Raw genomic sequence first — 56,278 nt, forward strand, 5'->3', positions numbered from 1 at the left:
AAACCCGCAGACGGTGGCCATCCGGGTCGAGCACCACGAAGGTCGGTCCGAAATCGAGATCGACGAGCTCCTGGGCGATCGGCAGGCCGCGCTTGCGCCAGTCCTCATATTGCTTGGCCACCGCACGGTCTCCCGGCACCATGAAGGCGATTTCGCCGCGATTGCCGATCGCCGACGGCTGCGGCTCGACATTGCTGCGGCGCCAGAGGCCGAGCGTGAAACCGCCATCGAGCGGAAAGGCGACGAAGTTGGGCGAAGAGAACGCCGCGTCGCGGCCGAGGATGTCCTTGTAGAAGCGTTCGCTTTCGGCCGGGTCCTTGACGTAGAGAATGATGGAATTCGGGCTGGTCATGGTCTTATCCTCTTGGTTGAGATGGCTGCAATGAAAAGGCGTGCCGCGGTGCGTTGCAGCGGCGGTATGAAATGTCTGCTGTCGGGGTGTGCTGGGCTGTATGCTGCCGGCTATGCCTCGCCCTCTCGCGAGGTCCAGCCGGAAAGGCCGAGGTCGCGCCGCACGTTTGCCGGCATCGACCGCGGGTCGAGGCGGGGGGCATCACCCCTCGCCATGTTGCGCGATGCATTCTGCATCATGCGCAGCATCAGGGACTGCGGATATCCCGCATGTGCAGAAGACGTCTCGACAAGGCAGTCGCCGTAATTTGCGGTGCTGATCTTCAGGCTCGTCATCATCGGTCCTCCTTCTGGATTGGTACCGATAATAGCGCGGCCTACTGTCAGAATCTGGCAGTAGCCTTTCAGCGTTCGACAGGCACGTGTTCCGCCTCGCGCCACTCTTTCATCAGCGCGGTCCGGCGGCGGGGATAGCGCTCCTCGTGCTGCGTCATGTCGATGATCCGGTCCGTGCGGAAATGGCGGAAGCCGCGGCGTAGCTCGCACCAGGCCATCACCATCCGGATATGCTCGAAATAGCCGAGGGCGAAAGGCCAGACGCGCCGGAGCGAGATGCGTCCCTGCTCGTCGCTATAGTGCAGTTCGAGAATGCGTTCGGTACGGATCGCCTTGCGGATCAGGGCGACATCCGCCTTGTCCTCGTTGGCGCGCTTGGGGCCGACAAGCAGCGTCGCCGATTCGATCGTCTCGCGCATCTCGGCAGGCAGCACGGCGGCGATCTTCGCCAGCGCATCGGCAGCTGCACCCGCGAGCCGCGGCTCCGCCGAGCGGTTTACCCAGCGCGAACCCAGCACCAGCGCCTCAAGCTCCTCTTCGGAAAACATCATCGGCGGCAGCATGAAGCCAGGCTTCAGCACATAGCCGACGCCGGCTTCGCCCTCAATCATCGCACCCTGGCTCTGCAGGCTTGCAATGTCACGGTAGAGCGTGCGCAGACTGACGCCCGTCTGCTCGGCAAGGATGATGCCGCTGACAGGACGGCGGTGCCGGCGAAGCACCTGGAGAAGAGCAAGCAGCCGTTCCGAGCGCGAGACCGGCATGGCCTATCGCTTCCACTCCACCCAGTCGCGCATCAGGCGGTGGGCAATGGCGCCTTTCGGCGGAGAGGCCTGGCCGTTGGCGCCGGGGCGTTCGAGCATCTCGATCGTTTCCTCGCGAGTAAACCAGCGGCAATCCTCGAGCTCGGCTTCGTCGCGGGTGATCTCGCTGGATTTCGCCTCGGCATAGCAGCCGATCATCAGCGTATGCGGCATCGGCCAGGGCTGGGAGGCGTGATAGCGGACGCGCCCGGTTCTGATGCCGGATTCCTCAAGCGTCTCGCGGCGCACGGCGTTCTCGATGGTTTCACCTGGCTCCACGAAGCCAGCAAGACAGGAATACATGCCAGGCGCGAAATGCGGTCCGCGGCCAAGCAGGCAGAGATCGCGCTTCTCGTCGATCGTCAGCATGATGACGACGGGGTCGGTGCGCGGGAAAATCATGTGTTCGCAGGCAGTGCAGACGCGTTTGTAGCCGCCGATCTTCTGCTCCATGCTGCCACCGCAACGGCCGCAGAACTTGTTGTCGCCGTTCCAGCGGATCAGGCTTGCGGCCTGGGCAAATTCGCCGAGCAGCACCTCGTCGACAAGCTGATCGCGATAGAGCGTGCGTCCGTCGGCCGGCTTGTAGTGGCTTTCGAGTTGCTCCTCCGGCACGCCGACCGGCACGGCCAGCCGCGGCTCGCCGGATTTGCGATAGCCGAGCAGGATCGTCTCGTCCCAATGCGGCTGCAGTTCCTGCAATTCGTAACGGGCAAAGAGCGGATCCAGCACCTGCCCGTCATGCTTCAGGACCAGCTTGTCCTTGGCGAAGGCAAAGATATGCGTGCCTTCCTTCGCCAGCGCCGTCTCGACCGATTTCTCGTCGCGATGTTCAGAATCGCGGTTCAGGTCGTTGGCGGCAAAAGCGGTGAGGTTGCTCGGCTCCGGATGCGGAACGTCCGTATCGAAAATTGAAGAACTCATGATGAAAGGGCTTCCCGCAATGTCGCTATGAACTGCTCCCGCTTCCCGTCCTCATAAGGCTCGACCGTGCCGAAACCCCAGATCGGGCCCGGCCAATTGGCATCGCCTTCGAAGCGGGCGATGACATGAACATGAAGCTGGCGGACGATATTGCCAAGAGCCCCGACATTGATTTTTGTCGCCCCGGTCAGCTTCTTGAGCGCGCTGGCCACCACCTCGGTCTCGAATGTCAGCATCACCTGATCGAGCGGCGTCAATTCGAAAATCTCAGTGATCCCGGCGCGGCGTGGAATCAGGATCAGCCAGGGCCAGCGTGCGTCCTTCGATAATCTGAGATCGCAAAGGCCGGTCTGCATGACGCTGATGCTGTCTTTTTCGAGCCGGGGGTCGAGCGCGAAATCCGTCAACGGGCATTCCTCCATTGTTTTCCAATGATTAGCAGTTTTTTTTGAGCTTGGCTTGCTTTTGATGACGATATTGCCGATATGTGCATCCGGGAGGTTGGTGGTGGACGAGCCACTCGCCAACCGGGTCAGGTCCGGAAGGAAGCAGCCCTAACGAGCCCGGCACGGGTCATCGTGCCAGCCTCCCACCCTTCTCTCCATCCTTTGCCCGGGATTCCGGGCGCCAAGCAGGGCGATGAGCGACACCGAGCGACAATCACAAGATGCCGCCTCGACGGGCACCGGATACCGGGTGCTGGCACGCAAATACCGCCCCAAGGATTTCACGGACCTGATGGTCGGCCAGGAGCCGATGGTCCGCACACTGACCAACGCCTTCGAGACCGGCCGCATCGCGCAGGCCTATATGCTGACCGGCGTTCGCGGCGTCGGCAAGACGACGACGGCGCGCATTCTGGCGCGTGCCCTGAACTACAAGACCGCTGATATCGACAAGCCGACGATCGACCTGCGCATCCCCGGCGAGCACTGCCAGGCGATCATGGAAGGTCGCCATGTCGACGTGATCGAGATGGACGCTGCCTCGCATACCGGCATCGACGATATCAGAGAGATCATCGAGCAGGTGCGCTATCGCCCGGTTTCGGCGCGCTACAAGGTCTACATCATCGACGAAGTGCACATGCTCTCTACGGCAGCCTTCAACGGGCTGCTGAAGACGCTCGAGGAGCCGCCGGAGCATGTGAAATTCATCTTCGCGACCACCGAAATCCGCAAGGTTCCGATCACCGTCCTGTCGCGCTGCCAGCGCTTCGACCTGCGCCGGATCAGCGCTTCGGATCTCGTCGGCCTGTTCACGACCATTGCGTCGAAGGAAGGCATCGAGGCCGAGCCGGACGCGCTCGCCATGATCGCCCGCGCTGCCGAAGGTTCAGCGCGTGACGGCCTCTCGCTGCTCGACCAGGCGATTGCCCATGGCGGCGGTGCCGTGCAGGCGGAAGCCGTCCGCAGCATGCTCGGTCTTGCCGACCGAGCCCGCATCGTCGATCTTTTCCAGCATGTGGTGAAGGGCGATGTCGCCTCGGCGCTGAACGAGTTTCAGGCACAGTACGAGGCGGGCGCCAATCCTGTTGTCGTTCTGACCGACCTTGCCGACTTCACCCATCTCGTCACCCGCTTGAAATACGTGCCTGATGCCGCCAACGATCCGTCTCTGAGCGAGGTCGAGCGCACCAAGGCTGCGGAATTCGCCCAGGGCGTGGCGGTGACCACGCTGTCGCGCATCTGGCAGATGCTGCTGAAGGGCATTCCGGAAGCCGAGGCATCGTCGCGCACGGCGGGTGCGGCCGAAATGGTGCTGATCCGCCTTGCCCATGCCGCGCATCTGCCGGCACCCGAAGATGCGGCCCGTAGGCTCGCTGAATTTTCAGACAATGGCGGCGGCTCCGGCCGCCCGGCACCGGGTTCCTCGGGCAATGGTGGTGGTGCGACCGTCGCCTATCAGTCGGCAGCGATGGCGCGCGCACCGGAAACTGCGCCCCGCCCGCAGCCGAATGGCCCGACCGCGATGCTGCGCGCTGTTCCGAACCCAGATCCGCAGCCGATGCAGGCCGGTCGTCTCGAGACCAAGCCCGCCGAAGCGCCGAAGCCGCTGGTTGCCGTGAATTCGATTGCCGATATAGTCAATCTGGCCGGTGAAAAGCGCGATGCCAAGATCAAGGCGTTGGTCCGCACCTTCGTGCGTCCTGTCCGGGTCGATCCCGGCCGCCTGGATGTCAATCTGACGGACGGTGCTCCGGCAACGCTGCTCAACGAACTGGCGGTCAAGCTCAAGGAATGGACGGGGATCCATTGGATCGTTAGTCTGAGCCGCGAGCCCGGTGATCCGACCATGGTCGAAGCCGAGGCCAAGGCCAAGGAACAGCAGGTCAGCGATGCCCGCCAGGATCCGGATGTGGCGGCAATCCTCGCGCAGTTTCCGGGCGCCAAGATTATCGACGTCCGCGTCCGGGCGCCGGAGCCGGAGGAAGAGGGCGATATCAAGCCGCCCGCCGTCGCCGAATCCGAAGATGGCGACATCCTGCCGGGCGACGACATAGAATTCTAGACTTTCAGAGAAGGAAAAGACGATGCGCGACCTCATGGGAATGATGGGCAAAGTCAAGGAAATGCAGGCCAAGATGGAGCAGATGCAGGCGGAGATCGCCGAGCTCAAGGCCGAAGGCAAGTCCGGTGGCGGACTGGTCACCGTTGTCCTCAACGGCAAGGGCGAAATGCAGAGCCTGAAGATCGATCCGTCCCTGTTCAAGGAAGACGATGTCGAGATCCTCGAAGACCTGATCGTTGCCGCTCATAAGGATGCCAAGGACAAGGCCGAGGCCGTCACGGCCGAAAAGACCAAGGCGCTGACCGCCGGCCTGCCGATCCCGCCTGGTTTCAAGATGCCGTTCTGATCAAGCTGAGCCCGGGAGGAAGCCTTTATGATGACGCTGACGGCCCTGCTGGTATTTGCCGGCGCCCTTTTCATCGCCGCCGGCACGCCCGGCCCGAGCGTTGCGGCGCTCGTTGCCCGCGTCATCTCGAAGGGCGCGCGCGATGTGCTGCCCTTCCTCTTCGGCATGTGGGCGGGTGATGCGATCTGGCTGACCTGCGCCATCGCCGGCCTCTCGGCCATTGCCGAAAGCTTCTATCACGCCTTTGTCGTCATCAAATGGCTCGGCATTCTCTATCTCCTCTACCTCGCTTGGAAAATGTGGTTCGCAAGACCTGATGTCGAGGAAGAGGAGCTGCCACAGGCCCGCTCGCGAAGCCGGATGTTCCTGACGGGGCTGGCGATCGCGCTTGGCAATCCGAAGATCATGATGTTCTACATCGCCCTTCTGCCGTCGATCATTGACATCCGCGCCGTTTCCTTCGGCGGCTGGGCGGAGCTCGTCGTAACGCTGATCGTGGTGCTGGCGGTCGTCGATTTCACCTGGATGTTCCTGGCCGCAAAAGCCCGCGGCTTCCTGAAGAGCCCCCGCGCGGTTCGGATCGCCAATCGGGCGAGTGCCGCGACGATGGCCGGTGCCGCGATGGCGATCGCCACGCGCTGATATCAGGCCTACGCCTCGAGCTGAGCCCGTAGCTTGTAGTGAATGGGTGCTGCGAGATACCGCTCCCGGTCTTCGGGCGAGAGCTTTTTCCCGAACGTCTCCATCATTTCAGGCATGGTCACCCTGGCGCCTGAAAACGGCTGATAGGTCACCGGCATTCCCGCCTCGACGATCGCGCCGGCAAGAACCCGGCAATAGATGCCTGGCCGCCCGGCCTTGGTGTAGCGCTTGACGAAGCGTGGGTCTTCCATCTTCGCGGCGAAGGTGGCGCAGGGAATACGGGCGGACGTTACTTCCAGAACAAGATCGCCTGCGATGAACCTGTCGCCCACGGCAACATCGCGATTGTCGAGCCCCTCGATGACGAGGTTTTCGCCGAAGGTACCGGGCGTAACCGGTTTACCGAGTTCGCCGCTCCACCAGTCGAGCGTCCGCGATCCCTCGACATAAACAGCCTGATCCGCACCACCATGATAGGTGCGATTGCAGATCGCGTCGCCGACCAGCCCTTCCGCATCGATCATCACGGCGCCGTTGACAGACTGCTTGAAGATACCGGTCTTGTATTTCTTGCCCGGCAGCCGTTCGGCGCTGCCGGTGCAGACCGCACTGATTTTCATGGCGGCAGCAATCCTTCCGCGATTCCGTTTTGACGACATATGGGCTAAGAACGGCGCATGGCAAAGCGAGTCACCGGCCCCGAAATCGAAAAACTCATTCAGCTTCTGGCGAAAGTGCCGGGCCTCGGGCCCCGGTCGGCACGCCGCGCGGCACTGCATCTGATCAAGAAGAAGGACCAGCTTCTCGGTCCTCTCTCCCATGCCATGGGCGATGCCTATGACAAGGTGAAGGTCTGCTCGCGCTGTGGCAACGTCGATACCTCGGATCCCTGCACCGTCTGCACCGATGATCGCCGCGACCAGTCGGTCATCATCGTCGTCGAGGATGTGTCGGATCTCTGGGCACTGGAGCGCGCCGGGGCGATGAACGCCGCCTATCACGTTCTCGGCGGCACGCTGTCGCCGCTGGATGGCGTCGGCCCGGATGATCTGAACATCCGCGGGCTGATCGAGCGGCTCGGCGAAGGCGGCGTGCGCGAACTGATCATCGCGGTGAACGCCACCGTCGAGGGGCAGACCACAGCACACTATATAACGGATCAGCTCACCGGATTGGACGTCAAGATCACCCGGCTGGCGCATGGCGTGCCTGTCGGCGGCGAGCTCGATTATCTCGACGAGGGCACATTGGCGGCCGCGCTTCGGGCGCGAACGGTCATTTGAGGGGGAATGCCTGAGGTGAAGACGATCATCCGCCTTTCGATCCTGACGGCGATGCTTGCCGCATGGTTTCATCTTCCCGCCTCCGCCGCACCTTCGAAGGCTGCCGTCGAGGCGCAGTTCGAAAAATGGGTGCAGACCGAACTGCGCCCGGAAGCCGAAAAGAGCGGCATTTCTGCCAAGACATTTCAGGCCGCTTTCGCCGGCATCGAGCTGAACTGGGATCTGCCGGATCTGGCACCTCCCGGCTTCCCGCCGCCGAAGGAACGCAAGCAGACACAGGCCGAATTTTCCTCGCCTGCGCCCTATTTCAACGAGGAGCGTCTCAGCAAGCTCGCCATGACAGGCCGCGGCTTTGCCTCGCAATATGCCTCGACGCTGAAGCGGATCGAGAAGACCTATGGCGTGCCGGGATCGATCGTGCTGGCCATCTGGGGCCGCGAGACCGGCTTCGGCGCCGCGAAGATCCCGAACTCGGCGATCCAGGTGCTGGCGACGAAGGCCTTCATGTCGACGCGCAAGGAGATGTTCCGCACCGAACTGATTGCGGCACTCCACATCATCGATGGCGGCGATGTGGCGCCGGCCGATTTCAAGGGCTCCTGGGCCGGCGCGCTCGGCCAGCCGCAGTTCATGCCGACCAGCTACCTGAAATATGCCGTCGATTTCGATGGTGACGGCCACCGCAACATCTGGACCTCGGTGCCGGATACGCTGGCATCCATCGCCAACTATCTTGTCAAGAAGGGCTGGCAGCGCGACCGCGACTGGGGCTTCGAGGTCACCATCCCCGCCGCCGTCTCCTGTGCCCAGGAGGGGCCGGATCTCGCCAAGCCGCTGTCGCAATGGGCATCGCTCGGAATAGCCAGGATCTCGGGCAAGGGCTTTCCCTCATCCGAGCTGAAAGCCGACGGGATGATGCTGGTTCCGGCCGGCCGCGACGGCCCCGAATTTCTCGTCACGCCGAATTTCTACGTCATCAAGGAATATAACAATTCCGATCTCTATGGGCTCTATATCGGCAACCTGGCCGATCGGATCGCCTATGGAGCGGGCGGTTTCCAGGGTGCCTGGGGCGATGTCGGCAAGATGCTGCGCTCGGATGTCGCTGCCATGCAGAAGGCGCTGGAGCGTCAGGGCTACGATGTCGGCGGTTCCGACGGCTTGCCGGGCTACAAGACCCGCCGCTCGATCGGCCAGTGGCAAGTCAAGAACGGCGAAAAGCCGACCTGCTATCCGGAAGCGTCGATGAAGGGCAAACTGAAATAGGCCTCAGAGAGTAAGCTTCATGCCCTCGTGGCTCGCCATGAAGCCAAGCCTTTCATAGAAGCGGATGGAATCGGCCCGCGACTTGTCCGATGTCAGCTGCACGAGCTTGCAGCCACGGTCCCGGCAAACGCCGATCGCCCATTTGATGAAGCGTGTGCCAAGTCCGGTGCCGCGCTCCGTTTCCGTGATCCGCACGCTCTCGATCTGTCCGCGCCACATGCCGGTGCGTGAAAGCCCCGGAATGAACGTCAGCTGCAGGCAGCCAACCGGCTGGTCGTCGGCATTGACCGCGACGGCAAGCAGCTGGTTGTCGTCGGCAACGATCGCAGCAAAGGCAACAAGGTAGCGCTCGTCAACGGGATCGGAGACCACCTCGCGGCTGCGTCCCAACGCATCATCGGCGAGCATGGCAATGATCGATGGGAGATCGCTTTCCCTGGCTCGTCTGAACATCTTACCGCCCCCTAGTGATGGATATCGATCGGCGCCTTGTGAAAGACGTCGTCGGAGGGTGGGATCGCCTGGCGTTCGATCATCCGGTGTACATGCGGCAGATCGGCGCCGCGATGCAGGTTGCGCAGCCGGTCGGTATTTTCCGCATCGGCCTGCGTGCGCCGCTGGTTGTGGCGGATATATTCGACCCAGGTCGGGGTGTGATAGGTCTCCGTCCAGATGCCGGGGTTCTCCAGATCGCGCATCAGTGCCCAGGCGCGGGCGCCGTCGCGAATGCGGATGCGCCGCCGCTCGCCCATCAGCTTGAGGAATTCCGGCAGGTCCTCGTCGTTGATCTGATAATCGACCTGGATGACGATCGGCCCGCTGCGCGGCGTGATATCGAGCCCGAGCGCCGGTTCGACGAACCGGTTGAGCGGATCGAGATTGAGCGAGGCGAAGGCCGGCATTGAGAAGCGGAAGCCGATCAGCACGCCGATGACCATTACCGCTGCAGAACCATAGAGCGCATTCGAGACGCCGAAGCGATCTGCCACGATACCCCAAAACCAGCTGCCGCCGGCAATCCCGCCGAAGGTCACCGTCTGATAAAGCGAGAGCGCCCGCCCAACCACCCAGCGCGGTGTCGACAGCTGGACGATCGTATTAAACAGCGACAGCGCCAGCACCCAACAGGCGCCCGATACCAACAATCCGGCGCAGGTCAGCACCGCAAAGGGGCTGGCGGCGGTGATTGCCATGCTCACGGCAAAGCCGGAAAAAGCGTAGCGGATGATGATCTCGCTGCTCAGCGCATCGCGAAGCCGGGCATTGAGCGCCCCGCCGCCGATCGCGCCGATGCCGAAGGAACCGAGCATGAAGCCGTAGGTCAGTGGTCCGCCCGAGACGAGGTCGATTGCGACGATCGGAAGCAGCGCGAGCACCGAGCTGGCGCCGACACCAAACGTGAAGCCGCGCACCAGAACCTTCTCAAGGTTCGGCGACATCGAGATATAGCGCAGCCCGGCAAAGATCGCGCTGCCGAGACTTTCACGCGGCAGCGTCGAGGCGGGCAGGGCGGGCTTCCAGCGCATCAGCGCGTAAATCAGCGCCAGATAGCTAACAGCGTTCACCGCAAAGGCGGCCGCCGCACCGGCTGCTGCCACGATGACCCCGCCGATCGCCGGGCCGACGCTGCGGGTCATGTTGAAGCCCATGCTGTTCAGCGTCACGGCGGCAGGCAGATCGGCGCGCGGCACCATGTCGCCGACCGACGCCTGCCAGGAGGGATTGTTGAGCGCCGTGCCGCAGCCGATGAGGAAGGTGAATAACAGAAGAAGCCAGGGCGTAATCCAGCCGAGCAGGGCGAAGACCGTCAGGATCGCCGAGACAACGAGCATCAGGACCTGTGCCGTCAGCATCACCCGGCGCCGGTCGAAATTGTCGGCGAGCGCGCCCGAGATCAGCGAGAAGAGCATGATCGGCAGCGCCGTCGAGGTCTGCACCAGCGCCACCATGTCTTCCGAGGCGGTGATCGTCGTCATCATCCATGCGGCGCCGACGGCCTGGATCAGCCCGCCGAAGTTCGACGCCAGGCTCGCAAACCAGATGCGGCGGTATGTTTCGTGTTTCAGCGGCGCCAGCGTGGAAGAATTCGACGGCACGTTCCCTCCGCCCGGATTTGCTCCGGCTTGTCTTGTTCTGTTCCCGCCCAATATATGGCGAAGCGTGCCTGAGGCCAGCGAAGGATTGCAGCCTTGGCGCATTTGGCGCCGGAGCTTGCAATTTCAGAAAAACGGGCCTATATGCCACTCAAATTCTTGATCGTACGATGAAGAGTGGGCCGCAAGGACCCGCTCTTTTTTATTAGCGCGATCATCCAAAATGCTTGAAATTTGCTAGGAGCGCGCCGCTTGTCGGATCAGACAACCGCAGAAAACGAACTTGAGCCACGGCTGATTACCGAGACCGGGCTTGACCAGCGCCTTGCCGACATCATCGAACCAGTGCTTGTCGGTATGGGCTTCCGCCTGATCCGCGTCCGGATGCTCAATCAGAACGGCGCGACGCTGCAGATCATGGCCGAGCGCAATGACGGAACCATGTCCGTTCAGGACTGCGAAGCGGTCTCGACGGCTGTTTCCCCGGTTCTGGATGTGGAAGATCCGATTGATCGGGAGTATCATCTCGAAGTGTCTTCGGCCGGTATCGACCGTCCGCTGGTGCGCAAGTCGGATTTCGTCCGCTGGCAGGGACATCTTTTGAAGTGCGATACGTCGATCATGATCGGCAACCGCAAGCGGTTCCGTGGTAAGATTCTGGAATCGAATGCAGATGGCTTCACGCTTGAGCGTGACCAGGTTGCCTATGGCGAAGAGCAGAAGGTGGAAATCCCCTTCGCGGCTCTGGCCGAAGCCAAGCTTATCCTGACCGACGATCTGATCCGCGATGCGCTTCGCGCCGACAAGGCAGCGAAGTCGGAAGCCGCGAACCAGAACGAAGCGGAAGACCAGGAATAACCGATCAACTACAGGCTCCAGGGACGGGAACCCGGCAAGCCGAGACGGAGAGATAAAACAATGGCAGTCAGTGCGAACCGCCTCGAACTTCTGCAGATCGCAGATGCAGTGGCGCGCGAAAAAGTCATCGACCGCGAAATCGTGCTGGCCGCAATGGCCGATGCGATCCAGAAAGCTGCACGCTCCCGTTACGGCTCGGAATCGAATATCCGCGCCGACATCAATCCGAAGACCGGCGAAATCCGCCTTCAGCGTTTGCTCGAAGTCGTCGAGAAGGCCGAAGACTATTCCACGCAGATCCCGCTGGAACTGGCCCGCGACCGCAACCCCGATGCAGCCCTTGGCGATTTCATTGCCGATCCGCTGCCGCCGATGGACTTCGGCCGTATCGCTGCGCAGTCTGCCAAGCAGGTCATCGTCCAGAAGGTTCGCGAAGCCGAGCGTGACCGCCAGTTCGACGAGTTCAAGGATCGCACCGGCGAAATCGTCAACGGTACCGTCAAGCGCGTCGAATACGGCAACGTCATCGTCGATCTCGGCCGTGGCGAAGGCATTATCCGCCGCGACGAAATGATCCCGCGCGAAAACGTTCGCTACGGCGATCGCGTCCGCGCCTACGTCTACGACGTTCGCCGCGAACAGCGTGGCCCGCAGATTTTCCTGTCGCGTACCCACCCGCAGTTCATGGTGAAGCTCTTCACCATGGAAGTGCCTGAAATCTACGACGGCATCATCCAGGTTCGCTCGGTCGCCCGTGATCCGGGTTCGCGCGCCAAGATCGCCGTCATCTCGAACGACTCGTCGATCGATCCGGTCGGTGCCTGCGTCGGTATGCGCGGTTCGCGCGTTCAGGCCGTCGTCGGCGAGCTTCAGGGCGAAAAGATCGACATCATTCCGTGGTCGCAGGATCCGGCGACCTTCGTCGTCAACGCCCTGCAGCCGGCTGAAGTCGCCAAGGTCGTTCTTGACGAAGATGCAGAGCGCATCGAAGTCGTGGTTCCGGATGAGCAGCTGTCGCTTGCCATCGGCCGCCGTGGTCAGAACGTTCGCCTCGCATCGCAGCTGACCGGCTGGGATATCGACATCATGACGGAAGCCGAAGAGTCGGAGCGCCGTCAGAAGGAATTCAACGAGCGCACCAACCTGTTCATGGACTCGCTCGACGTCGATGAAATGGTCGGTCAGGTTCTGGCCTCCGAAGGCTTTGCTGCCGTTGAGGAACTGGCTTACGTCGATCTCGACGAAATCGCCTCGATCGACGGCTTCGACGAAGACACGGCGCAGGAAATCCAGACCCGCGCCCGCGAATTCCTCGAAAAGCTCGAAGCCGAGATGGACGAGAAGCGCAAGTCGCTCGGCGTCTCCGACGATCTTCGCCAGATCGAAGGCATGACCGCACAGATGATGGTCGCGCTCGGCGAAGACGGCATCAAGACGATGGAAGACTTTGCAGGCTGCGCAGCTGACGATCTCGTCGGCTGGAGCGAGCGCAAGAACGGCGAGACGAAGAAGTTCGAGGGTCTGTTCTCGAAGTTCGACATCTCCCGCGTCGAAGCAGAACAGATGGTTGTTCAGGCCCGCCTCGCGGTTGGATGGATCACCGAGGACGACCTTGCGAAGGATGCGGAGCCTGTTGAGGCCGATGCTGCCGAGCAGGAAGCGTAATGACCGCGCAGCCGGACACATCTCCTGAGGATGATGATCTTGCAGGTTATGACGTGAACGGCCGCATGTGCATCGTGACGCGCGAAAGCGGATCGCCGGATGAGCTGATCCGCTTTGTCGCCGCTCCCGATGGAACCGTCATCGCCGATCTGAAGCGTGAGCTTCCGGGACGCGGATGCTGGGTAAAGATCGACCGCACGCTGGTCGACAAGGCGGTGGCGAAGAAGACCTTCGCCCGCGCCTTGAAGGCGGATGTGAAGGCTGCGGCTGATCTCGGCGAGACCGTCGACCGGCTGCTCGCCAAGCAGCTGATGCAGATGATGAACATGGCCCGCAAGGCCGGTCAGTTCGTCACCGGCTCCGCGAAAGTGGATGCCGCGGTCAGAAGCGGAGCAGCCCTTGCGGTGTTCCATTCGACCGGTGCAGCCGACGATGGCGTGCGAAAAATAGACCAGGCTCGCAAGGCCTGGCACCTCGGAATGGAAACCGAGGAAGAAATACCTTCCTTCCGTCTCTTCTCGGAGAGCGAAATGGAAGGGGTGATGGGCGAGAATGCTTTTATCCATGCCGCAGTGCTTGCAGGGCAGGCGGGTGAGGGTGTAGTGAAGCGCGCAAAGATGCTTGAGCAGTACCGTAACAGCGGTCAGTCCCGGGCACCGGACAGCGCGGGCCGGCAAAAACAATGATACGGGCGACCGGCAGATGCCGGCCCATCATTGATCGACTGTATTTGATTGACAGGGACTGATGACGTCATCGCTCCCTGTCCGAAGGAACGGGAACGAATGACCGATAGCAATGACGACAAGACACTTGGTGCAACGGGCAAGAAGACGCTGACCCTGAAACCGTCGGGGATAAGCCAGGGCACCGTGCGCCAGGATATGGGTCGCGGTCGCACAAAAGCGGTCGTCGTCGAGACCCGTAAGCGGCGTCCGATGCGCCCCGAAGACGAACGTCCGGTCGCACCTGCTCCGGTGGCGCCCCGCGCTGCCGAGCCTGCACCAGCACCAGTCCAGGCACGTCCGCAGCAGCAGACACCGGCGCCGCGTATCCAGCAGCCAGGTGGCAACTCTCAGCCGTCGCAGCACTCTCCGCGCCAGCAGGACCGTCCGCGTCCGGTGGTGCTGAACCATCTGTCGCCGGAAGAAATGGATGCGCGCCGCCGTGCACTTGCCATGGCGCAGGTTCGCGAAGCCGAAGATGCGGCCCGCCGCGTCGAGGAAGACAAGCGCCGCGCTGTAGAAGAAGCTGCCCGGCAGGCTGCGGAAGCCGAAGAGGCTGCGCGCCGCGCCGCCGAAGAAGCTGCCCGTCCGCCGGCGCCTCCGGTTGTTGAAGCCCCTGCTCCGGCACCGGCTGCAGCGCCCGTTCAGGCCCGTTCGGCTCAGCCGTCTGCACCGGCTGCCCGCCGCCCCGATGCCGCCCCGGCACCTGGCGCTGCGCGTCCCGGATCTGCTGCTCCGGCAGCGGCTCGCGGCCGCCGTGAAGGCGAAGAAGACGATCGCGGCGGTGCTGCACGCGGTGGCCCGGTTCGTGGCCGCGTCGTGCGTCCGGAGCCGGCAAAGCCGGTCACCACCCGTCCGAAGGGCGAGGAAGACCGCCGTCGCGGCAAGCTGACGATCGGTACCGCGGGCGTCGACGACGAAGGTGCGCGCGGCCGTTCTATGGCTGCCATGCGCCGCCGTCAGGAAAAGTTCCGCCGCAGCCAGATGCAGGAAACCCGCGAAAAGGTTATGCGCGAGGTCATTCTGCCCGAGACCATCACCATTCAGGAACTGTCGCAGCGTATGTCTGAACGCGCCGTCGACGTTATCAAGTACCTGATGAAGGAAGGCCAGATGATGAAGCCGGGCGACGTCATCGACGCCGACCTCGCTGAACTGATCGCCGGCGAATTCGGCCACACCGTCAAGCGCGTTTCGGAATCCGACGTCGAAGAAGGTATCTTCGACAAGGCCGACGATGCTGGCGAAATGGTTTCGCGTCCGCCTGTCGTCACCATCATGGGTCACGTCGACCACGGCAAGACCTCGCTGCTCGACGCCATCCGTCAGGCCAACGTCGTCTCCGGCGAAGCCGGCGGCATCACCCAGCATATCGGTGCCTATCAGGTCGAACAGAACGGCCAGAAGATCACCTTTATCGACACGCCCGGTCACGCCGCCTTTACGGCCATGCGTGCTCGCGGTGCGCAGGCAACGGACATTGCGATCCTGGTGGTTGCGGCCGACGACAGCGTCATGCCGCAGACGATCGAATCCATCAATCACGCCAAGGCGGCTGGTGTTCCAATCATCGTCGCGATCAACAAGATCGACAAGCACGAAGCCAAGCCGGACAAGGTCCGCCAGCAGCTTCTGCAGCACGAAGTCTTCGTGGAATCGCTGGGCGGTGAAGTTCTCGACGTCGAAGTTTCGGCCAAGAACAAGACGAACCTCGACAAGCTGCTCGAAGCCGTCCTGCTGCAGGCCGAAATTCTCGACCTGAAGGCCGATCCGACCCGGACCGCCGAAGGTACCGTCATCGAAGCTCAGCTTGACCGTGGCCGCGGCGCGGTTGCGACCGTTCTCGTCCAGAAGGGCACGCTGAAGCCGGGCCAGATCATCGTTGCGGGCGATCAGTGGGGCCGCGTCCGCGCGCTCGTCACCGACAAGGGCGACCATGTCAAGGAAGCCGGTCCGGCGACCCCGGTCGAAGTGCTCGGTCTTTCCGGCACGCCTGCTGCCGGCGACAAGTTTGCTGTCGTCGAGAACGAAGCCCGTGCTCGCGAAATTTCCGAGTACCGCCAGCGTCTGGCGCGCGACAAGGCAGCTGCCCGCCAGTCCGGCCAGCGCGGTTCGCTCGAACAGATGATGAGCAAGCTGCAGAATACCGGCTACAAGGAATTCCCGCTTGTCATCAAGGGTGACGTGCAGGGTTCCATCGAAGCCATCATCGGTGCTCTCGACAAGCTCGGTACCGACGAAGTGCGGGCTCGCATCGTCCATTCCGGTGCTGGTGCCATCACCGAGTCGGATATCGCGCTCGCGGAATCCTCCGACGCGGCGATCATCGGCTTCAACGTTCGCGCCAATGCACAGGCACGGACCGCTGCCGAGCGTGGCGGCATCGAGATCCGCTACTACAACATCATCTACGATCTCGTGGATGACGTGAAGGCAGCGATGTCGGGCCTGCTGTCGCCGGAGCGCCGCGAGACCTTCCTCGGCAATGCCGAGATCCTCGAGGTGTTCAACATCACCAAAACAGGCAAGGTCGCGGGTTGCCGCGTCACCGAAGGCAAGGTCGAGCGTGGTGCAGGCGTGCGCCTTATCCGCGACAACGTCGTCATCCACGAAGGCAAGCTCAAGACGCTCAAGCGCTTCAAGGACGAAGTCTCCGAAGTGCCGGTCGGTCAGGAATGCGGTATGGCCTTCGAGAACTACGAAGACATCCGCGCAGGCGATGTCATCGAATGCTTCCGCGTCGAGCATATCACCCGCTCGCTCTGATCGCGCGGATCTGTATCTTGGACGGGCGCCGGATCATCTAAGGCCGGCGCCCGAACCTTTTGAGGCAAAGAAAAATGGCAACAAGACCGACAACCTCCGCACCTTCGCAGCGCATGCTGCGCGTCGGCGAACAGGTGCGCGCAGCGATCACCCAGGTTCTGCAGCGCGGCGAAGTGCGTGACGACGTGATCGAAAAGACCGTCATCTCGATCTCCGAAGTGCGTATGTCGCCCGATCTGAAGATCGCGACGGCCTTCGTCACGCCGCTTGGCGTCGCCGATCACGACACAGTCATCGCAGCGCTGAACAAGAATGCGAAATACATCCGCGGCCGCCTCGGCGCACAACTGCGCCAGATGAAATACATGCCTGAAGTCCGCTTCCGCGATGACACGAGCTTCGACAATTACAAGAAGATCGATGAGCTCCTGCGTTCGCCCGAGGTCGTGCGCGATCTCGATGACGGCAAAGACGGCGAATAACAGAAGAAAAGAATGTCCAAACCACGCAAACCCAAAGGCCGCCCGGTTTCCGGCTGGCTGATCCTCGACAAGCCGGTGGATTTCGGCTCGACGGAAGCCGTTTCCAAGATCAAGTGGCTGTTCAAGGCGCAGAAATGCGGCCACGCCGGCACGCTCGACCCCTTGGCCTCGGGCATGCTGCCGATCGCTCTCGGCGATGCGACGAAGACGGTCCCCTATGTCATGGACGGCCGCAAGATCTACGAATTCTCGGTCACCTGGGGCGAAGAACGCGCCACCGACGATCTCGAGGGCGAGGTCACGCAGAGCTCGGACAAGCGTCCGGCCGAGGGTGATATCCTGGCGCTTCTGCCGAATTATACCGGCGTCATCAGCCAGGTCCCGCCGCAGTTCTCGGCAATCAAGATCGCCGGCGAGCGCGCCTATGATCTGGCCCGCGAAGGCGAAGCCGTCGAGATTCCGTCGCGCGAGGTCGAGATCTTCCGCCTGACGCTGCTCTCCTGCCCGGATGCCAGCACGGCGCATTTCGAAGTCGAATGTGGCAAGGGTACCTATGTTCGCGCCTTGGCCCGCGATTTCGGCCGCGATCTTGGCTGCTACGGCCACGTCTCCGGCCTGCGCCGGACATTCGTCGCACCGTTCCCCGAAGACAGCATGATCCCGCTTTCCGAACTCGTCGCCCTTGAAGCGATCGAGGATCAGGACGAGCGGCTGGCAGCCCTCGACGCGCTGCTCATCGACACCAGCGAAGCGCTGTCTTCCCTGCCGCATCTGGCCGTCAACGACGATCAGGCGCATCGTCTGAAGATGGGCAACCCGATCCTCGTGCGCGGCCGTGACGCGCCGATCACCGAGAGCGAAGCCTATGCGACGGCGCGCGGCAAGCTGATCGCCATCGGCGAGATCGGCGAAGGCGAATTCCGCCCGAAGCGCGTCTTCGTCTGACGACGCGACCGGCGCGCCGCAGGCCTGCCGGTCATGCCTCTTCCCTTTGCTGTCTGAATGGTCTATAGGCAGCGCCAGCATCAGGCAGGCCTGAATGCTTTCGCGGCCAAAGCTGGACGACATCCCGGCTTTTGGCGACCTTATCTCCTCTCATCGAAAGGAACATCCGATGTCGATTACTGCTGAGCGCAAGACCGCCCTCATCAAGGAATACGCAACGTTCGAAGGCGACACCGGTTCTCCGGAAGTCCAGGTTGCGATCCTGACCGAGCGGATCAACAACCTCACGGAACACTTCAAGGGCCACAAGAAGGATAACCATTCCCGCCGTGGCCTGCTGACGATGGTTTCGAGCCGCCGTTCGCTTCTCGACTACCTCAAGAAGAAGAACGAAGGCCGTTACACCAAGCTGATCACCAGCCTGGGTATCCGTCGCTAAGGTTTTCCGGCGGGCGCTCTTCGGGCGCTCGCCGGTTGCTTATTCGGGGTTGGAAAGCCCCAGAGATTGACCACCGCATTTGATGTTTTCATGGGGTGGAACTGAGGCAGACCCGGATGGGCCGGTTTTGCCAGAACAACCGTTGACCTGTCATGGGGCAGGATTGCCGGATGCTTTCCGGCCAAGGTACGGAACCTTGGCCCGGCTTTCTCGAAAGCCGCCGCCGCAAAGCCTCCCGTTGTCTTGCCCATGATGTGTCACATAATTGCGGTCGATCGCGCGCTGTGCCTTGAAAGGGTCGTGGCGCCTGTTCCCGCATTGAAGGACAAGACATATGTTCGATACCCATAGCGTGGAAATCGAGTGGGCAGGCCGCCCGTTGAAGCTCGAAACCGGCAAGATCGCCCGTCAGGCTGATGGCGCCGTTCTTGCGACCTACGGTGAAACCGTCGTTCTCGCGACCGTCGTTTCCGCTAAGTCGCCGAAGCCGGGCCAGGATTTCTTCCCGCTCACCGTCAACTATCAGGAAAAGACCTACGCAGCCGGCAAGATCCCCGGCGGCTACTTCAAGCGCGAAGGTCGTCCGTCGGAAAACGAAACGCTCGTTTCCCGCCTGATCGACCGCCCGATCCGCCCGCTCTTCCCTGAAGGCTACAAGAACGACACCCAGGTCGTCGTCACCGTCATTCAGCACGACCTTGAAAACAACCCCGACATCCTGTCGATGGTTGCTACCTCGGCAGCCCTGACGCTCTCCGGCGTTCCGTTCATGGGCCCGGTCGGCGGCGCACGCGTCGGCTACATCAACGGCGAATACGTCCTCAACCCGCATCTCGACGAAATGGAAGAGTCCGTTCTCGACCTCGTCGTTGCCGGTACGCACGATGCCGTTCTGATGGTTGAATCGGAAGCCAAGGAACTCAACGAAGAAGTCATGCTCGGCGCCGTCATGTTCGGCCACCGCGGCTTCCAGCCGGTTCTCGATGCGATCATCAAGCTCGCCGAAGTTGCTGCCAAGGAACCGCGCGATTTCCAGCCGGAAGATCATTCCGAGCTCGAAGCAGAAATGCTGAAGCATTTCGAAGCCGAACTGCGCGTCGCCTACAAGAACACCCAGAAGGCTGAACGCTACGCAGCCGTCGATGCCGTAAAGGCAAAGGTCAAGGCTCACTTCTTCCCTGAAGGCGTCGAGCCGAAGTACACTGCCGAAGTCATCGGCGCGACCTTCAAGCACCTGCAGGCGAAGATCGTTCGCTGGAACATTCTCGACACCAAGAGCCGCATCGATGGTCGCGATCTGTCGACCGTTCGTGCGATCGTTTCGGAAGTCGGCCTGCTGCCGCGCACCCACGGTTCGGCTCTCTTCACCCGTGGTGAAACGCAGGCGATCGTCGTTGCCACGCTCGGCACAGGCGAAGACGAACAGTATGTCGACAGCCTGACCGGCATGTACAAGGAGCGCTTCCTGCTCCATTACAACTTCCCTCCCTACTCGGTTGGCGAAACCGGCCGCATGGGCTCCCCGGGCCGCCGCGAAATCGGTCACGGCAAGCTCGCATGGCGCGCTATCCGTCCGATGCTGCCGTCTGCCGAGCAGTTCCCCTACACGCTGCGCGTCGTCTCCGAGATCACCGAGTCCAACGGCTCGTCCTCGATGGCAACCGTTTGCGGCACGTCGCTCGCTCTGATGGACGCCGGCGTTCCGCTGGCTAAGCCGGTTGCCGGTATCGCCATGGGCCTGATCCTCGAAGGCGATCGCTTCGCTGTTCTCTCCGACATTCTCGGTGACGAAGATCATCTCGGCGACATGGACTTCAAGGTCGCAGGTACTGCCGACGGCATCACCTCGCTGCAGATGGACATCAAGATCGCCGGTATCACCGAAGAGATCATGAAGGTCGCTCTCGGCCAGGCACAGGGTGGCCGCACGCACATTCTCGGCGAAATGGCCAAGGCCATCACCGAGAGCCGCGGCCAGCTCGGCGAATTCGCACCGCGCATCGAAGTCATGAACATCCCGGTCGACAAGATCCGTGAAGTCATCGGCTCCGGCGGCAAGGTCATTCGCGAAATCGTCGAAAAGACCGGCGCGAAGATCAACATCGAAGACGACGGCACGGTGAAGATCGCTTCCTCGTCCGGCAAGGAAATCGAAGCGGCCCGCAAATGGATCCACTCGATCGTTGCCGAGCCGGAAATCGGCGTCATCTACGAAGGCACGGTCGTCAAGACCGCCGACTTTGGCGCTTTCGTCAACTTCTTCGGCGCCCGTGACGGTCTCGTCCACATCTCGCAGCTCGCTTCCGAGCGCGTTGCCAAGACGCAGGACGTCGTCAAGGAAGGCCAGAAGGTCTGGGTCAAGCTCCTCGGCTTCGACGAGCGCGGCAAGGTCCGCCTGTCGATGAAGGTCGTCGATCAGGAAACCGGCCAGGAAATCCCTGCCGACAAGAAGAAGGAAGAAGCAGCCGAATAAGCTGCGCCTTTCCAGAACTTCATGGGCGCGGGACTGTTTCCGCGCCCTTTTTGTATTCGAAGACGAGATGAGCCCATGAGCCGCGAAACGCTGAAAACCCTGTTCCACCCCTTTGCCAGCGGCACCGTCGATGCGCCGGGCGAGGGGCAGCGCGTGCTGTTCCTGGGCGCCGAGGCAGGCTTTGCCTTGCCGGAGGGCTTTGCCGCCTCGCTGAGCGCCGTACAGGGCTTCCGCCCGCTATACCGGCAGCTGCAGGCGCAGCGCATCGAAACCATGCCTGAGATCGAAGGCGAGGACTATGATGCGGTCCTGATGCTCTGCACCAAGCACAAGGGCGAGAACGAGGCGAATATCGCCGCCGCCCTGTCGCGCGTGAAATCAGGCGGCCTGATCGTCGTCGCCGGTGGCAAGGAAGACGGCATCCAGCCGCTGCGCAAGCGCATGGACGGCTTCGGTTTCGATATCGAGCACATGCCGAAATATCACGGCGTCGCCTTCTGGTTCGTCCGTCCTGACGATGTCAGCGAAGCAGTATCAAAATTCGCCAAGGCGCCGGTTCGCGTCGACGGCCGCTTCATCGCATCGCCGGGAATGTTCTCGCATGACCGGATCGACGACGGTTCCGAGCTGCTCGCCTCGCGTCTGCCGACCGATTTCACCGGCGATGCCGCCGATTTCGGCGCCGGCTGGGGCTATCTCTCCGCCGAACTCGTCGCGCATTCGCCGAAGCTCGCACGCATCGACCTCTACGAGGCCAACCACGCCTCGCTGGAGGCCGCAAAGGACAATCTGGCAGAGAACTGCCCGAACGCACCGGCGCGCTTCTTCTGGCACGATCTGGCGGGCGAACCGGTCAAGGACAAGTACGACCTCGTCATCATGAACCCGCCCTTCCACGAAGGCCATGCCGCGGAACCTTCGCTCGGCCAGGCGATGATCAAGACCGCAGCTTCGGCGCTCCGCGGCGGCGGCCGCCTGCTCATCGTCGCCAACCGCGGCCTGCCTTACGAGCCGGTTCTGGCCGCCAACTTCCGCGAAAGCGGAGAAACCTGCCGCAACGCCCGCTTCAAGGTTCTCTGGGCGAAGAAATAAGAAAGGCGGCCACTGGCCGCCTTTTTCATATCCGGGTTATTTGTAGCTGATCTTACTCGACGTCGGCGGTCCGAAGTGCGTCCAGCGTCGGCATCGAGGTGATGTTGAAGCCTGCGTCGACGAAGTGGATTTCGCCGGTGACGCCGGCCGACATGTCAGACAGCAGGTAGAGTGCCGAATTGCCGACATGGTCGATGCTGACGGTCTTGCGCAGCGGTGCGTTCTGCTGGTTCCACGACAGGATCGCGCGGGCGTCGGAAATGCCGGCGCCGGCGAGTGTGCGGATCGGGCCAGCGGAGATCGCGTTGACGCGGATGCCCTTCGGGCCGTAGTCGGCGGCCAGATAGCGCACGGAGGCCTCGAGAGCCGCCTTGGCGACGCCCATCACGTTGTAGTTCGGGATGACGCGTGTCGAGCCGTTATAGGTCAGCGTCAGCATCGAGCCGCCGTCGGCCATCAGCGGCGCGCAGCGTTTGGCGATCTCGGTGAAGGAGAAACAGGAGATCACCATCGTGCGGCTGAAATTGTCGCGCGTCGTGTCGGCGTAGAGGCCCTTCAGCTCATTCTTGTCCGAGAAACCGATGGCGTGAACGATGAAGTCCAGCTTGCCCCAGCGCTCCTTGATCGAGTCCACCACGGCATCGACCGATGCCGTGTCCTCGACATCGCAAGGCAGCACGAAATCCGAGCCGGCTTCGGCTGCGAGCGGCTTGACCCGCTTGCCGAGCGCTTCACCCTGGAAGGTGAAGGCGAGCTCGGCGCCCTGCGCCGCCAGCGCCTTCGAAATGCCCCAGGCAATCGAATGGTTGTTTGCGACGCCCATGATGAGGCCGCGCTTACCCTGCATGATTCCCGTCATGGTATTATCCGTTGTAGCGCTGGAAGACGAGCGTAGCGTTGGTGCCGCCGAAGCCGAAGGAGTTGGAAAGGGCAATGTCGATCTTGGCGTCGTCGATGCGCTTGCGAACGATCGGCACACCGTCGAACTCGGGGTCGAGTTCCCTGATGTGAGCGCTTTCGCCGATGAAGCCCGCCTGCATCATCAGCAGTGAGTAGATCGATTCCTGAACGCCGGCAGCACCCAGCGAGTGACCGGTCAGCGACTTGGTCGACTGGATATGCGGGATCTTGTCGCCGAAGACTTCTCGGATCGCGCCGATTTCCTTCGAGTCGCCAACCGGCGTCGAAGTGCCGTGCGTGTTGACGTAATCGACGCTGCCCTTCACCGTTGCCAGTGCCTGGCGCATGCAGCGGATCGCGCCTTCGCCTGACGGAGCGACCATGTCGTAGCCGTCGGAGGTTGCGCCATAGCCGACGATTTCGGCGTAGATCTTGGCGCCGCGGGCCTTGGCATGCTCGAGTTCTTCGAGAACCAGGACGCCTGCGCCACCGGCGATGACGAAGCCGTCACGGCTGACGTCATAGGCGCGCGAAGCGGTATCCGGCGTGTCATTGTACTTGGAAGACATCGCGCCCATGGCGTCGAAGAGGTTCGACATCGTCCAGTCGAGGTCTTCGTGACCGCCGGCGAACATGATGTCCTGCTTGCCCCACTGGATCATCTCTGCGGCATTGCCAATGCAATGTGCCGAGGTCGAGCAGGCCGACGAGATCGAGTAGTTGACGCCGTGGATCTTGAACCAGGTGGCGAGCGTCGCCGAAGCCGTCGAGGACATCGCCTTCGGAACGGCAAACGGGCCGATGCGCTTCGGGCTGTTGTTCTTAATGGTGATGTCGGCCGCTTCGATCAGCGTGCGGGTGGACGGGCCGCCCGAACCCATGATGATGCCGGTGCGCTCGTTGCCTCCGATATCTGCGTCTTCGAGGCCGGAATCGGCGATCGCCTGTTTCATGGCGACGTGGTTCCACATGCCGCCCTGCGACAGGAAGCGCGCCGCGCGGCGATCGACGAGTTCAGTCACGTCGATCTTGGGCGAACCCCAAACCTGGCACTTGAAGCCATGCTCGGCAAAATCGTTGGAAAACGAAATGCCGGACTTGGCTTCGCGCAGCGACGCGGTGACTTCCTGTGCATCATTACCGATGGAAGAAACGATACCCAGACCTGTGACAACTACCCGTCTCATGTCGATGACCTCTTCTAAAACGTCTTTGTATTTGGAGCGGTCTTGCCGCGGTTCAGGCTTTCGACAGGCCGACGCGCAGGTCGCTCGCCTGGTAGATCACTTCGCCGTCGGCCTTCAGCCAGCCATCGGCAGTGCCGAGGACGAGGCGGCCGCGCATGACGCGCTTGAAGTCGATGCCGTATTCGAGAAGCTTGGTTTCCGGACGGACCATGCCCTTAAACTTTACTTCGCCAGTGGAGAGCGCCATGCCGCGGCCGGGCTCACCGAGCCAGCCGAGGAAGAAGCCCGTCAGCTGCCACATGCCGTCAAGGCCGAGGCAACCCGGCATGATCGGGTTACCCTGGAAGTGGCAGGGGAAATACCAGTCGTCGGGGCGCACGTCATATTCGGCGCGAATGTAACCCTTGTCGAACGCTCCGCCGGTTTCGGAGATATCGGTAATGCGGTGGACCATCAGCATCGGCGGCAAGGGAAGCTGCGCATTGCCGGGGCCAAACAGCTCGCCACGGCCGCAGGACAGGATTTCCTCATAGTTGAAGCTGGATTGTCTCGTCGTCATGAAAAGTCTGGGTCCCCCGCAACGTGCTGATGGATTGAGTGTTAGTCCAAGTTCTTCGGAAAATGAAGCATAAGCATGGCTGCTTCCCATTCCGCGCCGGACCGGCGATCTGCCTTATTTGGTGGTCGCATACAGGAAGGCCAAGGCCGCGGCCAGAGCTAAATGCGCCAAAGGCCGGATTTTAAGGCATTTCAGCGCCTATTGTCCCCATTGAAACTATTGAAAGGCTTTTGCGCAAAAGTTATATGGCTTAGGAAACTTGATTAGTTGATGCTAGAATTAAATGGAGTTCTTCCTTCATGGCGGCTGAAGCCCCGATCGGTATCGAAGCGAGACTGCGCAGCGCCGGCCTTCGCCCGACGCGCCAGCGCGTTGCCCTCGGTGATCTGCTGTTCGCCAAGGGCGATCGTCACCTGACCGTCGAAGAACTGCACGAGGAAGCCGTGGTGGCGGGTGTGCCGGTATCACTGGCGACCGTCTACAACACGCTGCACCAGTTTACCGAGGCCGGCATGATCCGCGTTCTCGCGGTCGAAAGCGCCAAGACCTATTTCGATACAAACGTCTCCGATCACCATCATTTCTTTGTCGAGGGTGAAAACGACGTTCTGGATATCCCGGTCAGTAATCTCACTATCGGCAACCTGCCGGAACCGCCTGAGGGCATGGAAATCGCCCATGTCGACGTGGTGATCCGCCTGCGCCCGAAGAGCCGCTAGACGTCACATCACATCATCGGGATGGCGGCCGGGCCTGTGCTTGTAGGTTGGGAACGTCCATCCGAACCACAGTGCGCCGCCGCGGATTGCGAAGGCCGCCGCTGCGCCGAGCGCTGATGCCGCGTAGAGTGGCAAACCGAATTCCGTCGCACCGGTAAAGACGCCGGCACCGATCAGCGCCGCAGTGATGTAGATTTCCGGCCTCAGCAGTACGGAAGGCTCGTTTGCCATCAGATCGCGCAGCACGCCGCCGAAGGTCGCCGTCAGTGTTCCCGTCACGATTGCGATGGTTGGGGATCCTGTCGCAGCCAATCCTTTCGCAGCGCCCATGACGCAATAGGCAGACAGCCCGATGGCATCCAGCCAGATCAGCAGCCGATAACGCGATTCCACCAGATGGGCAGTGAAAAACACCACCACGCCGGTGACGCAGCAGATGACGATATAGGCCGGGTTCAGCACCCAGAACACCGGAACGCGGCCGAGCACGATATCGCGCACCGTACCGCCGCCGATGCCGGTCACGGTCGCGAAGAACAGGAAGCCGATGAGATCAAGCTGCTTGCGTGAGGCGGCGAGCGCGCCGGTTGCCGCAAAAAGCGCAATGCCTGCATAATCGAGATAGACGAGCAGCGACATCAGAGGTCCTTGGAGCGGCAGATCGTGCCGAGACTGAATCACGGCGGCAAGGGCGGCGCAAGGCGGGGCGTTCAGAATGCGCGACTGTCAGTGCCCTTATCCGCCAGAAAGAGGAAAGTCGTGAAAGCGCTTCTCATCGCCGTCAATCTCGTCGCGCTGCTCGTGGTCCCGGCCGCCGCCTTCGCCCAGCAGTCGCTGCTCTCCGATCCGGAGATCTACGAGAAGAAGCACTTCACCGAGCAGTGCACCAAAGCCGACTTCGGCGAGGGCTACGTCAAGCGCCTCGATATCAACAACGATGGCCTCATCGACGCGGTCGTCAACGAAGGCGAGCTGACCTGCGACGGCGAGAAGGGCCCGCAGTGCAACGACGACGGCTGCCCCTACAATTTCTATCTCCAGGTCGCCGAAGGCGGCTACTTCATGATCGCGACGGCTCAGATCTATGGCTACGATTTCGTCCAGCGCTTCGGCAACATGGTTCTGGCCATGAAGATGCATCCACGCTTTTGCGACCGTACTGAGGGTGACCCCTGCATCGTCACGGCCCGCGTCCGCGGCACCAAGTTCGTCACCATCTCCAAGAAATAGCGGTTATCGAGGATAGAGTTCCGACGTTCGCCCCGCGAGATAATAGCCCACGAGACCAAACCATTCGCGCACCGCGGTCGAAATGTTCTGGGCGTTGAGGCTCGGCTGGGTAAAGTCGATGCCGGGGCGGACCTCGCCGTCCGTCCGGAAATCGGTGGGCCATGGCGTGACGTCGATGCCGAGCTTGCGGAAAATGCCGACGGACCGTGGCATGTGATATCCGGAGGTGATCAGCAGGCAGTTCGAAAGTCCGTTCTGTGCAAGCAGATCCTTGGTGTTCATCGCGTTCTCGAAGGTCGTGCGCGATGCCGTCTCCTCCACCAGCCGCTCGCGCGGTACGCCGAACAACGGGAAAAAGCGCGTCGAGGCGGCGGCATCGCCTTCGTAGGTGCCTGAAATCGAGCCATCTCCGCCCGAAATCAGGATCCGCGACTGCGGGAATTTCTGTGCCAGTCTCAGCGCTTCTATAAAGCGGTCTGCCGCGGCACTGAATTCGATCCCATGGCGGGCGGTGTTGACCTCGCTCTCGAAGGCACCGCCAAGCACGATCATGCATTGCAGGCTTTCCGGGTCCTGTGCGGGTTTGGGGAAACGGTTTTCCAAGCCTTGCAACAGATAATTGCCGGCCGTCGTATAAAGCGTCACGAACAGCACGACGGCGCTAAGCCCGGAGAGCAACAGTGCGCTTTTGCGCAGCCGGAGCGCCAGGGCCAGGAGCCCGAGAGCGATAAGGAAGAAGGCAACGGACAGCGGCTGGCCGAAAACCCAGACTAGCTTGGAGAAGATAAACACGAAATGCTCCCGGTATCGAACTGGGCAGCATCCTATGCGATTCGGCTTCCAGGGAAACGACCGCCGTTACCGGGACTGGCGCGTCACTGCGGTAAGCGGAAAAATCAATGTCCATTCAATTATTTAGTGGAAAGGAGGAGAGATCATCCGCAGCTGTTTTTCTGTCTCTACGACGGCGCGCTCAATCCAGTAAAGAATTTCGGGCTGATGATTAATATTTAAGCGGAGCGCTGCAAGCCCATCAAGTATCAAGGAAAGATTTCGCTGCGTTTCATCGGCTGCGATGCTGGGCAAGGCGTCAGGCAATTCAATGTCCAATTTCATTGCGGCGATCGTGCCTCCATCGGGCGGCAAACTCTTTTTGTTTCCGGCGAAAATTACCTATCGTTACGCAGCCGTCTGTCAATCGGATCAGCCCTTAAATTGTGGCCTATCCCCCTTTGTGTTCCGCTTGGCTTGCGGCTAGTTTGAGCGCGACTCATCTCCTGAAAGCCATTGCGGACATGTCTGCACTTGAGAATTTTGCCGAAAATTTACGGCGGCTCTGCCTCGCAAAGGCGGGCAGCATCAGCGCTGCCGCGCGCGGCATGGAAATTGGCCGCTCGCAGATCGAATCCTACCTTCAGGCTCGCCGGGCGCCGGGACGCGCTTCGGTCAAGAAAATCTGTCAGTACCTCGATGTCACCGAGGAAGAAATGTATCAGCGGCCGATCGCCGTCGATCTCGATCACGGCCGTCCTTCGGGCACGCGCGTGCTCTCTGCTGCGCGTGACGCGCTGGAGCCACTGCTCTTTGCCGATCCGGCCGCCGGGATCGCCCCGGGCCTCTACCATGCCTATATGACAATACCGAGTACGCCGGACAGCCTACTCTGCGCGGTCGTCGTTATTGCCAAACAGGGCAATGCCACCACCTTCCGCCGGCTGACCAATCGGGCCGTCAAGAAGGGCGAATACTGGTCGCGGTTCACCGGCGATCACAAGGGCATTGTCGTCGAGCGGCTGAACTGCCTGTCCTTTGCTGCCGCAAACCAGATCGGCACGCAGGAGCCGACGCTGATGCGTTTGCGCTGGCTGCCCTTCTCCGACAAGCTGCTCGGCGGCCACTCGATGATCTTTACGCCGGCCGGGCCGTCATTCAGCGCCGTGGTCATGGTGCCGCTCAACAGCCGCATCAACTTGCGAACCGCACTGCGGCTCGCCAAGGTCTACCGCACGACCGATGAGGCCGTGCCCCGGATCGTCCGGGATATGATCGTTCAGCAGCGCGCCGACTTCATCTCCGCAGTCACGCGCGACCTCACTTAGTTCAGCGACAGTCCCATATCGTGGGTCGCCGCAGCCGGTTCTACGCTGACCCGGTGCGCCTCGATCAATGCCATCGACAAGAGATAGGTCAGCATCGGCTGCTTCGCGCTCCTGCTCTGCGCGATCAGCGTGTTCAACATGTCGATGGTGTATCCACCGAGGGCATCGTCCAAAGTCAGCTCTTCTTCGGTCTGTACAGTCTTTTTAAGGCCCATTCTGCTTCTCCGGCGGTCCTACCGAATTATTCTCACACCATGATTGTCATAGTTCTCTTTTTTGGGCTAGATAATTCTACGTAAAGACAAAAATAACAAATTTAATTCAGTAATTGTCTGTTTTTGACTTCAATTGAAGCAATGCATCACTTTGATGTATCAAAACAATATTTCCGCATTAATTGAATATTTCTGGTTGCTGTTTCATCCTTCGGCCGCGATCAAGGGGATCGTTCATACAACCGTGGAGATGGATCATGCAGAACAAGACGAAGCCGAACCTCAAGGTAACGCCTGTTAAGGCCAAGCCGACGTTTGTCAGCCGCGGTATGATGTTCCGTATTGATTAAGTTCATAAGCGCCTGCTGCGAGCCTCGCGGCAGGCGCATCTGATTCGATGCGTTATCGCTCTTCCCGCACTCTCGTTTTTCATAACGATGGCGACGCCTTCGTCGCCTGCAACTTTCTCACCAAGGCTGTGTTCGAATGCAGCCCTGATCTCCTGGAGTTTCTGCGCGCGCTCGCCTCCTGGAGCGATCGCGCTGCGATCAGCGATCAGGCGCCTGGCTACAGCGACGAAGAACTGGACGAGACGCTCGCCTCGCTGGTCGAGATGTCGGCGCTCATCGAGGAGGGTTCCGCCCTCCACGCGCGCGAAGAGGCGTTCTCCGAAAACTGGAAATGGGGTGTGCCGTCGGCGCTGCTGCATTTCTGCGTTCAGGATCCTGAGTACATGTCGCTGAACGAGGCGGAGGATCTGCAGCGCACGACGCTTGCCACTGAAGGCGAGATCGCGCTCTACAGCCTGAACGCAGACAAGAGCGACGTCATAGCGCTGCCGCCAGCGCTTGGTGGCAACACTTTGCTGCAACTGATGTCGCGCCGCCGGACGCAGCGTCGTGGCCTGCCGCAGGCCGCCAGCATCGGTGTGCTCTCTGAAGCGCTGTTCGCCGGTCTCGGCATTACCGGCAAGGCGCGCAATGCCGTCGTCGAATTGCCGCTGGGCATGACCCCCTCAGGCGGCGCCCGCAATCCCTATGAAGCCTATGTGTTTGCCCGGAATGTCGAAGGGCTCGAGCCCGGCATCTATCACTATTCAGCGCTGGAGCATTCGCTGGCGCGCGTCTCGGCCGCGACGCCCGCATTGTCGGATCTGGTCGGTGGCCAGGAATGGGCCGATACCATGCCCTGCATGATCGTTCTCGTCGCGCATATGGACCGGACCATGTGGAAATATAGCGATGCGAACGCCTACAGGGTGGTGATGATCGAAGCGGGACATATCGGCCAGAACATCATGCTCGCGGCTACCGCGCATGGCATGACGGCCTGCCCGACAGCCGCACTCAGCCATAGCGCGATCTGCGAATTGCTCGAAATTAGCAATCCGGCCCATGCGCCGATCTATGCCCTTACTCTGGGTTGGCCTGACGCAACGTAAAGACCAAAAAAAGTCGGTTGAATTTTGCAACTCGCGGGTTGCGATATTTGAAATACCCGGCATATTATGGTGAGCAAATCGTTTCTAAATGAGGGATCGCTCACGTGCCGGATCCAGTCGATATCCTAGTCGGTCGCAACGTAAGACAATTGCGTGCCAGACGCCGCGTTTCACAGCTGGAATTGGGTGAGGCCCTCGGCCTGACCTTCCAGCAGATTCAGAAATATGAGAAAGGCACGAACCGCGTTTCCGCGAGTAAGCTGCATCAGATCGCCCAGTTTCTGGGGGTCGAAATCTCAGCCCTTTTCGAAGGTGCCGAAACGAGTCAGCCCGAGAAGATCGAGCTGAGCCCGGAGGCCTATCAGCTGGCGCTGCATTACGACAAGCTCCACTCGCCGGCAGGCAAGGAAGCGGTCAAGACTATCCTGACTTTGATGAGCAATGAGACGGCGGCGTAATCCGCCCCAATCGACCGGCGGATATGGGTCACACCGTTTCCCGGTACTTTAGCCCGCCTCACGGCGGGCTTTCTTTTTCTAGTGCCGCTCGCATTCATGCAGCGCTGTCAGCAGCTCGTCTTGCGTATGGTGGCCGGCGTGATAGAGATCGATCGCGATACTGGCGATCGACAGTCCTTGCTGGCTGCGGAGCTTGATGTTTCGCTCTGCGCACCACGAGTAAAGCGCGCCGGCGAGGACATCGACATCATCCGCCGGAGCGGACATGGAAAGTGCTGCGGTCATGTGAAATGCCCTTTGGTTCGTTCCCCAATTCTGTTCAGAAGATTGAAGTGATTTAGAGAACTTGCAAGTCCGTTTCAGGGCCTGCGTTAACGCCGGACATATGGGTATTTCATGCCGTCCCAAAACGGCACGGAAATGGCATCCGTGCCGCTATGGAACGCCTTTGGCCGATTATAGGACGTGTAGCGACCGTGTCTCTACGCCGAAAAGCTGCAGCTTGTCAGCCGCTCGCTGAGCGTCCAGAGCCTTTCGGCTGCCTCGGCATCGCAGGCCCACGGCCAGACCCCGACAGGTCCCGTGTGGCCTTCCCCGACCAGTGGAGATATGTCGCAGTCCTCACAATAGACGCCACCCAGACCGGCGAGCTTAGGGCTGGTCGCGCACCATACCGAGGTGGCCGCACCCTCTTCGACAGTCTTGAAGCTGCGCTGGCTCTCTTCGCTGACGTCCATCCCGCCATCGGCATGGCGGGTGATGCCGAAGGCCTTGAAATCGTCATCGGTCAGATGGCGCACGAGATCCGTGATGATGGCGCCGGGGTGAAGCGAGAACGCGCGGACACCAGATACCTCGCCCCGCTTGTCGAGGCCAAGGGCAAAGAGCGCATTGGCTGTCTTCGACTGGCCATAGGCTTTCCACTTGTCGTATTCGCGGGTCTCGAAGTTCGGATCCGCGAAATCGACCGGAGCGAAGCGGTGGCCGCGCGAGGAGACCGCCACGACCCGCGCGCCGTTCGCCTTCACCAACGCCGGCCAGAGGCGCGCGGTGAGCTGGAAATGTCCAAGATGGTTGGCGGAGAACTGGACCTCGTAGCCACGGCTGTCGCGCGTCAGCGGAGAGGCCATGACGCCGGCGCTGTTGATCAGCATATGCAGCGGTCTGCCGCTCGCCAGGAAGCCAGCAGCGAAACGGTCGATCGAAGCCGGATCGAGCAGGTCGAGCGGCGCGAGTTCGACCCCAGCGATACCGGCGAGGTTCGCCTCCGCCTTGGCGGGTGACCTGACGGGGACAATGACCGTTGCACCGGCTTCGCTGAGTGCCCGCGTCGTCTCGACGCCGATGCCAGAATAGCCGCCGGTGACGATGGCGATCTTGCCGCCGAGGTCGATCCCCACCAAGGCGTCCCGCGCTGTCGTCTTGCTACCGAAACCGGAATGGATAGGCTGTTGTTCTGTCGTCATTGACGGACTCCTTTTGAAACATGGCCCGGTATAGATTGCCGAAATGGGATGATCCATGTAAGAAAATTCCGATTTCTTGCTGGATCGTTCAGATATGGACCCGCTTTCCGATATCCTTGCGCTTTTGCAGCCAAAAAGCGTCGAGACCTATGGCGTCATGTCCGGCGGCGAATGGGCGCTCGACTTTCCGCGCAGCTATGAAGGCATCAAGTTTGGTGCGGTGGCCCGCGGCGGATGTTTTCTAAGGGTCTCTGGCGAACCGGCACCGTTCAGGCTGGAGGAGGGGGATTGCTACCTTCTGACCGGGCAACCCTATTGGCTGGGCAGCGATCTCTCGCTCGCGGGCATTGATGCCCGGGCGATCTTTGTCGATCTGAAGACCCGCGTTGCCCGGCATGGTCCGCAGGAAGATATTTTCCTGGTTGGTGGCCGCCTGATGTTTGACGCCAGTCATCAGATATTGCTGACCGGCGCACTTCCCGCAGTGATGCATATTCCGGCAGCCGCTGATGAAGCCGCAGTGCTGCGCTGGACGCTGAAGCAATTGGCGAAGGAACTGACGGAGCTGCGGCCGGGCGGTCTGCTGATGTCCGAGCATCTTGGCCATATCCTGTTCGTCAATGCGCTACGCCTGCATATGGCAGCGGAAGGTGAGGTGGCGCCGGGTTGGCTGAAGGGCTTGAACGATCCGCGGATCGGCAGGGCATTGCGGGCGGTGCATGCCGAACCGGCAAGGCGCTGGACGCTGGAGGTCTTGGCGAAAGAGGCCGGCATGTCGAGAACGGCCTTCGCTCTGCATTTCAAGGCCCTGGTCGGCTGGCCGCCGCTCGATTATCTGTTGCGCTGGCGCATGCGGCTGGCTGCCCGCGCGCTGCTGTCGCCGGAGCGCAACCGCTTGTCCGATATCGCGCTATCTGTCGGCTACGAGTCCGAAAGCGCCTTCAGCGCGGCTTTCAAGCGCGCCATGGGTTGTTCGCCGAAACACTATCAGGGCAGGGCGAAACAACCCGTATGATACAAAAAAAGCCGGTGGGGACACCACCGGCTCTGTCTTTGTCTTCGCGAAGTGCTCGCTCAGCCTTCGAAGAATTCCTTCATCCGGGCAAAGAAGCCCGTCGATTCAGGATTGTTCTCCTTCGAGGAGAGCTGCTCGAATTCCTGCAGCAGCTCGCGCTGGCGCTTGGAGAGCTTCTGCGGCGTCTCGATCTGGATCTGGATGTACAGATCGCCCGTCTGGCTGGAGCGCAGCACCGGCATGCCCTTGGCCTTCAAGCGGAACTGTTTACCCGCCTGCGTACCTTCGGGAACGGTAACGCGCGACTTGGTACCGTCGAGCGTTGCCACATCGAAAGTGCCGCCGAGTGCCGCCGTCGTCATCGAGATCGGTACGGCGCAATAGAGATCGGCTCCATCGCGCTGATAGAACTCATGCGGCTTGACCGACAGGAAGATGTAAAGGTCGCCCGCAGGCCCTCCACGCGTGCCTGCCTCGCCTTCGCCCTGCAGGCGAATGCGGGTGCCGTCTTCAATACCAGCCGGGATGTTGACCGAGAGCGAACGCTCTTCCGTCACGCGGCCCTGGCCATGGCACTTGGTGCATGGGTCGGGAATGATCGTGCCGCGGCCATGACAGGTCGGGCAGGTGCGCTCGATCGAGAAGAAGCCTTGAGCTGCGCGCACACGGCCTGAACCCTGGCAGGTGCCGCAGGTCTTCGGCTGCGTGCCCGGCTTGGCGCCGGAACCCGAACAGACGTCGCAGGTGATCGACGTCGGAACGCGAATCTGTGCCGTCTTGCCGGAGAAGGATTCTTCCAGCGTGATTTCCATGTTGTAGCGAAGGTCGGCGCCGCGCTCGCGCCCACCGGAAGAGCGCTGCCGTCCACGGCCGCCGCCCATCATCTCGCCGAAAATATCCTCGAAGATATCAGAGAAACCACCGCCGCCGGCAAAACCGCCACCGCCGCCGCCAGGTCCCATGCCGCCATGTTCGAAGGCGGCGTGGCCATAGCGATCGTAGGCCGCGCGTTTCTGCGGGTCCTTGAGCGTCTCGTAGGCTTCGTTGATTTCCTTGAACTTGACTTCGGCGCTCTTATCGTCCGGATTTTTGTCCGGATGATACTTCATGGCCAGCTTGCGGAAGGCGCTTTTCAGCTCTTTCTCATCCGCCGTTTTGGCGACGCCCAGAGTTTCGTAAAAGTCCGCTTTTGCCAATTTAAACCCCGGAAATGGATTTCCGGCTGCCGTCAGGCAGCCGGATCACAGTGTTTAGCATAACCGCTTTGCCGCGGATTACGCGGACTTCTTGCGGTCGTCGTCTTTGACTTCTTCGTAGTCGGCATCGACGACGTTGTCATCACCCGCGGAAGCATCAGCCGTGCCCGCTTCAGCCTGCTGCGATTCGTAAATCGCCTGGCCGAGCTTCATGGAAACTTCCATGAGCGTCTGGGTCTTGGCCTTGATGTCTTCGGCATCCGGCTCGGTTGCTTCGATCGAAGACTTCAGCGCAGCGATCGCGTCGGAAATCGCGGTACGATCGGCTTCCGAAACCTTGTCACCGTAATCCTTCAGCGACTTCTCGCTGGAGTGAACGAGGCTTTCGGCCTGATTCTTCGCTTCTACGGCTTCGCGGCGCTTCTTGTCGGCTTCGGCATTGGCTTCAGCGTCCTTGACCATCTTCTCGATGTCGGCGTCGGAGAGACCACCAGAGGCCTGGATGCGGATCTGCTGTTCCTTGCCGGTGCCCTTGTCCTTGGCCGAAACCTGCACGATGCCGTTCGCGTCGATGTCGAAGGTGACTTCGATCTGCGGAACACCACGCGGTGCCGGCGGCAGTCCAACGAGGTCGAACTGACCGAGCAGCTTGTTGTCCTGCGCCATTTCGCGCTCGCCCTGCGAAACGCGGATGGTGACGGCCTGCTGGTTGTCGTCAGCAGTCGAGAAGGTCTGGCTCTTCTTGGTCGGGATCGTCGTGTTACGCTCGATCAGACGGGTGAAGACGCCGCCGAGGGTCTCGATACCGAGAGACAGCGGGGTCACGTCGAGAAGCAGGACGTCCTTGACGTCGCCCTGCAGAACGCCGGCCTGGATGGCGGCGCCGAGTGCGACGACTTCATCCGGGTTGACGCCCTTGTGCGGCTCCTTGCCGAACAGCTGCTTGACGACTTCCTGCACCTTCGGCATGCGGCTCATGCCGCCGACGAGGACGACTTCATCGATCTCGGCAGGGGTGACGCCAGCATCCTTGAGGGCGGCCTTGCACGGTGCGATCGTGCGCTGAACGAGATCGTCGACCAGGCTTTCGAACTTGGCGCGGGTCAGCTTCAGCGTCAGATGCTTCGGACCGGAAGCGTCTGCCGTGATGAACGGCAGGTTGATTTCGGTCTGCTGCGAGGACGACAGTTCGATCTTCGCCTTTTCGGCAGCTTCCTTGAGGCGCTGCAGGGCAAGCTTGTCGTTCTTCAGGTCGATGCCCTGGTCCTTCTTGAACTCGTTGGCGAGATATTCGACGAGACGCATGTCGAAGTCTTCACCGCCGAGGAAGGTGTCGCCGTTCGTCGACTTCACTTCGAAGACGCCGTCGCCGATTTCGAGAACCGAGATATCGAAGGTACCGCCACCCAAGTCGTAAACGGCGATCGTCTTGCCGTCCTTCTTGTCGAGACCGTAAGCGAGCGCTGCTGCCGTCGGCTCGTTGATGATGCGGAGAACCTCAAGACCGGCGATGCGGCCGGCATCCTTGGTTGCCTGGCGCTGGGCGTCGTTGAAGTAGGCGGGAACGGTGATGACGGCTTTTTCGACCTTTTCACCGAGGTAGGATTCGGCGGTTTCCTTCATCTTCTGAAGGATCATCGCGGAAATCTGTGCGGGCGAATAGCCCTTGCCCTGAGCTTCGACCCAAGCGTCGCCGTTATCGCCCTTGGCGATATTGAACGGAACGAGGCCCTTGTCCTTTTCGACGGTCGGATCGTCGTAGCGGCGGCCGATCAGGCGCTTCACTGCGAAGAGGGTGTTCGTGGGGTTGGTGACTGCCTGACGCTTTGCCGGCTGGCCGACGAGGCGTTCGCCATCATCGGAGAAAGCCACCATGGAAGGGGTCGTACGCGCGCCTTCCGCATTTTCAATGACCTTCGCGTCCTTGCCGTCCATGACAGCGACGCAGGAATTTGTCGTTCCGAGGTCGATACCGATTACTTTTGCCATGTCATTTACTCCTTGAAGCAAGCTGTCGGAACCCTTGGTTAAGGCATTTCCCTGACAGCCCCTTGGGGGATGGGGGTCTTCGAACTAACGCAATCGTGATTGCGGTGATGCGGCGTATATAAGGAGCGGTTTTCGGGACTGCAAGGCGAGAAATAGCCCGAAATCCAGCAAAACGAGCGTGTTGTCTTCAATTTTTACGGTAGCCGGAAAACAAAGGTTTTCGGCTGCACGGCAGCGTAACTGCGCGTTGCAGATCGTCCCTTTGTGCTTCTACTGTCCCATGATCAGATCAAGCAGCGTTGTGCGCCGCGGCTGGCCCTGATGCACCGGCTGCCCCTGGCCGATATCGCCGGGCGGAACCGCGCCGTCATAGCCCTCGTCAGGTCCGACATCGCCGGGAGGAAGAGGACCGCCAGAGGCTTGTTGCTGCTGTACGGGTGCCGGCGGATATTGCTCGGACGAGCCACCACCGAATACACCGGAAATGATGCCGCCGATCGTCGAAGGCTGCTCCTGCATCGGCTGCGGTTCGCCCTGCGCCACCGGCTGGTTGGCGATCGCGTTCGGGTCGGCAACGAACTGGCCGCTGCCGAACAGCGGTGCCGGCGAAAGTCCCTTATGCGCCGCAATCATGAATTCCTGCCAGGCCTTGGCCGGGAGCCCACCGCCCGTTACCTTCTTCATCGGCGTGCCGTCGTCATTGCCGAACCAGACGCCCGTCGTCAGGTTGCTGGTAAAGCCGACGAACAGCGCGTCGCGCGAATTCTGCGTCGTTCCCGTCTTGCCGGCCGCCTGCCAGCCGGGAATTTTTGCGCTGCGACCGGTGCCGAACTCGATCGTGCCCATCATCATCGCGTTCATATTGGCGGCGATGGCTTCGGAGAGCACGCGCGGCGGATTGTCATAGGTGTTTTCGTAAAGCACCTTGCCTTCGGCCGTCGTCACCCGTCGGATCACATGCGGCGTCGCCTTGTAACCGCCGTTCATGAAGGCGGCATAGGATGCGGTCAGTTCTTCCAGTGTCACTTCGGATGTTCCGAGTGCTATCGACGCATTGGACTGAAGTTCGGTTTCGACGCCCAGCCGGTGTGCCAGCTTTATCACCTGGTCGGGCCCGTCATACATCACGAGCTGGGCTGCAACGGTGTTTAGCGACTTCGCGAGCGCCGTCGCCAGAGTCACTTCGCCGTTATACTTCTTCTCGTAGTTCTCGGGCGTCCAGTTGCCGATGCGGATCGGCGCGTCGTTGAAGACGGAGGCTGGTGTCAGGCCCTTCTCGAGCGCCGCCGCATAGACGAATGGCTTGAAGGACGAGCCAGGCTGGCGCTTGGCCTTGACCGCACGGTTGAACTGGCTTTCGGCGTAATCCTTGCCGCCGACCAGAGCCCGGATCGCGCCGGTGCCGTCGATCGAAACGAGGGCCGCCTGCGAGGCATCGAGCTTGACGCCCTGCTTCGACAGGATATCGTTCAACGCCTCGTCTGCCTTCTTCTCCAGCCCCTTGTCGATCGTCGTATCGACGATCACGTCTTCCTTGACCGCGCCGCCGATCAATCCGGGCAGCTCGTCCATCACCATGTCGGCGACATACTGGCCGGCGCCCGACCAGTAGCTCTTGGCCTTGGCGGGGGTCTGCGACATCGCCGTTTTGACTTCGTCGTCGGTAATATAGCCCTGGTCGCGCATCGCCTGCAGCACTATCTGGGCGCGGGCATTGGCGGCTTCCGGATCGCGTGCCGGCGACAGCCGCGTCGGCGCCTTCACCAGGCCAGCGAGCAGCGCCGCTTCACCAAGGTTGACGTCACGGGCCGACTTGTTGAAGTAGCGGCGGGCGGCGGCCTCGACGCCATAGGCGTTCGAGCCGAAATAGACGCGGTTCAGATACATCGCAAGGATCTGGTCCTTGGTGTATTTCTGCTCCAGCCAGAAGGAGAGCAGCACCTCCTGCACCTTGCGTTCCAGCGTTCTATCAGGCGACAGGAAGAGGTTCTTGGCAAGCTGCTGCGTCAGTGTCGAGCCGCCCTGGATCGGCTGTCCCGTCAGGTTGTTGACGAAGGCGCGGGCAAGGCCCATCGGATCAACGCCGAAATGGGAATAGAAACGCCGGTCCTCGATGGCAACGATCGCCTGCGGAACGTAAGGCGACATCTGCTCCAGCGGCAGCGCCTCACCGCCGGTGGCACCGCGATTGGCAATCACGCTGCCGTCCACCGAAGTGATCTTGACGTTTGGCGGTCTGTCCGGGATCGACCATGTGCTGGCGCTCGGCATGCGTGAGCCATAATAGAAGACCAGTCCGGCAACGCCGATACTGGCCCAGATGCCGAGCACGATGCACCAGTAGATCAGCCGGCGCAGCAAGGCGAAAAGCCCGCCGCCATCGCGTTCAGGCGGCTCGCGCCTTTCGCGGCGCTTGCGTTCAGGCGTGCGGCTGCGCGATGGTTTGGGGGATGGAGCGGAGCTGCGTTTTGCGCCGCGGCGGCCGTCGATACGGTCTTCGTCATCGAGCGCAAAATCGTCTTCGTCGTCCTCACGGCGGTCGCGGCCGCTGAAGGACGGTTCAATTCTGTCGCGTGATCTGCTTTTGCCTGCCATTCCGGACCGGTCGTACCCTTTGCCGCCCGCATTTCACTCGTCACGCGGAGCTACCCGATTGAATTGTAAATACGGCGATTTAAGGGGGCGTTAACATTATTGGATGAAGCCATTTGACGCGGTTCGAGCTCTCGCTTTTGCGCATAGCTGCCATTCGTTGCGAATGTCATGAAACTGACATATATGCCGCCATGTTGCGCCCAAGAAAAAAGCAATAAGCGTAATGCATAGGCATTTGTCATGAGCATCGATCTCAATAGAATTGAAGAAACCCGTCTGCGGGAAATCTGGAGCGTCCACGACTTCGCCCGGCAGTACCGTCTCACCAAGATGGAAGAGAGCCGGCTGAAGATGCTTCACGGCCCTTTTGCAGCGATGCAGGATCTCGTCGCGGCGCATAAGAGTGTCGTCATCTGGTAATTGGGAACCTTTAGGCGTCCCGGCTGTTTCTTCTGCAGCGGGACAGCCCCTCACGTTCCGCTTAAGGTCGGCCGTCCCCCCCCTCAATACGTGCCGATCGAAATCAGGCCCGGTGTCTCCTTCGGAGCGCCGGGCTTTTTTCGTTCAGCCTCTTCGGCAAACAGAAAGGGCGGCATCGCTGCCGCCCTTGGAATTAATTATTGCAGTTCGGATCGTCAGGCTGGCACGCCCCGCGCGGCGGCCTGCGGCGGTCGTTCTCATTGTTATTGACGTCGCCGTGCTGCATGATTCCTCTTAGATTGTTGCGCAGACGCTGGCGGGCGTCGTCATTGTTGTTTTCGCGGACGTCCGGTTGACGGTCGGATCGCGGGCGGCGGTTCTGATCGCCGTCATCCCGTCTGCGGTCGGGGCCGCGATCAAAGTCCGGGCGGCGATCGAAATCTGGCCTCCGGTCGAAATCAGGGCGCCGGTCAAAATCCGGACGGCGATCGAAATCGGGGCGCCTTTCGAAATCCGGGCGGCGGTCAAAGTCGCGGGGCGGTGGCGGGCGGTAGAATTCCGGGCCGCGGCGCCAACGGTCACGATCGCGATAGAAATCGCGGTTGCGATAGTACCGGTCCCAATAGTTGCCGACGCTGAAGACCACGGTCGGAATGCCGAGCGGTCGGTAATATTCCGGCCCCACATAGACGCGGCGGCTCTGATAGAGCGCCTGGACATAGCGTCCAGCGACCCAGCCGCGTCCGCCGTAGAACTCGACGTCGCACCACGGGACATCGGCAAGGCAGCCATGAATTTCAACGGATTCGCCAGCAGGGATGACGACGACTGCCGGATAGCCGGTGCTCGGCCCGGCCCGCATGTTGACGTTGGCAGTCGCGTAGCCTTCGGCGGCTTGCGCGATCGCCGGGGCAAGTAGAAGCAGGCTCATTGCCGCGATCCTGAGAAGCGTGTTTCGCACGTTTCAACTCCCTATTGGGCGCGGCAAAGCCGACGCCTATATGTTCTCCAGCCAGCTTCGGGCCAGCATCAGACAAAGCTAGAGCGCTTGCCGGCTTTTATGAGGCGGCGTGCATTCACGTTGTCTTTCAAAGACTTGTAATGTGTTTCCGATGAATGCAGCTTGAACGGCGGGGCAAAATCGCGGTGTGTTGAAAAGTGGTGTACGGATACCGATATAAGGTCCAAGAGATCGCAGCCCGGACGCGGCGAAGGCACGAGATGCCTGACGCGTTCTGATCCGAGGGCAAAACGCCTTAATGGTTTGTTAACCTTTCCGGATCAGTCTGGCTGCAATATCTGCTTCCTCCTTGACCACGGATGTACTGGCACCGAAGCGAAGCAGGTGACGAAAGGCCGGTTCTTGCCGGCCTTTTTGTCTGTCTGGATGGCGCGCGCTCTTTCGAGCTGCGTGCCTTTTCTGTCTTAAGCCAGTGCTTCCAGGATGCGTACCCAGGAGCGAATGCCCTTGTGGTAAGAGGCAAGCTCGTACTTCTCGTTCGGCGAGTGGATGCGGTCATCGGCAAGGCCGAAGCCGACCAGCAGCGATTCCATCCCGAGCATCTTCTGGAAATCGCCGACGATCGGGATCGACCCGCCCATGCCGATGACGACGGCTGGCTTCGGCCATTCGTCGGAAAGCGCGTTCTTCGCCTTGGTGATAACAGGCGAATCGTAGGACAGATGGATTGCCGGAGAGGCGCCGTGCGGGTGAAACTCGACCGAGCAGTCGGCCGGGATCTTCGAGCGGATATAGGCGCGGAATGTCTCGCGGATAGCGGCCGGATCCTGTTTGCCGACAAGCCGGAAGGAGACCTTGGCAGAAGCCTTGGCGGCGATGACAGTCTTGAAGCCTTCGCCGGTGTAGCCGCCCCAGATGCCGTTGACCTCAGCCGTCGGCCGCGCCCAGGTGAGCTCCAGAACCGAACGGCCCTTTTCGCCCGATGGTACGGAAAGGCCGACCTGGCCGAGGAAGCTCTCGGATGTCTGTCCGAGCTTGTCCCATGACGACTTGATGTTCTCAGGTGTTTCCTCGACGCCCTCGTAGAAATTCTCGAGCGTGATGCGGCCGGTCTGGTCATGCAAACCCGCCAGCGCTTCCGTCAGGATATGGATCGGGTTGGCGGCAGCACCGCCGAACAGGCCCGAATGCAGGTCGCGGTCGGCAGCCGTGATGACGACTTCCTCGCCGACGAGGCCGCGCAGGGCAGCGGCGATCGCCGGTGTCTCGTGGTCCCACATGCTGGTGTCGCAGACCAGCGCATAGTCGGCCTTCAGCTCGGCGGCATTGGCTTCCAGGAACGGCTTCAGCGACGGCGAACCAGACTCTTCTTCGCCTTCGAACAGGATAGTGACGCGGCAGGGCAGCGCACCGTTGATTTCCTTATAGGCGCGGCAGGCCTCGACGAAGGTCATCAGCTGACCCTTGTCGTCGGCGGTACCGCGGCCAGTCAGGATCTTGCGGCCGTTGCCGGCATCCTTGATCGCGGGTTCGAAGGGATCGTTTTCCCAGAGCTCGATCGGATCGACCGGCTGCACGTCATAGTGACCGTAAAAAAGTACATGCGGCGCATTTGGTGTGGCGCCTTCGTGATGGGCGACCACCATCGGATGGCCGGGCGTGTCACGCACCGAAGCCTCGAAGCCCAGCGTCTTGAGATAGGCGACGAGCCATTCCGCCGCCTTGCGGCAATCGGCCTTGAAAGCCGGATCCGTCGAGATCGATTTGATGCGCAGCAACTCAAACAGCTTGTCGAGGCTTGAATTGAGATTCTGGTCGGCGCGCGAAAGCACCGGTGTGACGTCAGTCATTTCCGACTCCTCTTGAAATTCCGGCCGGACGATAGACCAAAGGCCAGCGGGTTTCGAGGAGAAAAACCTATGTCGTTCAGCGGCCGCTTCTCGCAGGTCCGGCGAGTGTCCCGCTTTGGTAATGTGTAATAAATGGAGAGAAAGAAATCACTAATGCAATTTACGGTTATTTAGCAAACACTAAATAGCTTGGCTGAAAACGCGGTGAGGTGACCAATGTTTTCAGTGATTGCTTGCGTCAGGGACTATCACGATTGGCGCCTTGTCGGGGCGGCCGCCATTGTCTGCCTCGTCGGCAGCCTGGCCACCATGCTGCTGCTCTCGCGCGCTCAGGAGTGCGACGCAGGGCAGCGGCGTTTGTGGATCGCCGCCTCAGCTTTTGCCTGCGGCATCGGTATATGGGCAACGCATTTCATTGCCATGCTTGCCTATGATGGCGGCCTGCCGATCAGCTACGGGCTTGGTCTCACCGGTCTCTCGGTCGTGCTGGCGATTGCCGGATCCTGGGGCGCGATCCTCGTCGCTTCGGAAGGGACAAGTGGCTACTCCTTCGCCTCAGGCGGCGTGCTGATGGCGCTGGCGATTGCCACCATGCACCTGACGGGCATGCAGGCGATCGAAGCGCAGGCAACGATCGAATACGATCCCTATGTCACGCTCGCCGCCGTCGTTACTGGTGCCGGCCTGGCGACACTGTCTTTCCTGACCTTTTTCAAGCTGACGGGCGCGAAGCGCATCGTCATCTCGTCGCTGATTTTCGTGCTGTCGATCTGCGCACTGCACTTCACCTCGATGAGCGGCATCGTCCTTGTTCCCGATCCGGCCAAGGACGTTGCCCAAATGACGATCGCAACCGATGTCCTGGCAGCCATCATCATGGCTGTATCGACTGGGCTGATCCTTGTCGCGCTCGGCGCCGTCTTCCTCGAAAGCCACCTCACCGACCTGCGCGGCCTCGCCAACGCCTCGCTTGAAGGCTTGCTGATCCTGCGCGACGGCCGGATCATCGATGCCAATGAGCGGTTCCAGGAAATGTCCGGCTGGAAATTCGCCGAGCTTCAGGGAAATGTCCCCGATGTGGTCTTGATCTCCCATAGCGCGGACGGCGAAGGGCATCGCGAGATGCTGCTGATCGCCCGCGACGAAACCGAAATATCCGTCGAGGTGGTGGCCAAGAAGATCGTCTATCGCGGACGCGGCTGCGAGGTGCTGGTGATCCGCGACCTCACGGAACGCAAGCGGGCCGAAGAGATGATCGAGCATCTCGCCCATCAGGACGTGCTGACCGACTTACCGAACCGCTCGCTGTTCGATACCCGTATCCGCCAGGCACTGCAGATCGCCCACCGCAAACGCAGCCAGGTGGCGGTCTTCTGCCTCGACCTCGATCGGTTCAAGGCGGTCAACGATATCTTTGGCCATGCAGAGGGTGACCGTATCCTGTGCAAGGTCGCCGCGATCCTCAAGCGCTGCGCCGCCGATGGCGAAACGGTTGCGCGCCTGGGCGGCGACGAGTTCGCGATCATCCAGCCCGGAAAGCAGCCGGAGGCCGCCCGCCGGCTCGCGGCCCGCATCCTTGATGAATTCGCTGCCGGAATGGACACGACGCGCGATCCGACCGCAGTCGGCGTCAGCATCGGGATCGCGCTCTTCCCCTCCGACGGGACGACGGCGGAAGATCTCTGCAACAATGCAGATACGGCGCTTTATCGCGTCAAGCATGCAGGCCGCGGCAGCGCCTGCTTCTTCGATGCGGAGATGGACGAGGCGGTGCGTGCCCGCCGCCAGATCGAAAACGACCTGCGCCACGCGATCATCCGCAATCAGATCCATGTGAGCTACCAGCCGATCCTCGACACCAGGACGGGTGAAATCAACGGCTACGAAGCGCTGATGCGCTGGAACCGGCCCGGCCATGGCATGAGCGAACCCAATATCTTCATCCCCATCGCCGAGGAGAGCGGCACGATCGTCCAGCTCGGCGAATGGGTGCTGCGGCAGGCCTGCATGGAGGCCGCGCGCTGGCCTGATCCGCTATCCATAGCCGTCAATGTTTCGCCGGTGCAGTTCATGCTGCCCAATCTCTACGATCAGATAGCCGGCATTCTAACGGAAACCGGGCTTGCCCCCGCCAGGCTGGAGCTGGAGATCACGGAGGCCGCACTCGTGCGCGATCGCGCCCGGGTCATGGCAACGCTGGTCAGGTTGCGCGAACTCGGCGTCAGGATCGTCATGGACGATTTCGGAACCGGCTTCTCGTCGCTGAGCAACCTCAGGACTTTCCCCTTCGACAAGATCAAGGTTGATCGTAGCTTTACCGGCGCTCTTGAACATGACGCTGCGGCGCGTTCGATCGTCCGTGCGATCATCGGCCTTGGTCATAGCCTCGGAATGCCCGTTGTAACCGAAGGGGTCGAAACCGAAGTGCAGCGCCAGATCGTCATGGACGAAGGCTGCGCGCAGGTGCAGGGGCTGCTGCTTGGCAAGCCGGATATCGAACCCAGCATCAAGGCGGCGGCGCGCGAGAGCTTCCTCTCCGCCCAGACGGGAACCGAGGTGCTGAAAATTCACCGCACGGCCACGCGTCAGGGGTAATGCTCAGATCTTCTTGGCGTTCTCCAGAAGCCGGCGGATATATTCGAGCATCAGCTCGCGTTCGAAGGTCTTGAAGCCGTCGAACAGCGCCAGATCCGCTTCGCGGGCCGTATCGACCGCCTCGTCCCGCATCGCCTGGGCTTTGGGGGTCAGGAATATCAGCTGAGCCCGCTTGTCGGAGGGATGCGGGCGGCGCTCGATCAGCCCGTCGCGGACCATGCGCGACAGCGTATTGGCCATTGTTGCCTGCTCGATATCGACCCGCTCAAGAAGCTTTTTCTGTGTCAGGCCATCTTCGGCCCACAGTTCCAGCAGGATCGGAAACTGGCCGGGAGAAAAGCCGAGACGCCCCGCGCGCTGCTGCAGCGAGCGGGCGAAACCCTTCGCCAGCTGGCTGGCAAGGTAGGCTCCCGAATCCATGCGATTAAATCCCATGATTGTAGTTAGGCCCAAAAGCGCGGCTGAAACAATGCAACAAATCGCATGCGATGGATCAAAAGATGCCTTTTTGCTTCAGATTTATCCATTGATGCAGAAAACAAAGCCGCCATGGTCTGGAGGTTGACCATGGCGGCTCAAAAATGGGGACAAAGGCCCGGAGAGGGGAATGAGGCCTTTGTCCAAGTCTGATGCGGCGGGGGACAAGCCGGGTATCAGACCCGCGGCGCGATCAAACGCCGGTGACTTTGATTTGTGATCTGGAATGTGGTTTTTCAAGGGAACGCGAATAAGCCGCCGATTACAAATTGGTAACAGTTCGGTGAAGGGGTGAATCCCGGATGCCACAGAACTTTATATGGATTTCGCGATGCCTCCACGCTATCCATGCTGCCATGAAAAAAGGCGATCATCTCTTCCTCGTAGACGGCTCCGGCTTCATCTTTCGCGCATTCCACGCGCTGCCGCCGCTGACCCGCAAATCCGACGGTTTGCCGGTTGGCGCCGTCTCCGGTTTCTGCAACATGTTGTGGAAGCTCCTGACCGACGCGCGCGACACCTCGGTGGGGGTAACGCCGACGCATCTGGCCGTCATCTTCGACTATTCCTCGAAGACCTTCCGCAAGGATCTCTATGACGCCTACAAGGCGAACCGCTCGGCGCCGCCTGAGGAGCTGATCCCGCAATTTGGCTTGATCCGCCAGGCAACCCGCGCCTTCAATCTGCCCTGCATCGAGACCGAAGGTTTCGAGGCTGACGACATCATCGCCACCTATGCCCGCCAGGCCGAAGCCACCGGCGCCGACGTCACCATCGTCTCTTCGGACAAGGACTTGATGCAGCTGGTGACGCCGAATGTCCATATGTACGACAGCATGAAGGACAAGCAGATCGGCATCCCTGACGTCATCGAGAAATGGGGCGTGCCGCCGGAAAAGATGATCGACCTGCAGGCGATGACCGGCGATTCGGTCGACAACGTCCCAGGCATTCCCGGCATCGGCCCGAAGACTGCAGCGCAGCTGCTGGCCGAATATGGCGATCTCGATACGCTTCTGGAGCGTGCCCAGGAAATCAAGCAGGAAAAACGCCGCCAGACGATCATGGAAAACGCCGATAAGGCGCGTCTTTCGAGAGAGCTCGTGCGGCTGCGTCTCGACGTTCCGTTGGAGCTCAAGGTCGAGGATCTGGTGCTTGAGCCGCAGAACGGTCCGAAGCTCATCGGCTTCCTGAAGACCATGCAGTTCACCACGCTGACGCGCCGGGTCGCCGAAGCCTGCGATTGCGATGCCAATGCCATCGAGCCTGCCGAAGTGGCCGTCGAATGGGGTGCCGCAGCGCACGGCCCCGATCTCGATGTGGCGGAGCCAGCCCCGGTTGCCGGCGGTATTCCGGATGTAGCCGGTGCCTCCGTTCCGGTCCCGGAGAAAGCCAGGGCCGCTGCGGTCGAGGGTGCCTTCGTTGCTGCCGATCTTGCCAAGCAGCGCGCCGAAGCCTTCGCTGCCTTGCCGTTCGACCATTCGGCCTATGTGACGATCCGTGATGTCGCGACGCTCGATCGGTGGATCGCCGCTGCGCGCGATACCGGCCTCGTGGCCTTCGACACCGAGACCACGTCGCTTGATGCGATGCAGGCCGAGCTCGTCGGCTTCTCGCTGGCGATTGCCGACAACGCCAAGGATCCGACCGGCGTGTCGATTCGTGCCGCCTATGTGCCGATCGGCCACAAGACCGGCGTCGGCGATCTGCTCGGTGGCGGGTTGGCTGAAAACCAGATCCCGATGCGCGATGCGCTGCCGCGACTGAAGGCGCTGCTCGAAGACGAATCGGTTCTCAAGATCGCACAGAACCTGAAATACGATTACCTGCTGATGAAGCGTTACGGTGTCGAGACGAAGAATTTCGACGATACGATGCTGATTTCCTATGTGCTCGACGCCGGTACCGGGGCCCACGGCATGGACCCGCTGTCTGAAAAGTTCCTCGGCCACAAGCCGATCGCCTACAAGGACGTCGCCGGTAGCGGCAAGTCGAACGTCACCTTCGACCTCGTCGATATCACCAAGGCAACGCATTATGCCGCCGAAGACGCGGATGTCACCCTGCGTCTGTGGATGGTTCTGAAGCCGCGGCTCGCCGCCGCCAAGCTGACGACGATCTACGAGCGTCTGGAGCGTCCGCTCCTGCCCGTTCTCGCCAATATGGAATCGCGCGGCATCACCGTTGACCGGCAAATTCTCTCGCGCCTGTCCGGCGAGCTTGCGCAGGGCGCGGCCCGGCTCGAGGACGAAGTCTATACGCTGGCGGGCGAGCGCTTCAACATCGGCTCGCCGAAGCAGCTGGGCGATATCCTGTTCGGCAAGATGGGCCTCGAAGGCGGCACGAAGACCAAGACCGGCCAGTGGTCGACATCGGCAAGCGTTCTCGAAGACCTCGCGGCTGCCGGCTTCGAGCTGCCGCGCAAGATCGTCGACTGGCGCCAGCTGACCAAGCTGAAGTCCACCTATACCGACGCCTTGCCGGGATATGTCCATCCGCAGACGAAGCGGGTGCACACATCCTATTCGCTGGCCTCCACCACGACCGGCCGCCTTTCGTCGTCAGAACCGAACCTTCAGAACATTCCGGTCCGCACCGCCGAAGGCCGCAAGATCCGCACGGCTTTCATCTCGACTCCGGGACACAAGCTGATCTCGGCCGACTACAGCCAGATCGAACTGCGCGTTCTGGCACATGTCGCTGATATTCCGCAGCTGACCCAAGCCTTCGCAGATGGCGTCGATATTCATGCCATGACCGCCTCGGAGATGTTTGGGGTGCCTGTTGAGGGCATGCCGAGCGATGTCCGCCGCCGCGCCAAGGCGATCAATTTCGGGATCATCTATGGCATCTCGGCCTTCGGCCTTGCCAATCAGCTGTCGATCGAGCGTTCCGAGGCGGGCGACTACATCAAGAAGTATTTCGAGCGCTTCCCCGGCATCCGCGACTACATGGACAGCCGTAAACAGATGGCACGCGACAAGGGCTATGTCGAAACCATCTTCGGCCGGCGAATCAACTATCCGGAAATCCGCTCGTCCAATCCGTCGGTGCGCGCCTTCAACGAGCGCGCTGCGATCAACGCGCCGATCCAGGGCTCGGCCGCCGATGTCATTCGCCGCGCGATGATCAAGATGGAACCGGCGCTTGCCGAGGCCGGTCTGGCCGATCGTGTGCGCATGCTGCTGCAGGTGCACGACGAACTAATCTTCGAAGTCGAGGACGCCGACGTCGAGAAGGCCATGCCGACCATCGTCTCCGTCATGGAGAACGCCACCATGCCGGCGCTGGAAATGCGCGTTCCGCTCAAGGTTGATGCGCGCGCGGCTAGCAACTGGGACGAAGCGCACTGAGCGCTTCGTCCGATATTTGCAAAGATTTTTCTTAAAGATCCAAGTCTTTGATTCCGTTTGATTTACGGAAAAATACCCGTGGCATTTTAACGCGGAAGGAAGGAACTTATTAACCTTCCTTTTCTAATCCGTTCAGGTCGGTAATTTGAGTGAGCAGCAGGTCGCATGCGTTTTCCCAGAACGAACTTGACGGATGCCGCGGAGATTTCTGCGGAAGTTGACGTGCATCAGGATGAAGACGGCACAGGCGAGCGCCCGGCGCCGCCGATCTGGCAGAGCAATTTTTCGCTGGCGCCGAATGTCCGGTTCACCCGTACGCCGGAGAACCTGCTGCGCCGCACCCCGCCTGAAATCCCGCAGCTGGACGAGCCTGTAGAGGTCGTCGTTGCCGAAGCGGCTCAGGCCGTGGAAAGCCGTACGCCGATCGTCGTCGATGTCCCCTTCGACGCGCACGCCCCGCAGCCCGCGCCAGCCGTCCGCGTCCCGGTCCCGCCTGTGACCCGCGTGGCGGTACAGCCTGTCGTCAGGCCACCGTTGCTGCCCATCGTCCGCACACCGGTCCCGCCTACTGCACCCGTTCACGTTCCGTCTTTGCCGGAAGCCTCTGTGACGGCGGAGCCGTATCATGCTGCCGGTGAGCTTGCCTCGATTTCGGACTTCGCCTTCTGGGAGGTCATGGCCTTCGAAGAGGGCGCTGCACCTGCCGCGCCGCAGTTCCACCCGGTTCCGATGCCGAAGGTGGAGGTATCCGCCGAGTCGATCATCGCCAATTTCCGCGTCATGGAATGGCACCCACATCGGCGCATGGAAGCGGCTCCTGCCGCCGCTCCATCTGCAATCGCACCGGCGCCAATCGCGGCACCGGCGCCCGCTGCGCCAGCCCCCCTGGCCGCCCAGCCCCCGGCAAAGCCGGTTCAAGCGGCGGCACCCGTGCCACAGCCGGCAGCGGTGGAAGCCCGCACGCAGCCGATCGCACCGATCCCGGTCCGCACACCCGCCGTCGCCCCGGTGACGATGCCGGCGCCGCGTCTCTCCGCCGCAAAGCCTGCTGTCGCCAAGGTCGATGCATCCGGCTACGAATTCCCGCCGAACGAGTTGCTGCAGCAGCCGCCGGAGCGGCTGGGCGAAATCATGACCCAGGAAGCGCTCGAGCAGAATGCCGGCCTCCTCGAAAGCGTGCTCGAAGATTTCGGCATCAAGGGCGAGATCATCCATGTCCGTCCCGGCCCGGTCGTCACGCTCTACGAATTCGAGCCGGCGCCCGGCGTGAAGTCGTCGCGTGTCATCGGCCTTGCCGACGATATCGCCCGCTCGATGTCGGCTCTCTCGGCGCGCGTTGCCGTGGTGCCCGGGCGCAACGTCATCGGTATCGAACTGCCGAACCAGACGCGCGAAACCGTCTATTTCCGCGAGATGATCGAAAGCCAGGATTTTGCCAAGAGCAGCTACAAGCTGGCGCTCGGCCTCGGCAAGACCATCGGCGGCGAACCTGTCATCGCCGAGCTCGCGAAGATGCCGCATCTGCTCGTTGCCGGCACCACCGGTTCAGGCAAGTCCGTTGCCATCAACACGATGATCCTGTCGCTGCTCTACCGCATGTCGCCGGAACAGTGCCGCCTGATCATGGTCGATCCGAAGATGCTGGAGCTGTCCGTCTATGATGGCATCCCGCACCTGCTGACCCCCGTCGTGACCGATCCCAAGAAGGCCGTGATGGCGCTGAAATGGGCGGTCCGCGAGATGGAAGAGCGCTATCGCAAGATGTCGCGCCTCGGTGTCCGCAATATCGACGGTTATAACGGCCGCGTGGCACAGGCCCGCGAAAAGGACGAGACCATCCACATCATGGTCCCTGTCGGCTTCGACAAGGGCACCGGCGCGCCGATTGAGGAACAGCAGGAACTGGACCTGACGCCGATGCCTTACATCGTGGTCATCGTCGACGAAATGGCCGACCTGATGATGGTCGCCGGCAAAGATATCGAAGGCGCGATCCAGCGACTGGCGCAGATGGCCCGTGCCGCAGGCATCCACCTGATCATGGCGACACAGCGCCCCTCGGTTGATGTCATCACCGGCACGATCAAGGCGAACTTCCCGACCCGTATCTCCTTCCAGGTGACGTCGAAGATCGACAGCCGCACCATTCTCGGCGAGCAGGGTGCAGAGCAGCTGCTCGGCCAGGGCGACATGCTGCACATGCAGGGCGGCGGCCGCATCGCCCGCGTCCACGGTCCCTTCGTCTCCGATCTCGAGGTCGAAAAGGTCGTGGCACACCTGAAGACGCAGGGCCGTCCGGAATATCTGGATACGGTCACGGCGGGTGACGAGGACGAAGAGGAAGCCGAAGACAGCGCCGTCTTCGACAAGAGCGCCATGGGCGCCGAGGATGGCGACGAGCTCTATCAGCAGGCGGTCAAGGTCGTGCTGCGCGACAAGAAGTGCTCGACCTCTTACATCCAGCGCCGCCTCGGCATCGGCTACAACCGCGCCGCATCGCTGGTGGAGCGCATGGAAAAGGAAGGCCTCGTTGGCCCGGCAAACCATGTCGGCAAGCGCGAGATCGTCTCGTCGCGGGGCGAGGGCGAGTAGGTATGCGGCTGCAGCGCCGGTTTAACGGCGCTGCAATTCAGCGAGGCGCACCGTCTCGCGGACAAACTCCGTCTTTCCGCCGGTATAATAACCCCAGTCGTCATTTGCCTCGCCCATCAGCCGCAGCTTCAGCGCGGCATAGGCGGCTGCCCTTTCGGGGTGCGCGCTGAGATAATTGCGAAACAGGATGCGGTCGCGCAGCACGTGGTTCTCCAACGTGCAGAGATAGAGCCGCGCCCCATAGGAGCCGCGGCCGCTGGTGAAGGTCCAGCTCTGATCGCCGTATTTGTCGCCGTGATAAGTGTAGCCGGGTATCGCCTGCATCCGCTCGACGGCCGTGGCAACGGTCTCCGGATCAGCAAAGGCCGCATGCAGATCGATCTTCGGCTTTGCCGCCAATCCGGGAACGGATGTGCTGCCGACATGGTGGAACACCGGTGCCAGCCCGGTGAACACTGGCGCGAGCTCACCGCATACCTGCGCAAAGAGATCCGGCCAGCTGTCATCGTAGGGAACAACGACGATGGCCATGGCGTCTCCTTCGATCAGGCGACTTCCGCGAGGAAGCCGTTCAGCGTATCGACGATCTTGCGTTCGGCCTCGGCCAGCGTCCCGCTATTGTCGAGATCGGTGACGTCGTAGTCGCCGCGAACCGTCAGCGAGCCGCGGGCAAGACGGGCCATGATGTCTTCATGGGTTTCGCGGCCGCGGGCTTCGAGGCGGCCTGCGAGCACCTCAGGCCGGGCCGTGACGTTGATTACCTTGAGACGTGGGAAGGCGGCCTGGAAGTGGTGCAAGGCTGAGCGTGATCCGTTGGCGATGACCAAGTGTCCCTTGCCGAGTGCCACGGACACTTCGGCCGGAATGCCGTATTTCAGACCATGCGCTTCCCACCAGACGGCGAAGCTGCCGGATTGCTCCATCGAAGCAAAGCCGGCATCCGATACCGAGAGATGGTCTTCGCCGCCGGCATCGCCATCACGGGTGATGACGCGGCGGACGAAATGCACGTCGGGACGGCTGCCGAAATGCTGGGCAGCGACGGCGATCAGCGTATCCTTGCCGGCGCCGCTCGGGCCAACAACGACGACCATGATGCCGCGTTCGCTGCCGGGAACGGCGTGGGGTTCGTGCGACGGGATCATGCGACACGGCGTCCTTCGCGCCAGACGGAACGGGTGACTGGCACGCCTTCGTCACGGAAGACGCGCACCAGGTCGGCGCGCAGCCCGGTGGCGATCCGGCCGCGGTCGTCGAGACTGACGGTGCGGGCCGGCGTCGAGGTGACCATGGCAATCGCCTTCGGCAGCGAAATGGATTCAACCTCATCGGCGATGATGAAGGGCGCATAGAGCATGCTGAGCGGCACATAGTCGGAAGACAGCACATCCAGCACGCCGCGCTCGGCGAGATCGCGGGCGGCGATATTGCCGGAATGCGACTTGCCGCGCACGATGTTCGGTGCACCCATCAGCACGCTCATGCCGTGTTCATGCGATGCCTTGGCGGCGTCGAAGCTCGTCGGGAACTCGGCAAGGCGCACGCCGTTCTCGATCGCCTCGTCCACATGATCGAGCGTCGCGTCGTCGTGACTGGCGATCGTGATGCCGCGTTCCTTGCAAATCTTCGAAATGGCGATCCGGTGCGGCGTCGAGTTGCGGGCGGATTCGGCAAGCCGCTTCTCGATGAACTTGGCAAATACCTCGTCGGAGAGGCCGCGCTTCTTCTGATAGTAGAAGATGTACTGGTCCATGGTCTGGAACTGCCGCTGGCCGGGAGCGTGGTCCATCAGCGAAACAAGACGGACATAGGGGTCGTTCTCGAAGTCGGCGAAATGCTCCATGACGTTGTCGGCCGAAACCTCGCAGCGCAGATGCAGCAGATGCTCGGCCCGCAGGCGGCCTTCCTGTTCGGCCTTCTGGATGGCGTCGGCCATGTCGCGCATCTCGCCGCGGTCGAAGCCGCCATCCTCGTCCGCGCCCATGCGCAGGCAGTCGAAGACGGTGGTGATGCCGGAGGTGACGATCTGTGCATCATGCGCCTGGATCGCTGCCGTCTTGTGCCAGCGCAGGCCGGGGCGTGGAGAGTAGTGGCCTTCCAGATGGTCGGTATGCAGTTCGACGAGACCAGGAAGCAGGTAGTCGCCCTCGAAATCCTCGCCATGGGCCGAGTTGCCCTCGGAAATATCGGCGATCTTGCCATCGCGGATCAGCAGCGAGCCGTGAAGGATGTCATCCTCGAGAATGATGCGGGCGTTGGAAAGCACGGTCTCTTTTGTCATTGCATCGTCTTTCAGCGTTTGGTGCCGGTAAGCGGCAAAAGGCTATGAACCTTGATATCGGCGCCGCGTGTCTCCTCGGTGAAGACGGCGATGCCGGAAATGGAAAGCGGACGTCCGGTGAAAGCGCCAAAACGCCGCTCCAGGATCGATTTCATCAGCGCCGAGCGCTCGTCAGGAACCTGCCCGGTCAGTGTCATGTGGAAGCCGAAATCGTCCATGACATAGGGATAGCCCCAGCGCATCAGATTGGCTCTCTGGCTTTCCGTCAGCTTCTCCGGCTTGCGCCTGGCAATATCGACCTCGGACAGGGCGGCACGCAGCGGCTCGAAGGACTTTACCACGCTTGCGGCAAAATCCTGAAGCGGCGGATGCAGCGAACCGGGCACGAGTGCGAAGAACCGGCCAAGCTGGCCGAGCACCAATTCGGGAATTTCAAAGGCCGGAGTGCGGGCCGCGAAGTCCTCGACCACGGCCATCAGGTCGCTCTCGGTCACCGAGGAGGCAAGCGCGAATGGCGCCTTGATCGTCGCGTGGAAGCCGTAGCGGCGCGGATCTGCGGTCAGTGCCAGCTGCTCCTCGGCAGGAAGCCCCGCCTCTTCGGGAGCCGGGTAAGTTTCGCCGGAAAACGCATCGCGGCCGAGCCATTCGGCAGCCGCCCGCGTCAGGAAATCATCCTGCGGCGGCGTGAAATAGAGAGCGTATCGCAAAGGTCTTGTCCCGGGAAAGCGTCAGAAACAGGGGTCGCAATGTCAGTGATTTGACCGCGGACTGCAAGCTCGTTCCCGGCTAAAAGATTTCCGTGACAGAATGATGATGACGCTGGGGCGCCATCATCTTTTTAATGTGTCTTGCTGCCCATCAGCCGGTGGCGAAGAGCGTTCGAGGCCATGTCGAACAGGAAGACGACGATCAGGATCAGGATGACCATATAAGCGACGTTCTCCCAGTTGGAGTTCGTGCGCATCGCTTCCCAGAGCTTCAGGCCGATGCCGCCGGCACCGACGGCGCCGATGATCGTCGCGCCGCGAACATTCGATTCCCACTGGTAGAGCGTCTGGCTGACGATGACGGGGACGATCTGCGGGATGATGCCGTAGCGATGAACGAGCATGGTCGAGGCACCCGTCGATTTGATGCCTTCGCGCGGCTTGTTGTCGATATTTTCGAGGCCTTCCGAATAGAGCTTTCCGAGCGTTCCGGTCTCCGTCAGGAAGATGGCGCCGGAACCGGCAAGCGGCCCGGGGCCGAAAGCACGCGTCAGGAACAGCGCCCAGATCAGCATGTCGACCGAGCGCAGGAAGTCGAAAAAGCGCTTGAGAACCTGGTTCAGCAAGCGGTTCGGCGTGATGTTGCGCGCCGCCAGGAAAGCCAGCGGGAACGCCACCAGCGAACCAAGCAGCGTGCCGAGGAAGGCCATGACGATGGTCTGGAAAAGCTTGGTCCAGACGTCGCCGTGCTGCCAGGCCGAGTTGTTCCAGATATTGTCGAAGGCAAGCGAGATGTTCGACTGGCTGGGATCGAGACGTGGGCCCGAAACGATCAGGCTCAGAACTTCGCCGGCCGGCTTGTCGAAGAAGGGGGAATGCGTGTCGAAGACGAAGTTCGCCCAGCCGAGGAAGCGCTTGCGCACCTTCACGCGGTCGGAGGCGATGCTGACGTCACCGGCAAAGCCGAGATCGGCAAGCACGTTGTCGTCATAGACGGTCATCCACGAGGGAACTTCGCCGACGACCTTCGGGGCGCCTGAAGAGAGATCGACGGGAACGCTGATGCCATGGGCGTTGACTGTCGTCATCGCCTTGGTGACCACGACCGTGCGGTTGGTGCCGCTGACGAAAACCGTGACGCTGCCGGGTTCGTTCTTCACCCAATCAGGATGCGGATCGTCGCCGAGCGGCGAGAAGCGCGGGTAGCGCGTCTCGATCGAGCCGTCCTCCTGAATGCGGAATTCGGGCTGTACGTCATAGCTCACCCACTGGCTCATGTAGATGCCGACGCGCTCCCAATGGGCTTCGGCGAGTAGCTTCGGCAGGTCGAAGAACCAGACGGCGTAGAGACCATAGAGCAGCGTCGCGATCACGATCAGCAGGGCGCCGAACCGCTGGCGGAACGAGCGGTGGAAATATTCGGGATAGCGCGCCTCGATCTCGTGCATCCGGTTTGCGTCGATCACCGTCATGGCGGGCCTCAATGTTGCAGAAGGAAAGCGTGCTCGCCGACCAGACGGCGGCGCAGCCATGCGGAGAACTGATCGACGGCAACGATCGTTACGAAGAGCAGCAGCACGAGAGCCACCGTCTTGGCGCCGAAGCCGCGCGAGATGGAAAGCTTCAGCTCCTCGCCGATACCACCACCGCCGACCGCGCCGATGATGGTCGAGGCACGCACGTTGATCTCGAGGCGCAGCAGCGCGTAGGAGGCGAAGTTCGGCATGACCTGCGGCATGGCAGCGAAGCGCACGCGCTCCAGCCAGTTGGCGCCGACCGCCTTCATGCCTTCATCCGGCTTCATGTCGATATTCTCGACGACTTCGTAGAACAGCTTGCCGAGCGCGCCGATCGTATGCAGCGACACGGCGATGATCGCGGCCACCGGACCGATCGACAGAATCGCGGAAAACAGGCCGGCGATGACGATCTCCGGAAAGGCGCGCAGGAATTCCATCACCCGTTTCGAAAAC

The 56,278-nt window shown here is 61.4% G+C and carries 53 protein-coding genes and 1 other RNA gene (2 of these 54 only partly in view); 25 read left to right on the top strand and 29 right to left on the bottom strand.

Annotated features, from left to right (window positions below):
• The 5 genes from AB4Z25_RS06125 to AB4Z25_RS06145 form a co-directional block, all read right to left on the bottom strand.
• A protein-coding gene (locus AB4Z25_RS06125; RefSeq protein WP_112385000.1) for a VOC family protein crosses the window boundary here: on the bottom strand, positions 1-352 show its 5' portion. The gene continues 17 nt to the left of window position 1, outside the view; the window shows 352 of its 369 coding nt (coding positions 1-352); its start codon is at positions 350-352; its stop codon lies off the left edge, out of view.
• A 110-nt stretch (positions 353-462) separates the two neighbouring features.
• A complete protein-coding gene (locus AB4Z25_RS06130) occupies positions 463-690 on the bottom strand; it encodes a hypothetical protein (protein ID WP_112385001.1) in 228 nt (75 codons plus the stop codon).
• 65 nt (positions 691-755) lie between these two features.
• On the bottom strand, positions 756-1,451 hold the full coding sequence (locus tag AB4Z25_RS06135) for a helix-turn-helix transcriptional regulator (RefSeq protein WP_112385002.1): 696 nt from the start codon (positions 1,449-1,451) through the stop codon (positions 756-758).
• 3 nt (positions 1,452-1,454) lie between these two features.
• A complete protein-coding gene (gene nudC / locus AB4Z25_RS06140; protein WP_112385003.1) occupies positions 1,455-2,414 on the bottom strand; it encodes an NAD(+) diphosphatase in 960 nt (319 codons plus the stop codon).
• A complete protein-coding gene (locus AB4Z25_RS06145; RefSeq protein ID WP_442207908.1) occupies positions 2,411-2,821 on the bottom strand; it encodes an HIT domain-containing protein in 411 nt (136 codons plus the stop codon). Before AB4Z25_RS06145 ends, nudC begins: the two co-directional genes overlap by 4 nt.
• An 89-nt stretch (positions 2,822-2,910) precedes the next feature.
• On the opposite strand from AB4Z25_RS06145, the gene ffs reads away from it, so the two are divergent.
• The 4 genes from ffs to AB4Z25_RS06165 all read left to right on the top strand — a co-directional run bounded on the left by ffs (position 2,911) and on the right by AB4Z25_RS06165 (position 5,913).
• Positions 2,911-3,007, top strand: an RNA gene (ffs, locus tag AB4Z25_RS06150) — signal recognition particle sRNA small type.
• Positions 3,008-3,053: 46 nt separating this feature from the next.
• Positions 3,054-4,925, top strand: a complete 1,872-nt coding sequence (locus AB4Z25_RS06155) for a DNA polymerase III subunit gamma/tau (RefSeq protein ID WP_112539892.1) — start codon at positions 3,054-3,056, stop codon at positions 4,923-4,925.
• Positions 4,926-4,947: 22 nt separating this feature from the next.
• Positions 4,948-5,271: a YbaB/EbfC family nucleoid-associated protein gene (locus AB4Z25_RS06160; protein ID WP_112514290.1), complete on the top strand. Its 324-nt coding sequence runs from the start codon at positions 4,948-4,950 to the stop codon at positions 5,269-5,271.
• A 30-nt stretch (positions 5,272-5,301) separates the two neighbouring features.
• The gene (locus tag AB4Z25_RS06165) at positions 5,302-5,913 is read left to right on the top strand and encodes a LysE family translocator (RefSeq protein ID WP_112540062.1); all 612 of its coding nucleotides are present in this window, start codon (positions 5,302-5,304) and stop codon (positions 5,911-5,913) included.
• A gap of 8 nt (positions 5,914-5,921) precedes the next feature.
• Here the strand turns inward: AB4Z25_RS06165 and AB4Z25_RS06170 are convergent, their stop codons facing one another.
• Positions 5,922-6,533: an MOSC domain-containing protein gene (locus AB4Z25_RS06170; RefSeq protein ID WP_442207909.1), complete on the bottom strand. Its 612-nt coding sequence runs from the start codon at positions 6,531-6,533 to the stop codon at positions 5,922-5,924.
• A 57-nt stretch (positions 6,534-6,590) separates the two neighbouring features.
• On the opposite strand from AB4Z25_RS06170, the gene recR reads away from it, so the two are divergent.
• Positions 6,591-7,196: a recombination mediator RecR gene (gene recR, locus AB4Z25_RS06175; protein ID WP_112539896.1), complete on the top strand. Its 606-nt coding sequence runs from the start codon at positions 6,591-6,593 to the stop codon at positions 7,194-7,196.
• A gap of 51 nt (positions 7,197-7,247) precedes the next feature.
• Positions 7,248-8,462: a lytic murein transglycosylase gene (locus AB4Z25_RS06180; protein ID WP_442207990.1), complete on the top strand. Its 1,215-nt coding sequence runs from the start codon at positions 7,248-7,250 to the stop codon at positions 8,460-8,462.
• Positions 8,463-8,465: 3 nt separating this feature from the next.
• Here AB4Z25_RS06180 and AB4Z25_RS06185 read toward each other — a convergent pair whose 3' ends face one another.
• Positions 8,466-8,915, bottom strand: a complete 450-nt coding sequence (locus AB4Z25_RS06185) for a GNAT family N-acetyltransferase (protein WP_112539900.1) — start codon at positions 8,913-8,915, stop codon at positions 8,466-8,468.
• An 11-nt stretch (positions 8,916-8,926) separates the two neighbouring features.
• Positions 8,927-10,558, bottom strand: a complete 1,632-nt coding sequence (locus AB4Z25_RS06190; RefSeq protein ID WP_112539902.1) for an MFS transporter — start codon at positions 10,556-10,558, stop codon at positions 8,927-8,929.
• A 249-nt stretch (positions 10,559-10,807) separates the two neighbouring features.
• Here AB4Z25_RS06190 and rimP point away from each other — a divergent pair, with 249 nt between their 5' ends.
• The 9 genes from rimP to AB4Z25_RS06235 all read left to right on the top strand — a co-directional run bounded on the left by rimP (position 10,808) and on the right by AB4Z25_RS06235 (position 22,000).
• Positions 10,808-11,413, top strand: coding sequence for a ribosome maturation factor RimP (gene rimP / locus AB4Z25_RS06195; RefSeq protein ID WP_112385013.1), 606 nt, complete (start codon positions 10,808-10,810; stop codon positions 11,411-11,413).
• A 60-nt stretch (positions 11,414-11,473) separates the two neighbouring features.
• On the top strand, positions 11,474-13,078 hold the full coding sequence (nusA, locus tag AB4Z25_RS06200; protein WP_112514285.1) for a transcription termination factor NusA: 1,605 nt from the start codon (positions 11,474-11,476) through the stop codon (positions 13,076-13,078).
• Positions 13,078-13,764 (top strand): RNA-binding protein, encoded by a 687-nt coding sequence (locus tag AB4Z25_RS06205; RefSeq protein ID WP_112539904.1) that lies wholly within the window; start codon positions 13,078-13,080, stop codon positions 13,762-13,764. The genes nusA and AB4Z25_RS06205 overlap by 1 nt, the downstream gene beginning before the upstream one ends.
• Positions 13,765-13,863: 99 nt before the next feature.
• On the top strand, positions 13,864-16,569 hold the full coding sequence (gene infB, locus AB4Z25_RS06210; protein WP_112385016.1) for a translation initiation factor IF-2: 2,706 nt from the start codon (positions 13,864-13,866) through the stop codon (positions 16,567-16,569).
• Positions 16,570-16,643: 74 nt separating this feature from the next.
• A complete protein-coding gene (gene rbfA / locus AB4Z25_RS06215; protein WP_112385017.1) occupies positions 16,644-17,051 on the top strand; it encodes a 30S ribosome-binding factor RbfA in 408 nt (135 codons plus the stop codon).
• 12 nt (positions 17,052-17,063) lie between these two features.
• Positions 17,064-17,996 carry a tRNA pseudouridine(55) synthase TruB gene (truB, locus tag AB4Z25_RS06220; RefSeq protein ID WP_112539906.1) on the top strand — a complete coding sequence of 311 codons (933 nt, stop codon included), beginning with the start codon at positions 17,064-17,066 and terminating at the stop codon, positions 17,994-17,996.
• A gap of 169 nt (positions 17,997-18,165) precedes the next feature.
• Positions 18,166-18,435: a 30S ribosomal protein S15 gene (rpsO, locus tag AB4Z25_RS06225; protein WP_026283114.1), complete on the top strand. Its 270-nt coding sequence runs from the start codon at positions 18,166-18,168 to the stop codon at positions 18,433-18,435.
• A 334-nt stretch (positions 18,436-18,769) separates the two neighbouring features.
• On the top strand, positions 18,770-20,908 hold the full coding sequence (gene pnp, locus AB4Z25_RS06230) for a polyribonucleotide nucleotidyltransferase (protein WP_112385019.1): 2,139 nt from the start codon (positions 18,770-18,772) through the stop codon (positions 20,906-20,908).
• Between the two features lie 75 nt (positions 20,909-20,983).
• Entirely contained in the window at positions 20,984-22,000 is a 1,017-nt protein-coding gene (locus AB4Z25_RS06235; RefSeq protein WP_112539908.1) for a class I SAM-dependent methyltransferase, read from the top strand.
• Between the two features lie 52 nt (positions 22,001-22,052).
• Here the strand turns inward: AB4Z25_RS06235 and fabI are convergent, their stop codons facing one another.
• Genes fabI through fabA form a run of 3 tightly spaced genes read right to left on the bottom strand, consistent with a single transcriptional unit; the run spans position 22,053 to position 24,646 of the window.
• Positions 22,053-22,859: an enoyl-ACP reductase FabI gene (fabI, locus tag AB4Z25_RS06240; RefSeq protein WP_112539910.1), complete on the bottom strand. Its 807-nt coding sequence runs from the start codon at positions 22,857-22,859 to the stop codon at positions 22,053-22,055.
• 4 nt (positions 22,860-22,863) lie between these two features.
• Positions 22,864-24,087 (bottom strand): beta-ketoacyl-ACP synthase I, encoded by a 1,224-nt coding sequence (gene fabB, locus AB4Z25_RS06245; RefSeq protein WP_112385022.1) that lies wholly within the window; start codon positions 24,085-24,087, stop codon positions 22,864-22,866.
• A 52-nt stretch (positions 24,088-24,139) separates the two neighbouring features.
• Positions 24,140-24,646 carry a 3-hydroxyacyl-[acyl-carrier-protein] dehydratase FabA gene (gene fabA / locus AB4Z25_RS06250; RefSeq protein WP_112385023.1) on the bottom strand — a complete coding sequence of 169 codons (507 nt, stop codon included), beginning with the start codon at positions 24,644-24,646 and terminating at the stop codon, positions 24,140-24,142.
• 299 nt (positions 24,647-24,945) lie between these two features.
• Between fabA and irrA the strand changes: the two genes are divergently transcribed.
• On the top strand, positions 24,946-25,365 hold the full coding sequence (gene irrA / locus AB4Z25_RS06255; protein ID WP_112385024.1) for an iron response transcriptional regulator IrrA: 420 nt from the start codon (positions 24,946-24,948) through the stop codon (positions 25,363-25,365).
• A 3-nt stretch (positions 25,366-25,368) separates the two neighbouring features.
• On the opposite strand, the gene AB4Z25_RS06260 is transcribed toward irrA, so the two are convergent.
• Positions 25,369-26,004 carry a trimeric intracellular cation channel family protein gene (locus AB4Z25_RS06260; RefSeq protein WP_112385025.1) on the bottom strand — a complete coding sequence of 212 codons (636 nt, stop codon included), beginning with the start codon at positions 26,002-26,004 and terminating at the stop codon, positions 25,369-25,371.
• A 120-nt stretch (positions 26,005-26,124) separates the two neighbouring features.
• Between AB4Z25_RS06260 and AB4Z25_RS06265 the strand changes: the two genes are divergently transcribed.
• Complete coding sequence (locus AB4Z25_RS06265) at positions 26,125-26,595, top strand: hypothetical protein (protein WP_112539912.1); 471 nt, start codon at positions 26,125-26,127, stop codon at positions 26,593-26,595.
• A gap of 3 nt (positions 26,596-26,598) precedes the next feature.
• On the opposite strand, the gene AB4Z25_RS06270 is transcribed toward AB4Z25_RS06265, so the two are convergent.
• On the bottom strand, positions 26,599-27,387 hold the full coding sequence (locus AB4Z25_RS06270) for a YdcF family protein (RefSeq protein ID WP_112539914.1): 789 nt from the start codon (positions 27,385-27,387) through the stop codon (positions 26,599-26,601).
• Positions 27,388-27,510: 123 nt separating this feature from the next.
• Complete coding sequence (locus AB4Z25_RS06275) at positions 27,511-27,711, bottom strand: hypothetical protein (protein WP_112539916.1); 201 nt, start codon at positions 27,709-27,711, stop codon at positions 27,511-27,513.
• 179 nt (positions 27,712-27,890) lie between these two features.
• Between AB4Z25_RS06275 and AB4Z25_RS06280 the strand changes: the two genes are divergently transcribed.
• Positions 27,891-28,694, top strand: a complete 804-nt coding sequence (locus tag AB4Z25_RS06280) for a helix-turn-helix domain-containing protein (RefSeq protein ID WP_112385029.1) — start codon at positions 27,891-27,893, stop codon at positions 28,692-28,694.
• Here AB4Z25_RS06280 and AB4Z25_RS06285 read toward each other — a convergent pair.
• On the bottom strand, positions 28,691-28,909 hold the full coding sequence (locus AB4Z25_RS06285) for a hypothetical protein (protein ID WP_112385030.1): 219 nt from the start codon (positions 28,907-28,909) through the stop codon (positions 28,691-28,693). The two genes, AB4Z25_RS06280 and AB4Z25_RS06285, sit on opposite strands and share 4 nt — an antisense overlap.
• Before the next feature lie 397 nt (positions 28,910-29,306).
• On the opposite strand from AB4Z25_RS06285, the gene AB4Z25_RS06290 reads away from it, so the two are divergent.
• Positions 29,307-30,350: a SagB/ThcOx family dehydrogenase gene (locus tag AB4Z25_RS06290; protein ID WP_112539918.1), complete on the top strand. Its 1,044-nt coding sequence runs from the start codon at positions 29,307-29,309 to the stop codon at positions 30,348-30,350.
• 104 nt (positions 30,351-30,454) lie between these two features.
• Positions 30,455-30,808, top strand: a complete 354-nt coding sequence (locus AB4Z25_RS06295; RefSeq protein WP_112385032.1) for a helix-turn-helix domain-containing protein — start codon at positions 30,455-30,457, stop codon at positions 30,806-30,808.
• A 78-nt stretch (positions 30,809-30,886) separates the two neighbouring features.
• Here AB4Z25_RS06295 and AB4Z25_RS06300 read toward each other — a convergent pair whose 3' ends face one another.
• Positions 30,887-31,093 (bottom strand): hypothetical protein, encoded by a 207-nt coding sequence (locus AB4Z25_RS06300; RefSeq protein WP_112385033.1) that lies wholly within the window; start codon positions 31,091-31,093, stop codon positions 30,887-30,889.
• A gap of 197 nt (positions 31,094-31,290) precedes the next feature.
• Positions 31,291-32,274: an oxidoreductase gene (locus tag AB4Z25_RS06305; RefSeq protein WP_112539920.1), complete on the bottom strand. Its 984-nt coding sequence runs from the start codon at positions 32,272-32,274 to the stop codon at positions 31,291-31,293.
• A gap of 94 nt (positions 32,275-32,368) precedes the next feature.
• On the opposite strand from AB4Z25_RS06305, the gene AB4Z25_RS06310 reads away from it, so the two are divergent.
• The gene (locus AB4Z25_RS06310; protein WP_112539922.1) at positions 32,369-33,289 is read left to right on the top strand and encodes an AraC family transcriptional regulator; all 921 of its coding nucleotides are present in this window, start codon (positions 32,369-32,371) and stop codon (positions 33,287-33,289) included.
• 59 nt (positions 33,290-33,348) lie between these two features.
• On the opposite strand, the gene dnaJ is transcribed toward AB4Z25_RS06310, so the two are convergent.
• The 3 genes from dnaJ to AB4Z25_RS06325 form a co-directional block, all read right to left on the bottom strand.
• Positions 33,349-34,485 (bottom strand): molecular chaperone DnaJ, encoded by a 1,137-nt coding sequence (dnaJ, locus tag AB4Z25_RS06315; RefSeq protein WP_112385036.1) that lies wholly within the window; start codon positions 34,483-34,485, stop codon positions 33,349-33,351.
• A gap of 78 nt (positions 34,486-34,563) precedes the next feature.
• On the bottom strand, positions 34,564-36,474 hold the full coding sequence (gene dnaK / locus AB4Z25_RS06320; RefSeq protein WP_112385037.1) for a molecular chaperone DnaK: 1,911 nt from the start codon (positions 36,472-36,474) through the stop codon (positions 34,564-34,566).
• 270 nt (positions 36,475-36,744) lie between these two features.
• On the bottom strand, positions 36,745-39,069 hold the full coding sequence (locus AB4Z25_RS06325) for a transglycosylase domain-containing protein (RefSeq protein ID WP_112539924.1): 2,325 nt from the start codon (positions 39,067-39,069) through the stop codon (positions 36,745-36,747).
• 240 nt (positions 39,070-39,309) lie between these two features.
• Here AB4Z25_RS06325 and AB4Z25_RS06330 point away from each other — a divergent pair, with 240 nt between their 5' ends.
• Positions 39,310-39,489 (top strand): hypothetical protein, encoded by a 180-nt coding sequence (locus AB4Z25_RS06330; protein ID WP_112385039.1) that lies wholly within the window; start codon positions 39,310-39,312, stop codon positions 39,487-39,489.
• A gap of 193 nt (positions 39,490-39,682) precedes the next feature.
• Here the strand turns inward: AB4Z25_RS06330 and AB4Z25_RS06335 are convergent, their stop codons facing one another.
• A complete protein-coding gene (locus AB4Z25_RS06335; RefSeq protein WP_442207910.1) occupies positions 39,683-40,450 on the bottom strand; it encodes an SH3 domain-containing protein in 768 nt (255 codons plus the stop codon).
• A gap of 464 nt (positions 40,451-40,914) precedes the next feature.
• On the bottom strand, positions 40,915-42,300 hold the full coding sequence (locus AB4Z25_RS06340) for a dipeptidase (RefSeq protein WP_112539927.1): 1,386 nt from the start codon (positions 42,298-42,300) through the stop codon (positions 40,915-40,917).
• 216 nt (positions 42,301-42,516) lie between these two features.
• Here AB4Z25_RS06340 and AB4Z25_RS06345 point away from each other — a divergent pair, with 216 nt between their 5' ends.
• The gene (locus AB4Z25_RS06345; RefSeq protein ID WP_442207911.1) at positions 42,517-44,895 is read left to right on the top strand and encodes a bifunctional diguanylate cyclase/phosphodiesterase; all 2,379 of its coding nucleotides are present in this window, start codon (positions 42,517-42,519) and stop codon (positions 44,893-44,895) included.
• 3 nt (positions 44,896-44,898) lie between these two features.
• Here AB4Z25_RS06345 and AB4Z25_RS06350 read toward each other — a convergent pair whose 3' ends face one another.
• Entirely contained in the window at positions 44,899-45,315 is a 417-nt protein-coding gene (locus AB4Z25_RS06350) for a MarR family winged helix-turn-helix transcriptional regulator (RefSeq protein WP_112385043.1), read from the bottom strand.
• Between the two features lie 413 nt (positions 45,316-45,728).
• On the opposite strand from AB4Z25_RS06350, the gene polA reads away from it, so the two are divergent.
• Positions 45,729-48,725 carry a DNA polymerase I gene (gene polA / locus AB4Z25_RS06355; RefSeq protein ID WP_112539929.1) on the top strand — a complete coding sequence of 999 codons (2,997 nt, stop codon included), beginning with the start codon at positions 45,729-45,731 and terminating at the stop codon, positions 48,723-48,725.
• 165 nt (positions 48,726-48,890) lie between these two features.
• Positions 48,891-51,317, top strand: a complete 2,427-nt coding sequence (locus AB4Z25_RS06360; RefSeq protein WP_112539931.1) for a DNA translocase FtsK — start codon at positions 48,891-48,893, stop codon at positions 51,315-51,317.
• 21 nt (positions 51,318-51,338) lie between these two features.
• On the opposite strand, the gene AB4Z25_RS06365 is transcribed toward AB4Z25_RS06360, so the two are convergent.
• From AB4Z25_RS06365 to phnE (AB4Z25_RS06390), 6 genes are all read right to left on the bottom strand, one after another.
• A complete protein-coding gene (locus AB4Z25_RS06365; RefSeq protein ID WP_112539933.1) occupies positions 51,339-51,848 on the bottom strand; it encodes a GrpB family protein in 510 nt (169 codons plus the stop codon).
• Positions 51,849-51,862: 14 nt separating this feature from the next.
• Positions 51,863-52,462: a phosphonate metabolism protein/1,5-bisphosphokinase (PRPP-forming) PhnN gene (gene phnN, locus AB4Z25_RS06370; protein WP_112539935.1), complete on the bottom strand. Its 600-nt coding sequence runs from the start codon at positions 52,460-52,462 to the stop codon at positions 51,863-51,865.
• Positions 52,459-53,598, bottom strand: a complete 1,140-nt coding sequence (locus AB4Z25_RS06375; RefSeq protein WP_112385048.1) for an alpha-D-ribose 1-methylphosphonate 5-triphosphate diphosphatase — start codon at positions 53,596-53,598, stop codon at positions 52,459-52,461. The genes phnN and AB4Z25_RS06375 overlap by 4 nt, the downstream gene beginning before the upstream one ends.
• A gap of 11 nt (positions 53,599-53,609) precedes the next feature.
• Positions 53,610-54,305 (bottom strand): DUF1045 domain-containing protein, encoded by a 696-nt coding sequence (locus AB4Z25_RS06380; protein WP_112539938.1) that lies wholly within the window; start codon positions 54,303-54,305, stop codon positions 53,610-53,612.
• Between the two features lie 131 nt (positions 54,306-54,436).
• Positions 54,437-55,777: a phosphonate ABC transporter, permease protein PhnE gene (phnE, locus tag AB4Z25_RS06385; protein ID WP_112539940.1), complete on the bottom strand. Its 1,341-nt coding sequence runs from the start codon at positions 55,775-55,777 to the stop codon at positions 54,437-54,439.
• Positions 55,778-55,785: 8 nt separating this feature from the next.
• A protein-coding gene (phnE, locus tag AB4Z25_RS06390) for a phosphonate ABC transporter, permease protein PhnE (protein ID WP_112539943.1) crosses the window boundary here: on the bottom strand, positions 55,786-56,278 show its 3' portion. 479 nt of this gene lie beyond the right edge of the window; 493 of the gene's 972 nt are visible here — the last part of the coding sequence; the start codon falls outside the window, past its right edge; the stop codon is at positions 55,786-55,788.

The sequence above is a fragment of the Rhizobium sp. RAF36 genome, assembly GCF_052114105.1.
Taxonomy (GTDB): Bacteria; Pseudomonadota; Alphaproteobacteria; order Rhizobiales; family Rhizobiaceae; genus Rhizobium.

Excerpts from the sequence above, each read along its gene's own strand:
- AB4Z25_RS06130 (WP_112385001.1), bottom strand. The coding sequence starts at position 690 with ATGATGACGAGCCTGAAGATCAGCACCGCAAATTACGGCGACTGCCTT.
- AB4Z25_RS06135 (WP_112385002.1), bottom strand. The coding sequence starts at position 1,451 with ATGCCGGTCTCGCGCTCGGAACGGCTGCTTGCTCTTCTCCAGGTGCTT.
- nudC (WP_112385003.1), bottom strand. The coding sequence starts at position 2,414 with ATGAGTTCTTCAATTTTCGATACGGACGTTCCGCATCCGGAGCCGAGC.
- AB4Z25_RS06155 (WP_112539892.1), top strand. The coding sequence starts at position 3,054 with ATGAGCGACACCGAGCGACAATCACAAGATGCCGCCTCGACGGGCACC.
- AB4Z25_RS06160 (WP_112514290.1), top strand. The coding sequence starts at position 4,948 with ATGCGCGACCTCATGGGAATGATGGGCAAAGTCAAGGAAATGCAGGCC.
- AB4Z25_RS06165 (WP_112540062.1), top strand. The coding sequence starts at position 5,302 with ATGACGCTGACGGCCCTGCTGGTATTTGCCGGCGCCCTTTTCATCGCC.
- AB4Z25_RS06170 (WP_442207909.1), bottom strand. The coding sequence starts at position 6,533 with ATGAAAATCAGTGCGGTCTGCACCGGCAGCGCCGAACGGCTGCCGGGC.
- recR (WP_112539896.1), top strand. The coding sequence starts at position 6,591 with ATGGCAAAGCGAGTCACCGGCCCCGAAATCGAAAAACTCATTCAGCTT.
- AB4Z25_RS06180 (WP_442207990.1), top strand. The coding sequence starts at position 7,248 with ATGCTTGCCGCATGGTTTCATCTTCCCGCCTCCGCCGCACCTTCGAAG.
- AB4Z25_RS06185 (WP_112539900.1), bottom strand. The coding sequence starts at position 8,915 with ATGTTCAGACGAGCCAGGGAAAGCGATCTCCCATCGATCATTGCCATG.
- nusA (WP_112514285.1), top strand. The coding sequence starts at position 11,474 with ATGGCAGTCAGTGCGAACCGCCTCGAACTTCTGCAGATCGCAGATGCA.
- AB4Z25_RS06205 (WP_112539904.1), top strand. The coding sequence starts at position 13,078 with ATGACCGCGCAGCCGGACACATCTCCTGAGGATGATGATCTTGCAGGT.
- infB (WP_112385016.1), top strand. The coding sequence starts at position 13,864 with ATGACCGATAGCAATGACGACAAGACACTTGGTGCAACGGGCAAGAAG.
- rbfA (WP_112385017.1), top strand. The coding sequence starts at position 16,644 with ATGGCAACAAGACCGACAACCTCCGCACCTTCGCAGCGCATGCTGCGC.
- truB (WP_112539906.1), top strand. The coding sequence starts at position 17,064 with ATGTCCAAACCACGCAAACCCAAAGGCCGCCCGGTTTCCGGCTGGCTG.
- rpsO (WP_026283114.1), top strand. The coding sequence starts at position 18,166 with ATGTCGATTACTGCTGAGCGCAAGACCGCCCTCATCAAGGAATACGCA.
- pnp (WP_112385019.1), top strand. The coding sequence starts at position 18,770 with ATGTTCGATACCCATAGCGTGGAAATCGAGTGGGCAGGCCGCCCGTTG.
- AB4Z25_RS06235 (WP_112539908.1), top strand. The coding sequence starts at position 20,984 with ATGAGCCGCGAAACGCTGAAAACCCTGTTCCACCCCTTTGCCAGCGGC.
- fabI (WP_112539910.1), bottom strand. The coding sequence starts at position 22,859 with ATGACGGGAATCATGCAGGGTAAGCGCGGCCTCATCATGGGCGTCGCA.
- fabB (WP_112385022.1), bottom strand. The coding sequence starts at position 24,087 with ATGAGACGGGTAGTTGTCACAGGTCTGGGTATCGTTTCTTCCATCGGT.
- fabA (WP_112385023.1), bottom strand. The coding sequence starts at position 24,646 with ATGACGACGAGACAATCCAGCTTCAACTATGAGGAAATCCTGTCCTGC.
- irrA (WP_112385024.1), top strand. The coding sequence starts at position 24,946 with ATGGCGGCTGAAGCCCCGATCGGTATCGAAGCGAGACTGCGCAGCGCC.
- AB4Z25_RS06260 (WP_112385025.1), bottom strand. The coding sequence starts at position 26,004 with ATGTCGCTGCTCGTCTATCTCGATTATGCAGGCATTGCGCTTTTTGCG.
- AB4Z25_RS06275 (WP_112539916.1), bottom strand. The coding sequence starts at position 27,711 with ATGAAATTGGACATTGAATTGCCTGACGCCTTGCCCAGCATCGCAGCC.
- AB4Z25_RS06280 (WP_112385029.1), top strand. The coding sequence starts at position 27,891 with ATGTCTGCACTTGAGAATTTTGCCGAAAATTTACGGCGGCTCTGCCTC.
- AB4Z25_RS06285 (WP_112385030.1), bottom strand. The coding sequence starts at position 28,909 with ATGGGCCTTAAAAAGACTGTACAGACCGAAGAAGAGCTGACTTTGGAC.
- AB4Z25_RS06290 (WP_112539918.1), top strand. The coding sequence starts at position 29,307 with ATGCGTTATCGCTCTTCCCGCACTCTCGTTTTTCATAACGATGGCGAC.
- AB4Z25_RS06300 (WP_112385033.1), bottom strand. The coding sequence starts at position 31,093 with ATGACCGCAGCACTTTCCATGTCCGCTCCGGCGGATGATGTCGATGTC.
- AB4Z25_RS06305 (WP_112539920.1), bottom strand. The coding sequence starts at position 32,274 with ATGACGACAGAACAACAGCCTATCCATTCCGGTTTCGGTAGCAAGACG.
- AB4Z25_RS06310 (WP_112539922.1), top strand. The coding sequence starts at position 32,369 with ATGGACCCGCTTTCCGATATCCTTGCGCTTTTGCAGCCAAAAAGCGTC.
- dnaK (WP_112385037.1), bottom strand. The coding sequence starts at position 36,474 with ATGGCAAAAGTAATCGGTATCGACCTCGGAACGACAAATTCCTGCGTC.
- AB4Z25_RS06325 (WP_112539924.1), bottom strand. The coding sequence starts at position 39,069 with ATGGCAGGCAAAAGCAGATCACGCGACAGAATTGAACCGTCCTTCAGC.
- AB4Z25_RS06330 (WP_112385039.1), top strand. The coding sequence starts at position 39,310 with ATGAGCATCGATCTCAATAGAATTGAAGAAACCCGTCTGCGGGAAATC.
- AB4Z25_RS06340 (WP_112539927.1), bottom strand. The coding sequence starts at position 42,300 with ATGACTGACGTCACACCGGTGCTTTCGCGCGCCGACCAGAATCTCAAT.
- AB4Z25_RS06345 (WP_442207911.1), top strand. The coding sequence starts at position 42,517 with ATGTTTTCAGTGATTGCTTGCGTCAGGGACTATCACGATTGGCGCCTT.
- AB4Z25_RS06350 (WP_112385043.1), bottom strand. The coding sequence starts at position 45,315 with ATGGATTCGGGAGCCTACCTTGCCAGCCAGCTGGCGAAGGGTTTCGCC.
- polA (WP_112539929.1), top strand. The coding sequence starts at position 45,729 with ATGAAAAAAGGCGATCATCTCTTCCTCGTAGACGGCTCCGGCTTCATC.
- AB4Z25_RS06360 (WP_112539931.1), top strand. The coding sequence starts at position 48,891 with ATGCGTTTTCCCAGAACGAACTTGACGGATGCCGCGGAGATTTCTGCG.
- AB4Z25_RS06365 (WP_112539933.1), bottom strand. The coding sequence starts at position 51,848 with ATGGCCATCGTCGTTGTTCCCTACGATGACAGCTGGCCGGATCTCTTT.
- phnN (WP_112539935.1), bottom strand. The coding sequence starts at position 52,462 with ATGATCCCGTCGCACGAACCCCACGCCGTTCCCGGCAGCGAACGCGGC.
- AB4Z25_RS06375 (WP_112385048.1), bottom strand. The coding sequence starts at position 53,598 with ATGACAAAAGAGACCGTGCTTTCCAACGCCCGCATCATTCTCGAGGAT.
- phnE (WP_112539940.1), bottom strand. The coding sequence starts at position 55,777 with ATGACGGTGATCGACGCAAACCGGATGCACGAGATCGAGGCGCGCTAT.